Here is a 53,227-nt window from a genome sequence, read left to right as displayed (position 1 = left end):
CGAAGGCGGCCGACGCCGGCAGCTACCAGGTGCTGCGCTTCGGGCTCGGCCACGGCTGCGACGACCAGGCGACGACGGCGCTGCGCATCGAGATCCCCGCCGGGGTGGTCAGCGCGCGGCCGCAGCCGAAGCCGGGCTGGAGCCTGCAGATCGAGCGCGGTCCGGGCGGCGGCGAGGCGGTCGCCTCCGTCACCTGGCGCGGCGGCCTTCCGGCCGACCAGTTCGACGAGTTCCTGATCCAGGTCCACTTTCCCGACCAGGTCGGCCCGCTGGCCTTCCCGGCGGTCCAGACCTGCGGCGCGGCCGAGGTGCGCTGGAGCGAGCCGGTCCCGCCGTCCGGCGCGCGGCCGAAGCGGCCGGCACCGACCGTGCTGCTGACCCCGGCCGGCGGCGAAGCGCCGCCCGCGGCGCCTGGCCCGCACCACCAGCATTGAAGTCGCCCCGCCGCCACCGCACATGCGCCGTGACGCCAAAGGAGCCCGTCCGATGAAAGCCGCCCTCGCCGCCGCCGCCCTGTTCGCCGCTGCGGCCGCGCCCGCCGTCGCCGCCTCGCCGGTGCTGCTGGAGGCCGTCCAGCCCTGGAGCCGGCCGGCCGCGGCCGGCGGCAACGGCGCCGGCTACCTGACCCTGGTCAACCGCGGCAAGGCCGACGCCCTGGTCGGCGCCGAGAGCCCCGTCGCGAAGAAGGTCGAGATGCACACCTCCAGCATGAGCGGCGGGGTGATGAAGATGAGCCAGGAACAACGGGTGCCGCTGCCGGCCGGCGGCCAGGTCAGCTTCGCGCCCGGCGGGCGTCACCTGATGCTGCTCGGCCTGAAGCGGCCGCTGAAGACCGGCGAGCGCGTGCCGGCCACCCTGCGTTTCGCCAGCGGCCAGCAGTTGAAGGTCGACTTCGTGGTCAGCCCCGCCGCCCCGAGCGGCGCGCATCAGGGCCACGACATGCACCACATGCATTGAACTGCGGCGAAACCTGACGAAAATGTAACGTGTGACATGTCCGGGACGCGGCAAGGTGCGCGCGCCTTAAAGTCGAGAGACCTGTTCTGATGAAGACCTACTGGCTCGTCGCCGCCGCGGCGAGCGTCCTGGCCGCCCATCCCGCCCTCGCCGCCGACAGCGCCACGCCGGCAAAGCCCGCCGCGTCGTCCGCCGCCGCGACCCCGGCGACCGCGCTGACCGCCGCCCCGCGGATGGGGACCTGGGGCTTCGACATGGCCGGCCGCGACACCGCGATCGCGCCGGGCAAGAGCTTCTTCAAGTACGCCAACGGCGGCTACGTCGAGCACCTGGAGATCCCCGCCGACCGCTCCCGCTTCGGGGCCTTCGACGTGCTGCAGGAGCTGTCGCAGAACCGCATGCGCGCGGTGCTCGACCAGGCCTCCGCCGATCCGCAGGCGACCGGCGATCGCGCCAAGGTCGGGGCCTTCTACCGCAGCTTCATGGACGAGCCGAAGCTCGCGGCGCTGGGCGCCAAGCCGCTGCAGGCCGACCTCGCCCACGTGCGCGCCGCCCAGAACCGGAGCGACCTCGCCAAACTGATGGGCCAGGGCCAGCTCGGCTTCGGCGGCAGCTTCTTTGCGCCGGCGATCAGCGACGACGCCAAGGAGCCGATGCGCTACGCGGTCTATCTCGGCCAGGCCGGCCTCGGCCTCTACAACCGCGACTACTATCTGAAGCCGGAGTTCGCGGCGAAGAAGACCGCCTACCAGGCCTATGTCGCGCAGATGCTGACGATGGCCGGCTGGCCTGAACCGCAGGCCGCGGCCAAGGCGATCGTCGCCATGGAGACCGAGATCGCCGAAGTCTCCTGGCCGATCGAGGACCGCCGCGACGACTCCAAGACCTACAACCCGCTGGCGGTCGCCGAGCTGGCGAGCTTCGCCCCGGGCTTCGACTGGAACGCCTACCTGGCCGGCGCCAAGCTGGAGGGCGTGCAGCGGGTGATCCTGCAGGAGAACACCGCGATCCCGAAGATCGCGGCGATCTACGCCAAGACCCCGCTCGAGACGCTGAAGGCCTGGCAGGCGTTCAGCATCGTCGACCAGGCCGCGCCCTATCTCTCGGCCGCGTTCGACAAGGCGCACTTCGAGTTCCGCGAGAAGACCCTGCAGGGCCAGCCGGCGCAGAAGGCCCGCTGGAAGCGCGGCGTCGGCTTGGTCGACAGCCAGATGGGCGAGGCGCTCGGCGAGCTCTACGTCGCCGCCTACTTCCCGCCGGAGAGCAAGGCCAAGATGCTGGTGCTGGTCGACGACCTGCGCGGGGCGATGAAGGCGCGGATCGAGAAGCTCGACTGGATGAGCCCGCCGACCAAGGCCAAGGCGCTGGAGAAGCTCTCCAAGTTCAACGTGAAGATCGGCTACCCCGACAAGTGGCGCGACTACGCGGCGCTGACGATCCAGGAGGGCGACCTCTACGGCAACGTGGTGCGCGCGGTGGCCTTCGACTGGACCTACCAGGTCGACCGCCTGAACCAGCCGGTGGACCGCGCCGAGTGGGGCATGACCCCGCCGACGGTGAACGCCTACTACCACCCGACCCGCAACGAGATCGTCTTCCCGGCGGCGATCCTGCAGCCGCCGTTCTTCGATCCCGACGGCGACCCGGCGGTGAACTACGGCGGCATCGGCGGGGTGATCGGCCACGAGCTGACCCACGGCTTCGACGACCAGGGCCGCAAGTCCGACGGCGACGGCCGGCTGACCGACTGGTGGGCGCCGGAAGACGCCGCCAAGTTCGACGCCCGCGCCGCGACGCTGGGCAAGCAGTACTCGGCCTTCCAGGTGCTGCCGGGCGCGTTCGTCAACGGCAACATGACCATGGGCGAGAACATCGCCGACCTCGGCGGCCTGCTGCTGGCGCTCGACGCCTACCACGCCTCGCTGAAGGGCCAGCCGGCGCCGGTGATCGATGGCATGAGCGGCGACCAGCGGGTGTTCCTCGGCTGGGCGCAGGTCTGGCGCGGCAAGCTGCGCGAGGACCGGCAGCGGCAACTGCTGGCCACCGACGTGCACGCGCCGATCGAGGCCCGCGTCGACGTGCCGGTGCGCAACATCGACGCCTTCTACGCCTCGTTCGGGGTGAAGCCCGGCGACCCGATGTACGTCGCCCCGGAGGCCCGCGCGCGGATCTGGTGACGCGCGCTGCGCCCTCAGGAGGGAGACGAGCGCAGCACCCGTCTCCGCTCATTCCCGCGAAAGCGGGAACCCAGGCTTTTTATGCGAGGCCACAGCGCCCAGACGAAAAACGCCTGGATCCCCGCTTTCGCGGGGAAGAGCGGAGGGCGGCGCTTCATCCGTCATCACCCGGCTGGTCCGGGTGATCCAAACCACGCCGTTCCGTCACCGCGATGGCGACCGCCTGGGGCTGGGTGGTGAGGATGGGGCGAAACCCGGAGATCACAGTTTCGTCAGCCCGGAGACGGAGGCCTCGCCCGGGCCCTACCGCCAGATTTTGACGCTTGAGTCAGAAAAATGTCGGAGCAAAAAATTGGCCCGTCGCGAGGGTGAGCGACGGGCCACTTTCCGAGCTTACGCTCTGATTTAAAGGGCGTTTCCTCCCCGAAACGCCGGAGACCGAAGGCTTTGTTCGCCGTCATGTCTCTCGCAAGGAGAAGGAAACGGCAAAATCTGACCCAAGTCAACGGCTGCACTAGGGTCGAAAGGGGGCGAAAATCAAAAAGTGCCGTTTTTTCTCAACTGAGCATCGTTAAGTTTTGACTCCCCCGTCAAAACCTGCACGCGTAAGGCGTCAAATGCCGGAGACGCAACCTCAAAGACAAAGTCCGGCCGCGACGCGGTGACCGGGCCGAGGCCGGCGGCGGTCAGCGCCGCGGCCGCTTTCGCGACCTCGCCGGCGTCCAGCAGCAGACCGTTCGGCCGCCGTGAGGCGCCCGCCGCGACCAGGCCGTCGACCACCGCGGCTTCGCGGGCGTCGCCGGTCGCCGGCCAGATCAGGGTCGCGCTGCGCAGCGCATTGGCCCGCGCCTCGACCGCCCGCAGCAGCTGCTCGGCCTGGCCCAGCTGCGCCGCGTCCCAGGTCGCGGTCAGGCTGGCGGTGAATTGCGCCTGGCTCTTCAGGATCAGGCCGTCCGACAGCACCTTCAGGCCGTTGGCCGCCAGCGTCGCCCCGGTGGTGGTGATGTCCACCACCAGCTCGGCCGCGCCGGTCGCCGGCGCCCCCTCGGTCGCGCCGCCGGATTCGGTGATCCGGTAGTCGGCGACGCCGTGACGGGCGAAGTAGGTGCGGGTCTGCACCACATATTTGGTCGCCACCCGCATGCGCCGGCCGGTGCGCGCGAGGTGCTCGTGCGCCACGTCCTCGAGGTCGGCCATGGTGTCGACGTCGAGCCAGCTCTTCGGCGCAGCGACCACCAGGTCGGCGCGGCCGAAGCCGAGCGGCCGCAGCAGCAGCACCCGGCGGTCGACGTCGGGCCCGCGCTCGCGCAGCAGGTCCTCGCCGGTGACGCCGAAGTGGACTTCGCCGGCGTCCAGCGCCTCGGCGATGTCGCCGGCCGACAGCAGCCGCACCTGGACGCCGGGCAGGCCCTTGAGGCTCGCCACGTAGCCGCGCGAGCCGCCGCTGACCTGCAGCGGCATCCCGCAGTCGGCCAGCCAGCCGTCGACCTGCTCCTTCAGCCGCCCCTTGGACGGTACGGCGATGATCAGCGGACCGCTCATGCCTCGCCTCCCGCATAGGCTCGCGCCGGGCGCACCATGCAGCCCACCGCCTGCGTCCCGGCCTGGCCGCCCAGGCGGGCGAGCAGGCCGTCGTACCGGCCGCCGACGGCGACCGCGCGCTCGGCTCCGAGGGCGGCGCTGCGCACCTCGAAGGTCAGTCCGTCGTAGTAGTCGAAGGCGTGGCCGAGCGCCGGCGCGAAGCCGAGCTCGGCGCCGGGCGCCAGCGCCCGCAGCCGGGTCAGCCGCCGCTCCCACAGCGTCAGGGCCTGGGCCAGCGCCGCGCCCTGGGCGCCGGCCAGCTCGCGCACCCGCGCAAGGCCGGCCTCGGGCGCCTCGACGATGGCCATGAATTCGCGGATCGCGCTGGCCTGCAGCTCGGTCAGCGCCGGGGCCTCGGCGGCTTCCGCGCGGCGCGCCAGGCGGGCGGCGATCTCCGCCGGGCCACGGCCGCCGACCGGCTCGACGCCAGCCAGCGCCCAGACCTCTTCCAGCAGGCTCGCGGCCTCGGCCTCGCCCAGCCCCGCCAGCAGGGCCGGCAGCCGTCCGCCAGCCGCGGGCCGGGCCGGCTCGCCGGCGCGCGCCAGTTCGGCGTTCAGCAGCCGCGGCCGGCCGGCCATCCGCCGCAGCTTGGCGCCCAGCGCCTCGGGCAGCGACAGGCTGTCGATGAAGGCGGCGAACAGCGCCACGTCGCCGAGCCACAGCGACAGGTCCTTGCGCCCGCCGGCCTCGGCCGCCCGCCAGGCCAGCGCTGCGGCCTGGGCGTCGGTCTCGCAGGCCGCCTCGGCGTCCTGCCGCAGGTCGAACATCTCCAGCCCGAGCTGCAGGAACTCCTCGGCGAGGTCGGCCCCCTGCGAGGCGCGGAAGGCCGGGCCCTCGTAGTAGCAGCGCCCGGACGCGGCGCCGCCGTCGACGAACTGCCGGGCCACCGCGACGGTGAAGTCCGGCCGCAGGCAGGCCTCGGCGCCGCCTTCCGCCTGGACGACGAACAGCCGCGCCCGCATCGCCTCGCCGGCGAGGTCGAGCAGCAGCGACAGCGGCTGCAGCAGCGGCGCCTCGATGCGGGCGGCGCCGGCCTCCAGCAGGGGCTTGCGGATCGCCTCCAGCGCCGCGGCGGGGATCGGGGTCTCGGTTCTCACGGCTGGGCGTCCAGGATCTTGCGGATGGTCGCGACCAGCTCGCCGCGCGGGATCGTCGCCTGCCCCGGACGCTGCTCACGCCAGGCGGCGTTGTCGGTGACCCCGGCCGACAGGGCGCGGCCGAGATCGAGGTCCTTCACCGTCACCGTGCCGGCGGCCAGCTCGTCCTCGCCGATGATGATCGCCGCCGGCGCCAGCCGGCGGTCGGCGTACTTCATCTGCGCCTTCATGCCGGAGGTGCCGAGATAGACCTCGGCGGCGACGCCGGCGGCGCGCAGCTCGGTCGCCACGGCGTAGTAGTCGCTCATCCGGGTCTGGTCGAAGGCGATGACCACCACCGGGCCGCGCGTCTGAGCGCCCGGATCACGGCCCGCAGCGCGCAGCGCGCTCGCCAGGCGCGACACCCCGAACGAGAAGCCGGTCGCCGGCGCCTGCTGGCCGGTGAAGCGCGCGACCAGGTCGTCGTAGCGACCGCCGCCGCCGATCGAGCCGAAGCGCACCGCCTGGCCCTTCTCGTCCTTGGTCTGCAGCAGCAGCTCGGCCTCGAACACCGCGCCGGTGTAGTACTCCAGCCCGCGCACCACGGTGGTGTCGATCCGCGCGACGGTTTCGGCGACGCCCATGCCAGCGAGCGCGGCGGCGATCTGCTGCAGCTCGACGAGCGCTTCCTCGCCCTTGGCCCCGAGCTTCAGGGTGGCGAGCGCCTCGACCACCTCCAGCCGGCTGAGGTCCGGCGCCGCCTCGATGGCCAGGAACGACTGGATCGCGGCGATCGCCTCGGTCGGCAACTCGGCGCCCTTGGTGAAGTCGCCGGACTCGTCCAAGCGCCCGGGGCCCAGCAGCTCGCGCACGCCCGGCCAGCCCAGCCGGTCGAACTTGTCGATGGCCCGCAGCGCGGTCAGCCGCTGGCGCAGGTCGCCGACGCCCTGGGCGTCGAACAGGCCGTCGATGAGCTTGCGGTTGTTGATCTTCAGCACCGCCGAGCCGTCCGGCAGGCCGGCGGCCGCCAGCCCTTCGGCGGCCATGGCGATGATCTCGGCGTCGGCCTCCGGGCGGGCGGAGCCGACCGTGTCGGCGTCGCACTGCCAGAACTCGCGGAAGCGGCCGGGGCCCGGCTTCTCGTTGCGCCACACCGGCCCGTAGGCGTAGCGGCGGAACGGCTTGGGCAGGGTCTCCCAGTTCTGGGCGGCGAAGCGGGCCAGCGGCGCGGTCAGGTCGTAGCGCAGCGCCATCCACTGCTCGTCGTCGTCCTGCAGGGCGAACACGCCCTCGTTCGGGCGGTCGGCGTCGGGCAGGAACTTGCCGAGCGCGTCGGCGTATTCGAACGCCCCGGTGTCGAGCGGCTCGAAGCCGTAGCGCTCGTAGACCGCGGAGACCGCGGCCAGAATCCTGCGTTCCGCGGTCAGGTCGCGGGCGCGGCGGTCGACGAAACCGCGCGGGGCGCGGGCTTCGGGGCGTGCGGGCTCGGTGCTCATAGCCGCGCGCTTAGCCGAGGCGGCGCCCGGCCTCAAGGATTCTGGGCTGGAAGGAAGGTTGTCCATCGTCGGGTCCTGAGAAGATCGGGAGCGACGGACGGGGAGATCGAATGCCGAACCCCGTCCGCTTGGGCGGGGTTTCGGGCGGGTCGCGTCAGGCCAAGCGATCCCGGTCCGAACCCGCCAGGGTCGGATGGTGATGCGAGCCATGATGGTGCGCGACGCAGGTCATCGAGGGCGGCCTATACCGGAGGCATGTGACGAAAGCGAGTCAGCGGGCCGCGACCCGCTCGTCACCGCCCATACGAATGAGGAACCACGAAAGACAGGAAAGACACGAAAGCGCCGGCGCTGAGAGCGGGAGTCCGCCAGCCTATACAGGGCTCAGGCGACCGGCCTTTGGCCGGTCCTCGATCCCCCACGAGCGCGCCCTTGGACGCCCCTTTCGTGTCTTTCGTGTCTTTCGTGGTTCAACAAGGCCGGGGCGCCCGCTTGCGCGGGGATGACCGGATTAAGCCTTCAGCTTGGCGATCAGCGCCTCGGTCGAGGGGTCGTGGGTCCCCGCCGCGCCGCCTTCGAGTTCGCCGAGCACCCGGGCGGCCAGCGACTTGCCGAGCTCGACGCCCCACTGGTCGAAGCTGTTGATCCCCCACAGCACGCCCTCGACGAAAGTCTTGTGCTCATAGAGGGCGATCAGCGCGCCCAGCCGTTCCGGGTCGAGCCGGTCGAGCACGATGAAGCTCGACGGCCGGTCGCCAGGGAAGGTGCGCTGCGGGGCGAGTTCGTCGATCTCAGCCTTGGCCAGCCCCTTGGCCTCCAGCTCGGCGCGGACCTCTGCCTCGCTGCGGCCGACCAGCAGCGCCTCGGCCTGGGCCACGGCGTTGGCCAGCAGCTTGCGCTGCATCGCCGGATCGCCCTCCGTCCCCTCGCGGATCGCGACGAAGTCGACCGGAACGATGTCGGTCCCCTGGTGCAGCAGCTGGAAGAAGGCGTGCTGGCCGTTGGTGCCGGCGTCGCCGAACACGCTGGCGGCGGTGCCGCGCTTCACCGGCCGACCGTGCGCGTCGACCCGCTTGCCGTTCGATTCCATCTCCAGCTGCTGCAGGAAGGGCGCGAACAGGCGCAGCCGCTGGGCGTAGGGGACCACCGCGCGCATCGGCCGGTTCAGGCCGTTGCGGTTGAAGACGTGCGCCAGGGCCAGCAGCACCGGGGCGTTCCGCTCCAGCGGCGTCTCGGCGAAATGGGCGTCCATCGCCCGGGCTCCGGCCAGCAGCCGCTCGAACACCTCGAAGCCGAGCGCGGTGGCGCACGACAGCCCGACCGCCGACCACAGCGAATAGCGTCCGCCGACCCAGTCCCAGAAGGCGAACACCCGATCCGGCGCGACGCCGAAGGCCTGGGCCCGGTCCGGCGCGGCGGAGACCGCGGCGAGGTGAGCGTCGGCGCTGGCGCCCAACGCCGCGCGCAGCCAGCCGCGCGCGGCCTCGGCGTTGGCCAGGGTCTCCAGGGTGGTGAAGGTCTTGGAGACCACCACCACCAGGGTCTCGGCCGGATCGAGGCCGGCGATCGCCTGGGCGAGCTCGGCCGGATCGACGTTGGCGGCGAAGCGCAGCTCGATCTGCGGCTCAAGCGGCCGCAGCGCTTCCCAGATCAGCCGCGGGCCGAGGTCCGAGCCGCCGATGCCAATGTGCAGGATGGCGCGGAACGGCTTGCCGGCGGCGCCCTTGATCGCCCCGGAGCGAACGTCGTCGGCGAACCGGCGGATCGCCACGCGGGTGGCGTCGACCTCGCCCGAGACCTCGACGCCGGCGGCCTTGAAGCCGGCCCCCGTCGCCGCGCGCAGCGCCGCGTGCTGCGCCGGACGGCCTTCCGAGCGGTTGACGATCTCGCCGGCGAGCAGCCGGCCGCGGGCGGCTTCGACCCCGGCGGTGCGGGCGAGGTCGAGCATGTCGGCCACGTCGGCCAGCGACCAGGGCTGCTTGGAGAGGTCCAGCGTCAGGCCGGCGGCCTCGAGGGTCAGCCGGGCCAGTCGGCCCGGCTCGGCGTCGAACAGGCTGGCGATCCGGCGGACACGGGCCCGCTCGCCGGCCGCGTGCAGCGCAGCCCAGGCGGCGTCGAGTTCAGACAAATTCAATGCCCCTCATTCTGGCCCCTCATCCCCGAAGGTCGCCACAGCTTAGCGTGCTACGCGGCGCAATCGAGCAGGCAATGGCGACAGCCGCATGGCGCCGCCGCCGGCGTACGCGCCGCGACCAATATTCGCGCTCCCGGGGGCGCAGGCAAAGCAGCGCTCGACTTCACGGGCGGCGCAGCCACTATCGCGACTCCCTGACGCTCTAGAGGAGCCGCCCGCCCGTGCCCGCTGCGTTCGACGATATTGAGATCGGCCAAGTCGTGTCCCTTGGCGCCTGCGCCGTGCAGACCGAGGCCCTGCGGGCCTTCGTCGACGCCTTTACGCCTGGGTGGCCGCTCGAGCGGGGCGCGCCTGACGCCATGGTGTTTGCCATCTGGGCGCGGCTCGACGCGATGGCCCACGCCGACTCGCCGCAGACCAAGCGGCTCGGCGTCGACGCTCTGCGCTGGCTGCGCAACCCGCCGGCCGGCGAGCTGCTGCGCGGCCGCATGACGGTGATGGCCAAGGATCCGGTCGGCGAGGGCAAGGGCATCGTCATCTGCCAGCACGACCTGCTCGACGAGGCCGGCCGGCTGGTGTTCTCGTGCCTGACCCGCGGAGTGTTCGCGCGGTAAGACGCCAAGATCCTCCCCCTCAGGGGGAGGTAGCCCGAAGGGCCGGAGGGGGTTGAAGCGCGCCGAAGTAAGCGGCCTGCAACCCCCTCACCCGCCCACCGGGTCGCTTAGCGACCCGATGATTTTAGCATCGCCCGCCGCTCAGCGGCGGGTGGGGGAGCTCCCCCTGAGGGGGAGCACCTAGTTCGATTTACGAGTTCGCGGCCTGCGGCTGCGCCTGCTGCTGGCGGGTCAGCGCCAGCGAGATCAGCCGATCCCAGCCGACCAGCGACAGCAGGTGGGCGTAGATCTGGGCCAGCGCGCCGTTGTCGCGGATCTCGATGAACTTCTCGACCGGCAGCTTGGCCAGCTTCTCTTCCGAGACGCCGAAGTACTCGGCGATCTTCTGCGGCTCCGGCGTCGGCTGGCCCTCGGCCACCGGCGGGGTGAAGGTCGCGGTCTTCAGCTCGAACAGGTCGAGCTGCTTCAGCAGGTCGACGAAGCTCATGGTCCGCTGACGCTCGGCCTCGAAGTTGTTGCAGAACTCCATGCAGGCCTTGGTGTAGTCGCTCGGCTCGCCCTTCTCGTTGAAGAACGGCAGGTCGCCGCCCTCGACGACGAAGTCGGCGTCGCGGTCGACGCAGAGCACCATCTGCTGGGCGGAGTCGTCGTTGGCGAAGACGAACGGATAGCGGCGCACATAGGCCGGGATGTAGACGCCGGGCTCGAACAGGCCGTCGTCGCGGACGAACATGTTGTCGCCGGCGTTCAGGCCCATCACCGCCAGCGGCAGCTTCTCGTCGCCGACGAAGATGATCGGGCCGTTGACCGCGGCCAGCGGGAATTCGCCGACGGTCAGCGGGATGGCGTGGCCGGCCTTGGCGAACTTGAACGGCGTGTCGAGGCGCTTGACCCCCAGCTTGCCGTGCAGCTCGGGGCTCAGCGGCTCGGGCTTGGAATAGAACAGGACGGTGCCGGAGATCTCGCCGACGGGGGTCTGGGTCGTGGCCATGAAAAACCTTCGATGCGGAGGCGCAAGCGCGGAAACGCGCCGACAAATGGGTCGGCCGCTTCTAACGGATCGGCGATGGAGCGGCAATTCGGGCGGTTTCGGCAAGCCCCTCCTGCAGCAGAGGCGACAGGCTTTTCCCTCTCCACTCCGTCATCCCGGCCGCAGCGAAGCGGAGAGCCGGGAGTCAGGGGCGGCGCGCACGGCCGCTGAGTCCCGGATCGGCCTTCCAGGCCGTCCGGGATGACGGGTTAGCTCAAATGCCGCGAGCCCCCGGCACACCGAACGCCCCCTCAGTCAGCTACGCTGACAGCTCCCCCGCAGGCGGGGGAGCAGCGACCCGCTCCTCCCCTGCGAAGCGGGGGAGGTGGATCGGCGCGCAAGCGCCGAGACGGAGGGGGCGTCCCGCGCGCCGTTACGCCGGTCGGCCTTGCGCCAGCGCCCCGTAGAGGTCGGTGCGGCGGTCGCGGAAGAAGCCCCAGGCGGCGCGGTGGGCGGTCAGGAAGTCGAGGTCGAACTGGTGGGTCAACACGCCCTCGTCCTCGCGCCCGAAGGCCGCGACCAGGTCGCCGCGATGGTCGGTGATGAAGCTCGAGCCGTAGAACTGCTGGCCGCCATTCGGATAGCCGTCCCACGGCTCGAAGCCGATGCGGTTGGCCCCGATCACCGGGATCACGTTGGAGACCGCGTGGCCCTGCATCGCCCGGCGCCACGGCGCGGCGGTGTCGAGGGTGGCGTCGTGCGGCTCCGAGCCGATGGCGGTCGGATAGAACAGCACCTCGGCGCCCAGCAGCGCCATCGCCCGGGCGCACTCCGGGTACCACTGGTCCCAGCAGATGCCGACGCCGACCTTGCCGAAGCGGGTGTCCCAGACCTTGAAGCCGGTGTCGCCGGGCCGGAAGTAGTACTTCTCCATGTAGCCGGGGCCGTCAGGGATGTGGCTCTTGCGGTAGACGCCCATCAGCGAGCCGTCGGCGTCGACCATCACCAGGCTGTTGAAGTAGTGCGGCCCCTCGCGCTCGAAGATCGAGATCGGCAGCACCACGCCGAGTTCCTGGGCCAGCGGCGCCAGCGCGGTGACGCAGGGGTGTTCGCGCCACGGGTGAGCGGTGGCGAACCAGCGCTCCTCCTGGGCGACGCAGAAGTAGGGGCCCTGGAAAAGCTCCGAGGGCAGGATCACCTGCGCGCCCTTGGCTGCGGCCTCGCGGACGAACTCGGCGGTCTTCTTGATGTTGGCGCCCAGGTCCTCGCCGTAAGCGGTCTGGATGGCGGCGACGGTCAGGTTGCGCGGCATCAGGCGGGCTCCTGCTGGGTGATGCAGTGGAAGGAGCCGCCGCCGGTGAGGATGGCCAGCGACGGCAGGCCGATCACCGCGCGATCGGGGAACAGGGTCTTCAGCGCCTCGACGACGAGTTGGCCGGGCCGCTCCTCGTAGAGCGGCACGATGACCGCCCGGTTGGCGATCAGGAAGTTCATGTGCGAGGCGGGGATCGGCCCGCCTTCCGGCCCCTCGACGAACCCCGGCGAGGGGATCCGCACGACCTGCAGCTTGCGGCCGGCGGCGTCGGTCATGCCGGCGAGCCGGCGGGCCGCGTCGTCGTAGGCGTCGGCGTTGGGATCGCCGCGGCCCCAGGCGACCGGGCAGGCCACCACGCCGGGCGCGACGAAGCGCGCCAGGTTGTCGACGTGGCCGTCGGTGTGGTCGTTGAGCAGGCCGTCGCCCAGCCACAGCACCTTCTGCGCGCCCAGCGCCTCGTCGAAGGCCGCTTCGGCCGTCGCCTCGTCCCAGCCGGGGTTGCGGTTCGGGTTCAGCACGCACTGGCCGGTGGTCAGCACCGTGCCCTCGCCGTCGTGGTCGACCGCGCCGCCCTCGAGGATGAAGTCGTGGCCCACCAGCGGCACGCCCGAGGCCTGGGCGATCTGCGCGGCGACCGTGTCGTCGTGCTCCAGGTCGTACTTGCCGCCCCAGCCGTTGAAGCGGAAGCCCTGGGCCTGGGGCCCGGCCTCGCCGCAGGCGAAGATCGGCCCGGTGTCGCGCAGCCAGATGTCGCCGAAGGCGCCCGGCACGATCTCGATCTCGGCGACGTCGCCGAGCATCCGCCGGGCGTCCGCCTCGCCTTCCGCCGAGCCGGTCAGCAGCTTCACGCGCTCAGCCCCCGGCCCCGCCAGGGCCCGGGCCAACGCCGCCACTTCGGCCTGCGCTGCCGGCAGGTCCTCCTGCCACAGCTCCGCATGGCTGGGGAAACCCAGCCACATGGCGCGGTGCGGCGCCCATTCGGCAGGAACGATGACCTTCATGCGACCCTCGACGACCAAAGCCGGGCGCAGATGGCCCTGGTGGGGCCGCGCGTCAAGAATTCGCGCCCTTAGCAATCCCATACAGTGCAGCTGCAGCCCCCTCCACCGCTTCGCGGTCCCCCTCCCCCTGTGGGGGAGGAGATCGAAGCCGCTATCGCCTCTCCTCCCCCTTTGGGGGAGGGGGACCCCGAAGGGGTGGAGGGGGCCAACCGCGAGAACGGCTAACGCGGCATCGAGAAAGCTCCGTGACGCTGTCTACCGTCCGCCCCACACCGCCTTCAGCCGCGCGTCGCGGCGGCAGCCGAGGCGGTAGGCGTTGTAATTGACCGGGTTCTTGCGCGCGTAGTCCTGGTGATAGGCCTCGCCCATCCAGAAGGTCCCGGCCGGCAGGATTCGGGTGGCGACCGGCTTGCCGAGCGTGCTCGCGACCTTGGTCTTCACCGCCTCGGCCTGGGCCCGCTCCTGCGGCGAGCCGACGAACACCGCGGTGCGGTAGGCGGCCCCCTGGTCGCACAGCTGCCCGTTCGGGTCGGTCGGGTCGATGTTGTGGAAAAAGGCCGAGACCAGCTGCGGATAGCTGATCTTCGCCGGGTCGTAGGTCACCTGGATCGCCTCCAGATAGCCTTCGTGGCTGTTGTAGGTCGGCTTGGGCTTGGTTCCCCCGGCGTAGCCGACCACCACCTGGGCCACCCCCGGCGTGTGCTCGAGGTCGTGCTCCGCCGACCAGAAGCAGCCGCCGGCGAACACCGCGGTCTTCAGCGCCCCGGCCGCCGGCGCGGCCGAGGCGGCGAGCAGCGCTGCGGCGCTGACGGCGGCGAAGGTTCGGATCGACATGGCGGGCTCCTGGAGCGCTGGCCGAGGAATAGACCCATGATGTGCGCTTGGATGCGGGCCTCGCCAAGGCGCCGGAACCCGCGCCTTTAGAAAACACGTGCAACCGCGCCGCCGCCTTGCTCCATAAGCGGCATGGACGGACTCCTCTTTGAAGCGCTGATCTACCTCGCCGCCGGCGTGATCTCCGTGCCGATCGCCAAGCGGCTCGGGCTGGGCTCGGTGCTCGGCTACCTGATCGCCGGCCTGATCGTCGGCCCGCACGTGCTGGGCCTGGTCGGCGAAGCCGAGGACGTGATGCACTTCGCCGAGTTCGGCGTGGTGATCCTGCTGTTCCTGATCGGCCTGGAGGTGCGCCCGGCCCTGCTCTGGCGGCTGAAGACGGCGATCTTCGGCGTCGGCGCAGCGCAGATGATCGGCACCGCGGCGCTGCTCGGGGCCGCGGCCGCCGCGCTCGGCCTCGACTGGAAGGTCGCGCTGGCAGCCGGGCTGATCCTGGCGATGTCCTCGACCGCCATCGTTCTGCAGAGCCTGGACGAGAAGGGCTTGCGCCAGGGGCCGGTCGGCGAGGCGGCGTTCGGCGTGCTGTTGTTCCAGGATCTGGCGGTGATCCCGCTGTTCGCCCTGCTGCCGCTGCTCGGCCAGAACGGCGCGACCGCGGTGGACCACAACCTGCTGAGCGATCTGCCGGCCTGGGCTCGGGCGCTGGCGGTGATGGGCGCGGTGACCGTGGTGATCTTCGGCGGCCGCTATCTGACCCGGCCGTTGTTCCGGTTCATCGCCGCCGCGCGGCTGCGCGAGATTTTCACCGCCTCGGCGCTGCTGCTGGTGGTGGCGGTGGCGGTGCTGATGGAGGCGGTCGGCCTGTCGCCGGCGCTGGGCGCCTTCCTGGCCGGCGTGGTGCTGGCCGAGAGCGAGTTCCGCCGCGAGCTGGAGACCGACATCGAGCCGTTCCGCGGCCTGCTGCTCGGCCTGTTCTTCATCACCGTCGGCGCCGCGCTCGACCTCCAGCTGGTGGCCAGCCGGCCGCTGCTGGTGATCGGGCTGGTGCTGGGGCTGATGACCCTGAAGGCCGCCGCCATCTACGGCGCCGCCCGGCTGTTTCGCACCCCGCCCAAGGCCGCCGCGACGGTCGGCGTGGCCCTGGCCCAGGGTGGCGAGTTCGCCTTCGTCCTGCTGGCCTTCGCCGTCAGCGCCCAGGTGCTGCCGCTGGAGCTGTCAAGGCTGTTCACGGCGGTGATCGCCGTCTCGATGGCGGCGACGCCGCTGCTGCTCGCCGGCTTCGACCGGCTGGTGTTGAGCCGTGCGCCCACGCGCGACGAGCCCGAGCAGCTGCCGTTCGACGAGCACGCGCCCGACGCCATCGTCGCCGGGTTCGGCCGCTTCGGCCAGATCGCCACCCGCCTGCTGAACGCCAACGGCTTCAAGGTGACGACCCTGGAGGCCAGCATCGAGCAGATCGACATCCTGCGGCGGTTCGGCTGGCGGGTGCACTACGGCGACGCCAGCCGGCTCGACATGCTGCGCGCGGCCGGGGCCGACAAGGCCAAGCTGCTGCTGGTCGCCATCGACGACCGCGACAAGGCGGTCGAGCTGGTCGAGGCCGCGCGGCAGGCCTTCCCCAACCTGACGGTGCTCGCCCGCGCCTACGATCGCCGCCACGCCTACGAGCTGCTGCGCCGGGGGGCCGACGGGGTTGAGCGGGAGATGTTCGAGAGCGCGCTCAACTTCGGCCGCCGCGCCCTGGTGCGGCTGGGGGTCTCGGAGCGGCGCGCGCTGAAGGCCGCGGTGCTGTTCCGCGAGCACGACCAGCGCCTGTTCGAACAGCTCGCCCCGCTGGCCGGCGAGGAGGAGCGCTACATCCTGGCCACCCGCGACTCGCGCGAGACGACCGAGCGCCTGCTGGCCGCGGAGATCGCCGGCATCATGGAGGAAGACGACGACGACGCGCCCGGCGCGGCGCCGGGTCGTGTGGAGGGCGGCCGCGAACCGGTCTAGGACGGCGGCATGAGCGACGCGCCTCCCGCCACCATCGAACCCGTCTCCTTCGCCCGCTTCGACGGCGACTTCGCCGGCTTCTCCCGCGACCTCGGCGACTCGTTCGCCCGGTTCGGCTTCGCGGTGGTCCGCGACCATGGCCTGCCGCAGGCGCAGATCGACGCGGCGCTCGGCGCGGCGAAAGCCTTCTTCGAACTCGGGGAGACGGAGAAGCGGGCCTACAAGGTCGGGCTCGCCGGCCAGCGCGGCTACACCCCGTTCGGCGTCGAGACCGCCAAGGGCCACGTCCACCACGACCTGAAGGAATTCTGGCACGTCGGCCGCGATCTGCCGGCCGGCCACCGGTTCCGCTCGCAGATGGCCGACAACGTCTGGCCCGACGCCGAAGTCGCCGACTTCCGCCCCGCCGTCGGCTGGCTCTATGGCGCGCTCGACGCCATGGGCCTGAGGCTGCTGGAGGCGATCGCCGCCTGGCTCGGCCTGGAGCGCGGCTTCTTCGCCCCGACGGTCGACGCCGGCAACTCGATCCTACGGCTGCTGCACTATCCGCCGGTCGGCGAAGACGGGCCGCACATCCGCGCCGGCGCGCACGAGGACATCAACGTCATCACCCTGCTGCTGGGCGCCGAGGAGGCCGGGCTGGAGGTCAAGGACCGGGACGGCCGCTGGCTGCCGATCAACCCGCCACCCGGCGCGCTGGTGGTCAACATCGGCGACATGCTGCAGCGGCTGAGCAACCACCGTCTGCCGTCGACGACCCACCGGGTGGTCAATCCGGCGCCCGAGCGGCGCGGCCATTCGCGCTACTCGACGCCCTTCTTCCTGCACTTCAACCCGGACTACGAGATCCGCACGCTGGCGTCCTGCGTCGACGCCGCGCGGCCCGACCGCTACCCGCAGCCGATCACCGCCGACGAATACCTTCAGGAGCGGCTGCGCGAGATCAAGCTGGCGTAGTTGCGCCAAACGCCCGGCTTCTCCGGGACCCATCTCGCAGTCGTGCCGCATCAGCTGCGGCGGGGGTCTTGGGCTGGGTGGCCCGGACAAGCCGGGCCATGACGAAAAAAGGAGGGCGGGGTGTTTCCCCTGCCCCGCTGCGTTACGGCAGCTTGCCGACGCCGTCCGGTCCGCTGACGGTGACGCCAAGGTCGGTGACCAGGCCGTTGGCGAGCGAATAGACCCAGCCGTGGACGTTCAGCGTCTGGCCGCGGGCCCAGGCGTCCTGGACGAAGATGTCCGAGACCACGTTCTTCACCTGGCGGATGACGTTCAGCTCGACCAGCCGGTCGGCGCGGGCGCGGTCGTCGGTGATGCTCTCGAGCTCATGCTTGTGGCAGGTGTGCACTTCGCGGATCGGGTGCAGCCAATGGTCGACCAGTCCGCGGCGCTTGCCGTCGACGGCCGCCGCCACCCCGCCGCAGCCGTAGTGGCCGACGACCAGGATGTGCTCGACCTTCAGCACCTCGACCGAGAACTGCAGCACCGACAGGTAGTTGGCGTCCTGCGGCGGGGCGAGGTTGGCGACGTTGCGGTGGACGAACAGCTCGCCGGGATCGAGGCCGACGATCTCGTTGGCCGGCACGCGGCTGTCCGAGCAGCCGATCCACAGGTACTTCGGCGCCTGCTGGCCTTCGAGGCGCTTGAAGAAGCCGGGATCGACCGCAACTTTGCCGGCCGCCCAGTCGCGGTTGTTGGTCTTCAGTTCTTCGAGCATGGCGCCGCTTTATGCCTCACGGGCTGCGCTCGCAAGCCGCACCATTGAGGTTATTTCGGCTTGGCGTCCGGCTGCAGATCCGGATGGGCGGCCTGGAACGCGGGATGCTCGGCGCAACGCGCCGCCACCGCGGCGATCGCCGGATAGGGCAGCAGGTCGACTTTGAAGCGATCGGCCGAATAGACCTGCGGGATCAGCAGGCAGTCGGCCAGGGTCGGCTGGCTGCCGAAGGCGAAGCCGTCGCTGTGGGCGGCAATCAGCGGCTCCAGCGCCGCGAACCCGTCGTTGATCCAGCGCTGGGTCCAGGCGAGCCGCCCGGCGTCGTCGATCCCCATCGCCGTCAGCTGCTGCTGGATGCGCAGGTTGTTCAGCGGATGGATGTCGCAGGCGACGATGCCGGCCATGGCGCGGACCACCGCCCGGTCGAGCGGATCGGCCGGCAGCAGCGGCGGATTCGGGTGCGTCTCCTCCAGCCACTCCAAGATCGCCAGGCTCTGGGTCAGCACCCGGCCGTCGTCGGTCTCCAGCGCCGGCGTCAGCTCCTGCGGATTGAGCCGGCTGTAGGCCCCGCCGTGCTGCTCGCCGGCCTGCAGGTTCACCGGGGCGTAGTCGTAGGGCAGACCCTTGAGGTTCAGCCCGATCCGCACCCGGTAGGGCGCGGTGGCGCGCCAGTGGCTGTAGAGGGTCAGCGCCATCGTCACACCACCTGGAATTCGATCCGTCCGACGCCCTCGACCTCGCCCTCGACGCGGTCGCCGCGGCTGATCGGTCCGACGCCTTCGGGCGTCCCGGTGAAGATGAGGTCGCCAGGCTCCAGGCGCCAGAGCTTGGAGGCCTCAGCGACGATCTCGGCGACGTTCCAGATCATGTCGGCGACGGTCGCGTCCTGCCGCGTCTCGCCGTTGACCGCCAGCCAGATGCGGCCCTGCGGCGGCGCGCCCTGCCAGCGGCGGATGGCGGTGATCGGCGCGGAGTCGTCGAAGCCCTTGGCCGCGTCCCACGGCTGGCCCTTGTCCTTGGCGGCGGACTGCAGGTCGCGCCGGGTCAGGTCGACGCCCACGGCGTAGCCCAGCACCAGCTCCAGCGCGCGCTCGACCGGCACGTCCGCGCCGCCGGCGCCCAGCGCCACCACCAGCTCGACCTCATAGTGCAGGTTCTGGGTGCGCGGCGGATAGGCGACCTCGGCGCCCGGCGGCGCCACCGCGTCGGCCGGCTTGGCGAAGAAGAACGGCGGATCGCGGTCGTCGCCGCCCATCTCGCGGCGGTGGGCGGCGTAGTTGCGTCCGACACAGAGGATCCGCCGCACCGGAAAGGCCGCGGTCTCGCCCTCGACCGGCACGGCGGCGCGGGGGACAGGTTCGAAGAGAAACTGGCTCATGTCATCGGCTTAGCGCGCGGCCGGGCGCGCGGCTATCGCCGATGCGCCCGGGGCGGCGACGCCACGCCAGGAGTCCGCGGGAGGCCGGCTGCGCCGCGCATCACCCTTATAAGTTGCATTTGAGCCAGAAGGCTCAGAAAATAGACCTCGCGGTTGCATGCGCGATGGGGCCTGAGCCAGTGGATCGAAAGGCCGGAACACAGTCGGCGGGCGGCGGACCGCTCAAGCACGTGCTGGTGTTCGACCAGGATCCCGCGATCGCCGAGGCCGTCATCGACCTGTTCCGCACCCAGGGCCTGGCGGTCGAGCGGGTGCGGACGGAGTTCGAGGCCCTGCAACGGCTGTCGTCGCTGCCCACTGTCCGCACGGTGGTCGTCGCCGGACGGTCCGGCGCGCACGGCGCCGGCGAGGCGGTCGCCCACTTCGCCCGCCGGGTGATCCCCGGGGTCGTGGTGATCACCCTGAATTCCGAGGCGCGCGGCGCCTTCGCCGACGACTTGTGCTTCCTGGCGTGAAGGCGCCGCTCAGCTCGGCGGCTGGCTGTCGCCCGACTTGGCGATCGAGTGGCCGCCGTCGACCTTGATGCAGGCGCCGGTGGTGAACGACGACAGGTCGCTGGCGAGATAAAGCACGGCGCCGACGATCTCCTGGGGCTCGCCGCCCCGGCCCAGCGGCAGGACGCGGCGGGCGTAGTCGGTGAAGCCGTCGCTGCGCGACCAGGCCTTGGTCGCGTCGGTGTGGAACGGGCCCGGCATCACCGTGTTGACCCGCACCTGCGGCCCGAGCTCCTGGGCGAAGGTGGTGGTGTAGAGGCCGACCCCGGTCTTGGCCGCCGCATAGGGCGCGAACGACGGATCCGGCCGCAGCGTGCCGGTCGAGGAGATGTTGATGATCGAGCCGCTGCCGGCCGCCTTCATCTGCGCGCCGAACAGGGCCGACAGCCGGAACACCGCCTTCAGGTTCACGGCGAAGACCATGTCGTAGAGCTCTTCGCTGGTCTCCAGCGAGGACGGCGCGACCGGCGACTTGCCGACGTTGTTGACGAGGATCTGCGCCCCGCCCCAGCGCGCCTCCACCTCGGCGAACAAGCGATCGCAGTCGGCCCAGCGGCCGGCGTTGAAGGCGTGCGCCGACGCCTGGCCGCCGGCGGCGACGATCTCCGCGGCGACCGCTTCGCAGCTCTCGAGCTTGCGGCTGGCGACGGCGACCGCGGCGCCCGCCTCGGCCAGGCCGCGGGCGATCGCCAGGCCCAGCCCGCGGCTGCCGCCGGTCACCACTGCGACCTTTCCGCTCAAATCAAACCCGGACATCAAACCTCTCCAATTTGCGCGCATAAAAAGCTTCTGCCATCTGACGCGCGACCGCATAAGACTGAACGCGTAAAGCTCCGACCGTCCCTGAGGGGACGCAACGGGGTGTCAGGGAGGACTGCTCTTGGCTTCATCTCACGGCGTTTCCTCGCCCGGGGCCTCATCGGCGGCGTCGGCCGTGGAGTCATCGCCGCAGTCTTCGCCGCTATCGGCGGCGGCCGAGTGGCGCGCGCACTGGCTGCTGGCGCTGGCCGGCTTCATCGGCTTCTCCTTCCACTCGCTCACCACCTATTCGACCGGCTTGTTCATGCAGCCGATCGGCGCCGAATTCGGGTGGAACCGGTCCCAGATCACAGCCGGCCTCTCGATCGCCGCCCTCGCGTCGGTGCCGCTGGGTCCCGTCGTCGGCGCCATGATCGATCGATGGGGCGTGCGGATCCTCGCCGTGGTCGGCCTGAGCCTGACCGGCCTCGCCGTCAGCATGTTCAGCCTCGCCAATGGGTCGATGACCCAGTGGCTGGCTCTGTGGACCTTCTACGCCATCGTCGCGACGGGCATCAAATCGACCGTCTGGACCGCCTCGGTCACCGGCACCTTCAGCGCCGCGCGCGGCATGGCCCTGGGCGTCGTGATGTGCGGCGCGGCCGCCGCCCAGGTCGTCACCCCGCCCCTGACGCGCTGGCTGATCGATTCCTACGGCTGGCGCATGGCCTACATCGGCCTCGGCGCCGGCTGGGGCGGCGCAGCCCTGATCTTCGTCCTGCTGTTCTTCTACGACGCCCGCGCGAAGGCTGAACGGCTCGTCAAGGCCACCGGCCACAAGGCCGCGGCGAGCATCGCGGCGACCCTGCCGGGCCTCGGCTTCCGCGAGGCGATGCGCAGCCCGATCATGATCCGCATCGCCATCTCGACCGTGATCATGATGTTCCTGACGATCGCGCTCACCGTGCACCAGGTGCCGATTCTGACCGAGGCCGGGGTCTCGCGCTCGACCGCAGCCTACCTGGCGAGCCTGAGCGGGATCGCCGGCCTGATCGGCAAGCTGGCGACGGGCTGGATGACGGATCGCTGGAACGCCAGCCTGGTGGGGGCGATCACCCTCTCCGCGCCCGCGCTCGCCTTCGTCATGCTGCTTGAGCCGTTCCGCACCCCGGCCCTGATCGTCATCTCGATGATCGTGATCGGCTACGCGTCGGGGGCCAAGCTGCAGATCTGCGCCTATCTGACCAGCCGCTACGTCGGCATGCGCAACTTCGGCAAGGTCTTCGGGATCATCGGCGGCCTGATCGCTTTCGGCACGGGTCTCGGCCCGGTCGCCGCCGCGCGAATCTACGACAGCTTCGGCACCTACACGCCCTTCCTGCTCATGGGCATCCCGGGCTGCCTGCTGTGCGGCCTGCTGATCTTCCGCCTCGGCCCCTATCCAGTCTGGGGGGAGCCCCAGCCGCTGGACGCGGCCGCCGGACCTCAACCCGCGCCGCGGGCGGCCTGAAGCCGGCGGGTGCAGGCCCATGACTGACGTCGCCCCCGCCGGCGGTCCGCTGTCCGATCTCACCGTCGTCGAGATGGGCACGCTGATCGCCGGGCCGTTCTGCGGCCAGATCCTCGGCGACTTCGGGGCCGAGGTGATCAAGATCGAGGATCCGAAGAACGGCGACCCGATGCGCCAGTGGGGCCGCACTCTGCCGAAGGGGCTGTCGCCCTGGTGGCCGGTGATCGCGCGCAACAAGCAGTCGGTCACCCTCGACCTGCGCAAGCCGGAGGGCCAGGAGCTGGCCCGCGCGCTGATCGCCAAGGCCGACATCCTCGTCGAGAACTTCCGGCCTGGCGCGATGGAGAAGTGGGGCCTCGGCTGGGAGGCGCTGTCGGCGCTGAATCCCCGGCTGATCATGGCCCGCATCTCCGGCTTCGGGCAGACCGGGCCCTATTCGCAGCGCGCCGGCTTCGGCCTGATCGGCGAGGCCATGGGCGGCCTGCGCCACGTCACCGGCGAGCCCGACCGGCCGCCGTCGCGCGCCGGGATCTCGATCGGCGACAGCCTGACCGGCATGCACGCGGCGATGGGCGTGCTGATGGCGGTGCACGCCCGCCACCGCACCGGCCGCGGCCAGCTGGTCGACGCGGCGCTCTACGAGAGCGTCTTCGCGGTGATGGAGAACCTGGTCACCGAGTACGACCTGACCGGCTACACGCGCGAGCGCTCAGGCTCGATCCTGCCGAAGCTGGCCCCGTCGAACGTCTATCCCTGCGCTGGCGGGGAGATGATCCTGATCGGGGCCAACGCCGACACCGTCTTCGGGCGGCTGGCCGAGGCGATGGGCCGGCCGGAGCTCGGCGCCGATTCGCGATTCGCCGACCACCGCAGCCGCGGCGAGCACCAGGCCTTGATCGACGAGATCATCGCCGAATGGACGGCGACCCAGCCGCTGGACGGGCTGCTGCAGCTGATGGAGACGCACGGGGTGCCGGCCAGCCGGGTCTACCGCGCGCCGGAAATGCTGGCCGATCCGCAGTTCGCCGCCCGCGAGGCGATCGTCGAGGCGGACCATCCGGTGTTCGGCCGGATCAAGATGCAGAACGTGTTTCCGAAGCTGGGCGCGACGCCCGGCGCGGTGCGCTGGGTCGGGCCTGCGCTGGGCGAACACACCGAAGCAGTGCTCGGCGAACGCTGCGGCTGCTCCGCCGAGCGGCTGGCGGCGCTGCGGGCCCAGGGCGTCATCTAGGGCGGCGCCACCCGGATGGGCCCCCGGTCCGCGACCTCTGCCGCGGACCGAAGTTGGAGGAAGGATCGCTTGACGCGGGCGATGTCCCTGGCCGCCGGTCCGGCCTCTGCGAAAGCTCCGCAGATCTCCTGAAGCGAGGTCTATAGCGTAGCTTTTGATAGAGACAGGCGACGCCTTGTCTCAGGGCTGCGGCAGGACAACGCGCCCCCCGGGATCAGTCCCCGGCCAGCAGTTCGGCCACCGCCGCGGCGACCTGGGTCACGTCGTAGGGCTTGCGGATCACCGGCGCTTCGAAGCCGCCGGGGGCGCCGCCGGTCTCGCCGTAGCCGGTGGCGAAGACGAACGGCACGCCCCGCCGGGCCAGCGCCTCGGCCACCGGGGTGACCGAGCGGCCGTTCAGGTTGGCGTCGAGCACCGCCGCGTCGATCGGCCGGTCGAGCAGCGCCATCGCCTCCTCAAGCTCGTAGGCCGGACCGACCACCTCGGCGCCGGCTTCGGACAGGCCGGTCTCGAGCTCCAGCGCCAGCAGCACCGCGTCCTCGACGATCAGCACCCGCGAGCCCTTGAGGCTGCGCCGCGGCGCGCGCGAGGCGGTGACGGTCTCGACCACCCGCGCCTGCGGGACCTCGGGCACCGATTCCGGCCGCGGGGCGACCGCGGCGGGCCCGGCGACCAGCCGCGCCCAGGCCCCGGACGGACGATACTCGACCACCGCCTGGCCGTTCAGCTCGCGGCCGGTGACCTGCTCCAGCAGGGTCGAGCCGAAGCCGCGGCGGGTCGGCGGGGCGACGGTTGGACCGCCGCTTTCGCTCCAGATCAGTTCGAAGCCGCCATCCGGCAGCCGGGTCCAGCGCACCTCGACGTGGCCGGTGTCGACCGACAGGGCGCCGAACTTCACCGCATTGGCGGCCAGTTCGTGCAGCGCCAGCGACAGCGCATTGGTCGCGCGCGGCGTCAGGAACAGCTCGGGCCCTTCCCAGTGGGTCTGGCCGGGCGCCAGCGCCCCGAGTTCGGCCGCGGCGACGTGGTCCACCGCCGCGCCGCGCCAGCGCGCGGCGGTCAGCAGTTCGTTCGCCGAGCCCAGCGCCTTCAGCCGGCCGGCGAAGTTCTCCAGGAAGGCGTCCAGCGAGGTGGTGCGCTTGGCGGTCTGGTGGGCCAGCGCCTTGACCGCCGCCAGCATGTTCTTCACCCGGTGGTCGAGTTCGGCCATCGCCGCCTGGCGCTGCTCTTCCTCGAGCTTCAGCGGCGTCAGGTCGCTGACCAGCCCGATGACCCGCGCCAGCCGCCCGTCGGCGCCGAGCTCGGTCACGCCGGACACGCGCAGCCAGACCACGCGGCCGTCGTCCTGGCGGATCTGGCGGAAGTCGAGTTCGAACGGCTGGCCGTCGGCGACCACCTGCTCGCGCATGCCGGTGACGAGCGGCAGGTCGTCGGGGTGCACGAACGCCTGCCACACCGTGCCGCCCTGCGCCGGCATCTCGCCGGCCGGAACGCCAGTCAACGCGGCGGCGCGCGGACTGATGACGACCACGTCGCTCACCAGGTCCCATTCGATGGGTCCCAGGCCGGCCGCCTCCAGCGCACGTTCCAGCCGTTGTTCGTCCACGCGTGGTCCGCCTATCGCACGTTGTTCCGCGAACATAGGCGCAAGCCCGAGCCCGCGCGATAGGAACTGCACCGCGCCCGTGTCGTTTCAAAGGCCGGGGCGAAAGCTCAGCTTTTGCGATCCCGCCGGAACTTGCCTATGTTGTTTCCCGTTCAGGCAGCGCGCCCCGCTCGCCGCCGGGGTCCCAATCTTTCGGAGACATCACCATGCCCTCGAACGCCGCTGACTACGCGAAAGAGGCCGCTTCTGCGGCGAGCGCCGACAGCAAGCAACTGACCGCCGAGGCGCAACGCGTCTTCTCTGAATACCGCGGCAAGATTCAGCAGGCGGTGCAGGACGGACTGGAGCAGTTCCGCGCGCAATCGCGCACCTACGCCGACTCCGCCGGCGAACAATTCGACCACGCCCAGCAATACATGACCGAGCGCGTGCGTGAACGCCCGCTCGCCGCGACCGGCGCCGCGCTGGGCCTGGGCGTGCTGATCGGCCTGCTGCTCGCGTCCGGCCGACGTTGATCAAGAAAGCCATCTCCCTCGCCGCCGCCATCGCAATGTTGGCGGCGGCTGCGGCCGTCTGCGTATTCGCGGCGGCCTTCGCGCTTTATGCGCTGCTTCGCTATTCGATGACCGCCGCGGGCGCCGCGGCGGTAGTCGCGCTGGTGTTCGCCGCGATCGCCGCCCTGGTCGGCGTGATCATGCTGCGCAAGGGCAATCCGCCGCTCGACCGCCGGCAGGACCAGAGCATGACCACCCGGCTGTTCGACCTGGCGCGCGAGAAGCCGGTGATCGCCGCGGCGGCCGCCGCGGCCGCCGGCTTCATCATGCTGCGCAATCCCAATCTGTTGACCGCGGCCTTCACCGCCGCGATGGCCGGCCGCGCCAAGCAGGCCGAGCGCCGCGCCCGCGGCCGCTAGGCGCGCACAGACGCCCTGCAATCCGCATGACGACCGCTCCTCCGCCGCGCGGAGGAGCATCTCGTGCCGATGCATTCCCCTCACATCGACTTGAGTAGTTCACCGCCGGGAACGGCTGTGCTGGGCGGCACGTTGACTTGAGCAAGCGGACCCTTCGTCCGCCAACTCAATCGGTGCGCCCAATGGCGCGTAAGGAGAACGCTCAATGCTCGGATGGGCCCTGACTTTCCTGGTGGTCGCCCTGATCGCCGGTCTGCTTGGTTTCACCACGATCGCGGGTGCGGCCATGGGGATCGCCAAGATCCTGTTCTATGTCTTCCTGGTTCTGTTCCTCGTCTCGATCGTCATGCACTTCGTGCGCGGCCGCGGGGTGCCTTGACCGCGTCAGCGTCGGTCGAGCGACCAGGTCCGATACGGCTCGAAATGCGAGCCGGTCCAAACGAGGGCGGCGACACGGATCGCCGCCCTTTCGATTTCCACCACATTGAAACCGGGCGGCACGCCGCGTTCGCGCACCGAGAGCGTGCCCGCCCCCACCGCATAGGTCCGCCCGTCGGCGTAGGGGTAGGGCCAGGCGAACGGCGCATGGATATGGCCTGACAGCACCAGGTCGACGCCGGCGTGGGCGAAGGCCTGGGCGGCGGCCGCGCCGCGCCAGACCCGCGCCGTCATCGGCCCGCCGATCATCTCCGCCAGCGGGTGGTGGCAGACCACCACCCGGACGCTGTCGCGGGGGACCTCGGCGAACCAGGCCAGCGCCCGGGCGACCTGGCTGCGGGCGATCTGCCCCTTCGACCAGTTGAGCCGCGGCTGGATCCCGCGCGCGGTGTTCAACCCGCGCACCGCCAGGCCGGGAGTCAGGAAGCTCTGTTCGCCGGCCGGGCCCAGCCGCGCCTCGAACCGGTGGAACGGCGCGAACAGCCGCTGCGGCACGGCGAAATAGGGCGCGTCGTGGTTGCCGGGGGTGACCAGCCGCGCGCCCTCCAGGCTGGCCAGCCAGTCGGCCGCGGCGCTGAACTCGTCGTGCTCGCCGTAGCGCGTCACGTCACCGGAGATCACCGCCAGGTCGAACCGGCCGCGGTTGATGTAGTCGCGCGCGCTGGCGATCGCCGCGACGTTCTCGCCCCCGAAGTGCAGGTCGGACAGATGGGCGAGGCGGATCATGCGTCGCCCAGCCCCGCCGGCAGGCTGAGGACCCGCACGATGTTCGGCTCGAACCGGACCGTCGCCGAACTGGTCAGCCGCACCGCCTCGCCGTCGAGGATCGCCGGGATTTGCTCGGCCGCCCAGACCCGCGCCAGGCGACAGGGCCTCGCCTCCACCGCCGGCGCGTCGCGCCACTCGCCGCGCAGGGCGTGGAAGCCGAGGCTGACCGCGTCGCGGACCCCCTGAACGTCGAGGATGGCGGCCTCCAACGCCGGCGCGTGGGTGTCGAGCGCCCGCGAGATCGACGGGCAGAGGAAGCTGAGCGCCAGCGCCTTGTCGCGCGGGCCGCCGTCCAGCGCGAAGCGCAGGCGCCCGGTGAAGGCCCGCCGCAGCGCCCGCTGCGCGCGGTTCCACGCCAGGGTTAGCTGGCCGTAGCGCGCCGCCTCGCGCGCCGGGGCCCACAGCGCCGGCGAGCCGAGGATGGCGGCGACCAGGAAGTGCCGGCCTTCAACCTCGCCGCCGCCCAGCATCCGCACCTCGCCCTCGGCCATGGCGGCGCTCAACGCGTCCTGCCACGATCGGGCGCCGTAGATGGCGTGCGGCAGCAGGTTCATCGTCCCGCCGGGCAGCGGCGCGATCACCGGGCCGTCCGGGCCGCAGAGTTCGGCGGCGGCCCGCACCGTGCCGTCCCCGGCCAGCACCACCAGCAGGTCGGGGCCGGAGTCGATCGCCGCGCGCAGACAGTTGGTCAGGTCGTCGGTCGAGGGCGCGAACACGTGCGCGCTGACGCCGAAGTCGGCGAGGATCTTCTTCAGCTCCTCGGGGGCGTCGGCGTCCACGCCGCCGGAGGCGACGTTGGCCACGACTTCGACCCGCCGGAGCTTCGCCGCCGCCGCCCGCACGGCCGGCGGGTCAGCTGGGGTTCCGGGTTCGGGTCTCAAGCGACTGGCCGGCGTTGCGCAGGCTCTGGCCGGCGTTGCTCGCGGCCTCGTTCACCGCCGGCGCGGCGCGGTCGGCGGCGATGTTCAGCTGCTGGTCGACGACGTCGCCGGCGCGCATGAACGAGCCGTTCGCCGCGGCCATCCCCAGCAAGGCCGCCCCGACCGCGGCCAGCAGGAAGGTCACGGTCATCATCAGGGGATGGCGTTTGCGCCCGGCGCGCTCGTCGCGGCGGCCGCGCTCGTAGGCTTGGCGCAGGTCGGCCTTTTGCAAGGCGTCCAGCGCGGATTCGTCTTGGGTCACGCGTCCGCCGATCATCGGTAGAATCCTTGGCTGAGCTGTGGTCTCGGCGGCAGAACGGCGGGGCCTCGACAGGGGTTCCGGGAACTGTGAAGGTTATCCGGCGTTAGGCGGCTGGGGACGAAATAAGGAAGCTCTCATGCTGAAGCCATGGATTGCCCTGGCAGGCGCCAGCCTGCTGGTGACGGCCTGCGCCAACGATCCGCACACCACCAACACCACGCTGGCCGGCGGCGCCCTGGGCGCGGCGGCGGGCGCGATCATCGGCAACAACGTCGGCGGCGGCAGCGCCGCGACAGGGGCGTTGGTCGGCGGCGCCCTGGGCGCCAGCGCCGGCGCCTACAAGGGCTGCCGCGACCAGGGCGGCTGCGGCTCGCAGCCGGCGGGCCGGCGACAGTACTACGACGAGCGCGCGGGCCGGTATTACTACTACGACTCCGCTTCGGGCCGTTACTACTGGGAGGACGGCGCGCCACGGTCCTGACCGTGGACGGGGGCCGGGGGATTTCTGGGAGGGCGGCCGGCGGTTCGGCCGCCCTTTTCCGTGCGAGGGCTGGGAGCTGACATTGGATAGATACGACAGAAAACGCTGCGTCGCCGCGGCCGCCTTGGCCTGCGTGACGGCGCTCGGCGGCTGCACGACATCGCAGTCGGCGCGCGCCAAGCTGGTGCAGGCGCCGAGCAACTGCGTGGACCAGAGCGTCCAGGTCTATTTCGAGCCGTGGTCGGCGGAGCTCACCCGCGAGGGTCAGACGGTGATCGACAACGCCGCCGCCAACGTGCGCGGCTGCCGGCTCGGCGGCGTGCAGGTGACCGGCCTGGCCGACTCGGTCGGCGCGCCGGGACCCAATCTCGAGCTGTCGCAGCGCCGCGCCCAGTCGGTGACCCACGCGCTCGCCGCCGCCGGGTTGCCGCCAGCGGAATTCAGCGTCGACGCCGCCGGCCAGACCGGCGCGGTGACCGCCGACGGCGCATCCGCGCCGCTGCGCCGTCGGGTCGACGTGAACCTGCGCGTCCAGCGCTGACTCGCGCTTTGCGCGAGCTGACCGCCCACGGCTGAGCGCAGATAAAAACGGCGGGCCCCTTGGGGCCCGCCAGAGTGTGCATCATCGAGAAAAGGGGTGCGGAGACGGCAGACTGGCATGCTCGCCAGTCTCAAGTCGGGGGGGGCGTCGCCGCCTCCGCAGGCATACAACACGCGCGGCGTGTGACCGTTCCAGGGCGGGGGAGATTTTTGCAGATTTTTCTGCGGCGCATGCGCGCCGGCCGCGCCGCAGCCAGGCGCCAGCATAAGCCCGTCAATCCAACATACGCAAAAGACAAGGCTTCCGACAACAGCGACGCTACCAGTTGCTCCCGGGGAACAGCTGCGCCGCCGAGCACGTTAGGCGCGGGTGGTTCGGACGGTCGTCCAGCGCAGGAAAGGTCGGCCCGATGCGTGAGGAGTTCGCGACCCGCGACAGTCACGTCTTGGTCAAGACGCCCAACGTCCGCCAGCTGGCGTTCCGCCGGCGGGCGGTGGTTGCGGGCGGCCTTCTCGCCCTAGCCCTGGTCAGCGGCGTTGTCGGCGCCCTGAGCCATCGAGGGGGCGAGGCGCTGGGCGAACCGAAGACCGGACCGTTCAGCTACCTGTCGGAGTAGGAGTATTGCTCATGGCGCCGTCCACGCGCTCCAGTCCCCAACACCTGAACGTGACCCGCGCCCGCCAAGGCCGGCTCGGCCGCGACGTCCTCTTCGTCCTGCTCGCCGCCCTGCTGCTGGTGGTGGTGGGCTTCTTCGCCACCTGGACCTGGAAGGCCAACGACCTAGCCAGCACCGAACCGAACAACGCCCGCGAACAGGTCGACGCTCAGCCGTTCGCCGCGCCGCCGCCGGCCGCGGCGACCCGCCAGAACTACGGAGAAGGCGGACCAATGGCCCCGCAGAACCACGGCAACCCCGGACAGCCGTCGAAGACGCCGTAATCCAGAACGCAGAACGGCCGCCCGATGGCGGCCGTTTTCGCCAGGCGTCCGGTCCGCCGTCGCCGGCGGCCGCCGCTACATCACCGACTGGCCGCGAAACGCGCGGACCGCGAAGCTGACGATCAGCAGCACCAGGAACACCACGAACAGCACCTTGGCGATCGACGCGGCCAGGCCGGCCAGGCTGAAGAAGCCCAGAAAGCCTGCGAGGATCGCCAGCACCGCAAATGTGATCGCCCATCCCAGCATGAAGGGTCTCCGGAACGAAAACGGACGCCGCGTGGCGCGGCGCCCGTGCCGTGTCCCAAACGTCGCGCCGCGGCGCGCGTTCCCCGTCGGGTCAGGCGGCCTGGCGGCTCGACTTGCGCGGATGGAAGAACAGCGCCTGGCCGATCGCCGCCTTCACCGTCTCCGGCTGGAACGGCTTGGTGATCAGGAAGGTCGGCTCCGGCCGCTCGCCGGTCAGCAGCCGCTCGGGGAAGGCGGTGATGAAGATTACCGGCACGTCGTAGCGGGCCAGAATGTCCTTCACCGCGTCGATGCCCGATGAGCCGTCGGCCAGCTGGATGTCGGCCAGCACCAGACCCGGGGTCTTGCGGGCGACGGCGTCGACCGCCTCGGTGCGGGTCGCAGCGATGTCGACCACCGTGTGACCGAGTTCCTTGACCAGCGCCTCGATGTCGGCGGCGATGACCGGCTCGTCCTCGATGATCAGCACGTCGGTGGCCAGTTCGGCGTCGATTTCGGCCTGGGCCTCGGCGATCAGCCGCTCGACCTCGGCGAAGTCGGTGCCGAGGATCTGCGCGGCCTCGGTCGGGGTGAAGCCTTCCAGGGCGGTGAGCAGGAAGGCCTGCCGCGAGCGCGGGGCGATCCGCATCAATCGGCGGGTGGTGTCGTCGCCGTCCGGCCGATCGTCGTCGCCCGGCGCTTCGAGCTGGGCCCCGGAGGTGCACCAGATCGCATGGAACACGTGATAGAGCGCCACCCGCGGCGTCAGGTTGGCCTCGAGCACGCGCTCTCCGGCCGCCAGCGCCTCGAGCGCCACGCGCACGTAATGGTCGCCGGTTGTCTGATCTCCGGTCAGCGCGCGAGCGTAACGGCGCACATAGGGAAGATGCGGCGCCAGTCGGGCAAGAAGACTCAAGGGTTCACCCCTCCGTTCGATGCAACACATGTCGCCGCCGGAAGGCTGACCCCCCGACAGCTTTCATCATGTCCCCAAACGCCAGGCTCGGGAACCGGTTCCCGAAGCCAGGTGTTTTCGGCATCCTGCTCCCCACGTGGGGGAACTGGGCGCGGGGGTCGGGCGTTGAGCGCTGACAAGGAAGTTGAGAGGGGGCGGCCGCCGCATCAGCGGACTGCCGATGACATGATCGAACAACGGCCTACTGAAGAACGACGCAGGTCGTCCGCCGCCATGGACGAAGCGCGTCTGCGTCAACAGGCGATCGGCGTCCGCCTGCGTCAGATGTTTGATGAGGTGGTGAACGAGCAGGTGCCAGAGGAATTCCTCGACATCCTCCGCCGCGCTGACAGCCGTTCGTCGGAGAACGGTTAATGACCGACGAGCAAGTGAAAGCCGCGCCTCGTCCGCGGCAGCCCGCCGACGACGACGCCTTCAAGCGTGAGCTTGTGCAGTTGATTCCGCACCTGCGCGCGTTCGCCCGCACGCTGTGCGGCGATCCGGCGTCGGCGGACGACCTGGCGCAGGACGCCATGATGAAAGCCTGGGACGCGCGCGCCAGCTTCCAGATGGGCACCAACATGAAGGCCTGGACCTTCATGATCCTGCGCAACCAGTTCTATTCCGAGAAGCGCCGGTCGTGGCGGCAGAGCCAGCTCGACCAGGAAGCCGCCGAGCGCACGCTGGTGGCGGTCGACGACCCGGAGGCGCCGGTCGCGCTGGACGAGTTGCGGCAAGGCCTGGCCATGCTGCCGCCGGAACAGCGCGAGGCCCTGATCCTGGTCGGGGCCGGCGGCTTCGCCTACGAGGAGGCGGCCGAGATCTGCGGCTGCGCCGTCGGCACCGTGAAGAGCCGGGTGAGCCGCGCCCGCCGGGCGCTGCATGTCATCCTCGACGCCGGGGCCTATGACCGCGACGGCGCCGAGGCCGGGGACGCCATGCGCTCTATCCTCGCGGACGCGGAACGGCTAAGCACCGCCCGTTGAGGACGGACATCGGCGGATCCATGACCGTCAGGCCTAGGGCTTCGCTGCGCACCATTCGGGTTCGGTTGACCGCGGCGCTGGCGCTCGCGTTGCTGCCGGTCCTGCTGCTTGGCGTGCTGCAGTCGACCATCGCCTTTCGTCGCGAAGACGTGACGCTGAAGGAGAACCTGGCTGCGGCCGCGCAGCGCAGCGCCGCCTCGGCGCGCGCGCGGCTGGAAAGCGCCGACATCCTGCTGCAGACGCTGGCCCCGAGTTCGATCGGCTTCCAGTGCGCGCAGCGGCTGGCGCAGGTCACCGAGCGCATCCCGGGCTACGCCAACCTGATCCGCTTCGATCGCAGCGGGCGGGTGGCCTGCGCGCCGGGCACGGTGCCGATCGATCCGCAGCGCGCCAGCCGGCCGTGGTTCCGCAGCCTGGCCGGCGGCGACGCCCTGGTGGTGACGCGCGAGGCCGACGCCTACGCCGGCGAGCCCTCGGTGCTGGCGGCGATCCGCGCCACGGATTCGAAAGGCGCGTTCGACGGCGCCTTCGCCGCGGTGATCCCGCTCTCGACGCTGCAGCCGACGGCGGATGATCCGTCGCTGCCCAGCCAGGCGGAGGTGGCGCTCGCCGACTTCCAGGGCCGGCTGATCAACTCCACCGACGCCAACGCCTTCGGCGCGCTGCCCGACGACTGGCGCTCGCGCGCCTCGACCCGCGGCGCGACCGTCTGGTACGGCGAGGGCGCGGACGGCCTGCGGCGGGTCTATTCCGCGGCGCCGGCGGTCGGCGACGACGTCTTCGTCGTGCTCTCGGCCCGCTCGCCGGGGCTGTTGTCCTGGTCGCGGCTCAATCCGCTGACCGGCATCCTGTTTCCGCTGCTGACCTTCGTCATCTCGCTGGTCGCCGTCACCGTGGTGATCGAGCGGGTGGTGGTGCGCTGGATCGCCTACCTGCAGCGCATCGCCGCGCTCTACGCCAAGGGCCGGCTGAGCGTGCGGCCGGTGCAGGCCGAGCAGATGCCGCCGGAGATCCGCGACCTCGCCGCGACGCTGGAGCAGATGGCCGAGGGGATCGTCGGCCGCGACGCGTCCTTGCGCGACTCGCTGGCGCAGAAGGACGCGCTGATGCGCGAGATCCACCACCGGGTGAAGAACAACCTGCAGGTCATCTCTTCGCTGCTCAACATGCAGCAGCGGGCGCTGACCGACCCGGCGGCGCGCGCCGCGATGTCCGACACCCGCCAGCGGATCACCGCCCTGGCGCTGATCTATCGCGCCCTCTACCAGGGCCCCGACCTCAAGCGCGTCGACCTGCGGCCGTTCCTCGAGGAGCTAACCGCTCAGCTGGTCGCCGGCGAGATGCTGCACGGGCCGGGCGTGCGCACCGACATCTCGGTCGACGCCCTGGTGATCGACCCGGACCGGCTGGCGCCGCTGGCGCTGTTCGCCGTCGAGGCGATCACCAACGCCCAGAAGCACGCCTTCGCCCAGCGCGGCGGGGTGCTGACCGTCAATTTCCATGTCCACGGCGACGAGGCGGTGCTGGAGATCAGCGACGACGGCAAGTGCGGCGACGACGCGCTCGCCGCCTCCGGCGTCGGCCGCACCCTGATGACCGCCTTCGCCCGGCAGTTGCGCGGCCGCGCCGAAGTCGTGCGCAACGCCGCCGGCGGGGTGACCGCCCGGCTCATCTTCCCGACGCCGTCGGTGGAAACCGCGGATTCCGAAACCGCGACCGGGAACCAAGCTGCAGCATAAACGGTTCCCCCTCCCGACACTGCAAACCCTCGGGAGAATGCGATGCGTAAGGTTGTTCTGTTTGCTGTCTTCGCCGCCAGCATGATCGTGGCGGCCTGCAACACCGTGGAAGGCGCGGGCAAGGACGTGTCCTCGGCCGGCACCGCCGTGTCCAACACCGCCGAGGACGCCAAGAAGTAAGCTGGCTGGCTCGCGGGGCCCCGCACTTCCGCGGCGGGGTCTCGCAGACTCCGCGTGATCAGGCGGCGGCGCGCACGTCGGCCGCACGCCCGAGCACGCAGCCGAACGCGGGATCGGTCACAAAGCCGGGCGGCGCTGGCTCGCCCTGCCCCAGGACCAATACGCCGTCGCCGGCGACCAGCCGCGAGAGCTGATCAGCCGCGCGGGCGCGCGCCGCGTCGGTCAGCGCGCTCAGCACGTAGCGGCACAGCACCACATCGAAGACGCCGAGCGGCGCCAGATCGTCCAGCAGGTTCACCCGCCGCCAGCGCACGTCCTGGCGCAGGCGCTTGGCCAGTTGGAAATGCTCGTCGCGGTTCTCGAAATGCCGCACCAGCTGGCGGGCCGAGAGCCCGCGCTGGACCTCGAAGCTCGAGTAGACGCCGAGGCGCGCGCGATCCAGCAGGCGCTCGCTGAGATCGGAGGCGAACAGCTCCACCGGGCCGGTCGGCGCCGGCTCGTCGGCCTGCAGCATGGCGAAGGAATAGACTTCCTGACCGGCGCCGCAGCCAACGCTCCAGATCCGCACCGCCCCGTCGGGACGCCGCCGCGCCAGCTTGGGGACCACCTCGCGCCACAGATGCTCGAACACCGCCCGGTCGCGGAAGAAGGCGGTCTCGCTCGGGGCCATGGCCTCGACGCAGGCGATCGCCAGCCGCTCCTCGCCGCGGACGCGCACCGCCTCGACCAGTTCGCCGACCGATCCGAAGCCTTCGCGCCGGGCGACGGGGCCCAGGCGGCTCTCGATCAGATAGGCCTTGTGCGGGTCGATCCTGAGCCCGGCGCGCTCGGCGCAGAGCCCCACCAGGAAGGCGTTGTCGTCCGAAGTCATGCCACCCCCGCCAGCGCCAGCTTCTCGGCGACGATGTCCCCGTCGAACGGCTTGATGATGTACTCCGCCGCGCCGGCGTCGAGCGCCTCGCGGATCCGGTCGAGATTGCTCTCGGCGGAGCAGAAGATGACTTTCGGCGCACGCCCGCCGGGCTCCAGCCGCAGGCGGCGCATGAAGTCGAGCCCGCTCATCAGCGGCATGCTGGCGTCCAGCAGCACGAGCTCGGGCATCATCGCCCGGCACCAGGCGAGGCCCTCCATGCCGTCGGCGGCTTCCGCCACTGCAAAGCCGCGGTCTTCCAGCAGCCGTCGTGCGACCTTGCGCACGACGCGGCTCTCGTCGACCACGAGGCAGGTCTTCACTCGACGCCCCTCCTACTCACCGCCTTTTTCGCGCCAATATGGTTAACGAGCCGTGGATCACTCCTCCCCCGCGAAGCGGCGGGAGGGGGACCATGCGCCGAAGAGCGCATGGTGGAGGGGGCAAGCCACGCGCACGACGTCGCCGCGCCCAGGCCGGGGCGAGGTTCGATTCTAAATTCTGTTGAAGGCGTGGAGAGGCGGCGCCCTGCGGCTTGCCCCCTCCACCGCCCGCTCTGTGGCGGGCGGTCCCCCTCCCGCCGCTGCGCGGGGGAGGAAGTCCTCAGATCGGCACGGTCGCGGCGAACACGACGCGCTCTTCATTGACGTCGGCGAACACCCGGCCGCCGGCGTCGGTCAGGAACAGGTGCACGTAGTAGGCCTGCACCCAGTGGCCGTGCAGCCCCTCGCCGAGCGGCTCGCCGCGCAGGCCGCGCAGCACCTCCGGCCGCAGCCGGGCGCGCGGGCCGCCGGCGTCGCAGGCGATCGCCAGCGAGGCGCCTTCCTGCACCGCGCGGACCCGGGCCACGCCGCCGGTCGGCAGCGCCGCGCCGGCCATCTGCGCCAGGTTTAGCAGCGCGCGCGCGGCGGGCTTGTTGATCGCCGGGGTCTCGACCAGCCACTCGAGCTCGGCGCGCATATGGCCGAACACCCCGCGGGCGAGCTTCTCCAGCTCGCGCGCGTCGAAGGTCTCGGCCGAGGCCGAGGCGCCGAAGGCCACCCGCGAGAACTGCAGCAGGTCGGTCAGCTTGCGCGCCGAGGTAGCGATCAGGCCCATGGCCTCCTCGCGCATGTCCTGGGCGGACGGATCGTCCAGCAGGTCCAGGCCCGAGACGATCGCGCTCGCCGGGCTGATGAAATCGTGACACATGCGCGCCGCCAGAAAGGCGGCGAGCTCCGCAGGGCGGACGGCGTTGATGGACGCGGTGGCGTTGGCCTGGTCTTCAGTCATGGCCGGCGACCTTGGCGTGATTTGATCATTTCGAAAACGCCCGGGCCGCCCGCCCGCGGCTAGATTCGCTTGGGCAGGTTCCACTCGTCGGAGGCCGGCGCCGACACGCGCGGCGCATGCGCCGCCGCGGCCGCCTCGCTCTGCGGCGCGCGGCCCAGCGCCAGATAGCTGACGAAGCCGGTGAGGAAGGCCGCCAGCGCCAGCCAGAGATAAGGCTTCAGGGTCTCGAGCAGACTGGCGGCGACCATCGGACGTCCTCACGCGGGGCTTCTCCCCGCAGGCGAACAACGGCGCGGGCCGCCAGGTGGTTGCCGCGCAGGCCAGACCCCTGTCCGGCCCGCGCAGCAGCGCCCGCCTTTACGGCACGGCGCCCACCGGCTCGTGCGCCTGCGCCTCGTGCAGCGGCGGCAGTTCCTCGCGCAGCAGCGCCTGCGGGCCGCGGGCGGCGCGGCGCTTCTTCACCTGGTGGCTCACCGCCAGGCCCAGAGCGACGCCCAGGCCAAGGGTCGCGGCGAGCGCCAGGCCCGGGCGGCCGATGTGCAGCTTGCGGGGCTCGTGCGGCCGCAAAGCTTCGGCCAGGGCCTCCAGCTTCAGCGCCGCGGCGCTCCGCCCCTGGTCGATCCCGCCCTGCACACCGCTGCGGGCGTGGCCGGTCAGGTTGCGGGCGCGGTTCTGCGCGTGGGCGGAGAATTCCCGGGCGCGGCGGCGCACCTGGTCCAGCGGCTTGCGCCGCATCAGGGACGGGCCGGTAAACCGGGGCGTGGCGACGATCGTGATCATGGCTCTCTCCGACAGAGCGCCCGGCGCGGCCGGGCGGACGCGCGCGCAGCGCAGCGGCTGCACGCCGCGGCTTAAGCGGCGGCGCGGCCGGCAGGTTCCCTGGCGACGCTTGAGCGCGACCTGCCGCCGCCCCCGACTTCAACAGGTGCGACCACGGTGCTACAGCACCCGCAAGACCGGGGGAGGATAACGCTGATGGCCGAAATCGCCGCAGAGGCAACGCGCGAGCACGCCGATGGGCCGTCGATGCGCACCGTCGTCGGCGCGTCCGCCGCCGGCACCGCCTTCGAGTGGTACGACTTCTTCGTCTTCGGCAGCCTGACCCAGGTCATTTCCAAGACCTTCTTCTCCGCCCTGCCGGAGACCGCCGGCTACATCGCCGCGCTGGCGCTGTTCGGCGCCGGCTTCGCCTTCCGTCCGCTGGGCGCGCTGGTGTTCGGCCGGATCGGCGACCAGACGGGCCGCAAGGGCGCCTTCCTCATCACCGTGACGCTGATGGGGGCCGCGACCGTCGCCATCGGCCTGCTGCCGAGCTACGCGACCGCCGGCCTGATCGCGCCGATCCTGCTGATCCTGATGCGGATCCTGCAGGGCTTCGCCCTGGGCGGCGAATACGGCGGGGCGGCGATCTACGTCGCCGAGCACGCCAGCGGCGACGCGCGCGGCCGCTCGACCAGCTGGGTGCAGACCTCGGCCGCCTTCGGCCTGTTCGCCGCCCTGATGGTGATCCTTGCCACGCGGGTGATCGTCGGCCGGTTCTTCGGCCCCGAGGCCTTCGACGCCTGGGGCTGGCGGATCCCGTTCCTGTTTTCCGCCGGCCTGCTGGCGGTCTCGATCTTCATGCGGCTGAAGCTGTCGGAGAGCCCGGCCTTCGCCAAGATGAAGGCCGAAGGCGAGACCTCGAAGGCGCCCTTCCGCGAGGCCTTCGGCAGCTGGCCGAACCTGAAGCTGGTGCTGCTGGCCTTCTTCGCCCTGATGTGTGCGCAAGGGGCGGTCTGGTACACCGCCTTCTTCTACGTCCAGACCTTCCTCGAGAAGTTCCTCAAGGTGGCGCCAGCGACCATCAACCTCCTGATGGTCGCCGCCACCGCGGTGAGCGCCGTGGGCTATGTGGTGTTCGGCGCGCTGTCCGACCGGATCGGCCGCAAGCCGGTGATGCTCGCCGGCATGACCCTGATGCTGGTCGCCTACTTCCCCGGCTTCCACATGCTGTCGCAGACCCTCAACCCGGCGCTCGCCGAGGCGGTGGAGCGCACGCCGGTGGTGGTGTTCGCCCCGCCGTCCGACTGCACGGTGCAGTTCGACCCGATCGGCAAGAAGAGCTTCCTGTCGGCCTGCGACATCGCCAAGAGCTCGCTGGCCAACGCCGGCGTCTCCTACCGCAACCAGGCGGCGCCGGAGGGCGCCCTGGCCGAGGTGCGGGTCGGCGACGCGGTGGTCCAGTCGGTCGACGCGCGCAGCCTGTCGCCGGCCGACGCCCACGCCGCCAAGGCCGGGGTGGAGGGGCGCATCAAGGCCGCGCTCGCCGCCGCCGGCTATCCGCCCAAGGCCGATCCTGAGCGCATGAACCTGCTCGGCGCGTTCGGCGTGCTGGTGGTGTTCGTGATCGCCGCGACCGCGCTCTACGGCCCGATGGCGGCGGCCCTGGTCGAGCTGTTCCCGACGCGGATCCGCTACACCGCCATGTCGCTGCCCTACCACGTCGGCACCGGCTGGGTCGGCGGCTTCGTGCCGTTCAGCGCCTTCGCCATCGTCGCCGCGGTCGGCGACATCTATGCCGGCCTCTGGTACCCGCTGGCCTTCACCGCGATCTCGGTCGTCACCTGCGCCCTGTTCCTGCCGGAGACCAAGGGCCGGCGGCTGGACGTCTAAACATCTCCGTCATCCCGGCCGAAGCGCAGCGTAGAACCGGGACCCAGGGCGGCGCGCAGGGCCCCTGGGTCCCGGATCGGCCTTGCAGGCCGTCCGGGATGACGAACTCCTTTCGAGAGCCTCAGCTCGCGATCGGCAGCACCTCCGTGAGCACCCCGGCGGCGTCGAGCGCGGCCGCCTCCTGCCGCCAGCCGGTGCCGACGATCAGCCGCACCACGCAGCGGCCCTCCCCGGCCAGCTCGGCGAGCTGGTCGACACCGCCCGGGCTGCGACGCTCGGCGTCGCGCCGGGCCAGCCCCAGCACGTCGGCGTGGGCGCCCTCATCCGGAATCAGCACGTCGGCGGCCGCCAGCGCGCGGGCGGCGCGCAGGGTCAGAAGGTCGGCCGGGCCGCGCGCGTCGACGAACTGGACCGCGCCGGCCAGCGGCGTGTCGGCGGCCAGCGCCTGGCGCAGCAACTCCGTGGCGCGCGCCATGTCGCCGCCCATCGCCGCCTGCGACGCCGGGCCGGTCAACGCCGCGCGCAGGAAGCTGCGCCGGCGGCCGACGTCCGGCAGCGCCGCGCGGACCTCGTCCTGCAGGGTGCGGAACAGCGCCGCGACCCGCCCCGCGCCCTCGGGCACCCGGGCCTCGATGTCCTGGCGCAGCAGGGTCGCCAGCATCGGCGAAGCGCCGCCGGTGCCGATCGCCGCCACCACCTCGCCGCGGTCGATCACCGCCGGCGTGGTGAAGTCGCACAGCTGCGGCCGGTCGACGACGTTCACCGGCACGTGCGCGGCGCGCGCGGCGGCCCCGGCGGCGGCGGCGAAGTCGTCGTCGGCGCTCGCCACGAACGCCAGCGCCACGCCGGCGTAGCTGGCCGGATCGCGCGCCGCGGCGCCGTCCAGCCGCACCAGCCGGGCGGGCGAGCCGGCGAACAGCCGCACCTTGGCCTCGGCAGGTTCGCCGGAACCGGCGATCACCACCGTGCGGCCGGCCAGCGGGAAGAAGGCGGGAAAGGCGTCCACGGCGACCTCGAACTCAAATCTGAAAGCGGGCTCAGGCTTACCGGCCCCGCAATTCCGATGTCCACTTTTCCGCAACAGGCTCTAGCATCGGCAAAAGCTGGATTGCGGAGATCGGAATGGTGCTCACCTTGCAGGTTAACGGCCAGGCGCATCAGGTGCAGGCGGCGCCCGAAACGCCGCTGCTCTGGGTGCTGCGCGACGAGCTCCAGCTCACCGGCACGAAGTACGGCTGCGGCGTGGCCCAGTGCGGCGCCTGCACGGTGCATCTCGACGGCCTGCCGATCCGCGCCTGCCAGACGCCGGTCTCGGCGATCGGCGCCGGCCAGGTCGCGACCATCGAGGGCCTCGGCGGCGGCCATCCGCTGCAACTCGCCTGGGTGCGGCACGACGTGCCGCAATGCGGCTACTGCCAGTCCGGCCAGATCATGAGCGCCGCGGCCCTGCTCGCCAGCACGCCGAAGCCTTCGGACAGCGAGATCGACGCGGCGATGGACGGCAACATCTGCCGTTGCGGCACCTATCAGCGGATCAAGGCGGCGATCAAAGACGCCGCGGGCCTGACACCGGCGGCGCCGGTGCTGCGGACGTGAGGCGCGGCGCGATGAACCTTCCCGTCAAGCCTGCAGGCCTGTCCCGCCGCGAGGCGCTGCGCGTCGGCGCGACCCTGGCCGGCGGCGCCCTGCTGGTCGGCTGCTCGCCGGCCGACGTCCTCAGCCTCGGCGCGCCGAACGAGGTCGGGGCCTTCGGCCCGTTCCTGAAGATCGCGCCCGACGGCTGGGTGACCGTGGTCTCCAAGCACATCGAGTTCGGCCAGGGGTCGGGCGCCGGCCTGGCGGCGATCGTCGCCGAGGAGCTCGACGCCGACTGGACCAAGGTGCGGGTCGAGCAGGCGCCGGCCAACGCCAAGCTCTACGGCAACCCGGTGATGGGCGGCACCCAGGGCACCGGTGGCTCCAGCGCGATCGCCGGCTCCTGGACCCAGCTGCGCACCGCCGGCGCCGCGGCGCGCGCGATGCTCGTCACGGCCGCCGCCCAGGCCTGGGGCGCGCCCGCCGCCGAGGTCACCGTGCACGACGGCGTGGTGCGCCACGAGAAGTCCGGCCGCGAGGCGCCGTTCGCCGCCCTGCTGCCCGCCGCCGCCAAGGTCGCGCCGCCGCAGACGCCGACGCTGAAGGACCCGAAGGACTTCACCCTGATCGGCACCGACCGCATCCGGCGCAAGGACGCCCAGGCCAAGAGCGACGGAACCGCGCGCTTCACCCAGGACGTCCAACTGCCGAACATGCTGGTCGCCATGGTCGCGCACAGCCCGCGGTTCGGCGGCAAGGTCGCCAGCTTCGACGCCGCCGCCGCGCGCCGGATCCCCGGCGTGGTCGACGTCTTCGAGATCCCGACCGGGATCGCGGTCGTCGCCGAAAACACCTGGATCGCCCGCCAGGGGCGCGACGCGCTGTCGGTCACCTGGGACGACGGCGAGGCGGAGAAGCGCTCGAGTGCGGCGATCGCCGGGTCGTACCGCGAGCTCGCCGCCGGCAAGGCCCCGCTGGGCAAGCTGAAGTGGCAGGCGTTCGACAGCCGCGGCGACGCGGCCGCGGCGCAAGGCGGGACGGCGGTGGTCGAGCTAACCTACGACTTCCCCTATCTCGCCCACGCCGCGATGGAGCCGATGAACTGCGTGGCGCAGGTGAAGGGCCGCTCGGCCCACCTGACGTTCGGCTCGCAGGCTCCGACCATGGACCAGCTGAACACCGCGAAGATCGTCGGCGTGCTGCCCGGCGCGGTGACCATCGAGACCCTCTACGCCGGCGGCAGCTTCGGCCGGCGGGCGAACTTCAGCTCCGACTACGTCGCCGAGTGCGTGCGCATCGCCAAGCAGGTCGGCGACGGCCGGCCGGTCAAGCTGGTCTGGACGCGCGAGGACGACATGGCCGCCGGCTGCTACCGGCCGCTGGTGCACCACGCCGTCCGCGTGACCGTCGACAAGGACGGCCTGCCGGCGACCTGGCGCCACCGGGTCGTCACCCAGTCGATCATGAGCGGCTCGCCGATGGGCGGCGGCAAGCTCGACCGCACCGCCGTCGAGGGGACCTTCGGCTCGCCCTATCTGAAGGCCACCCCGGTGGTCGACGCTCAGCTGCTGACGCCGGACGGCAAGGTCCCAATCTCCTGGTGGCGCTCGGTCGGGGCGACCCACACCGCCTTCGTCATGGAGCACACCGTCGACCAGTTGGCGAAGGCGGCCGGCAAGGATCCGGTCGCCTATCGCCGGGCGCTCTACGCCAAGGCCGGGGCGAACCGACATCTCGCGGTGCTGAACCTCGCCGCCGAGAAGGCCGGCTGGGACACCCCCGCGCCGGCCGGCTGGACCCGCGGCGTCGCGGTGCACGAGAGCTTCGGCTCGGTGGTCGCGCAGGTCGCCGAGGTGCAGCTGGTGGATGGAACGCCGAAGGTCGGCCGGGTGGTGACCGCGGTCGACTGCGGGCTCGCCGTCGCTCCCGACCAGGTCGCCGCGCAGATGGAGGGCGGCACCTGCTTCGGCCTCTCCGCCGCCCTGTTCGGCCAGATCACCCTGGAGGACGGGGTGGTGCAGCAGACCAACTTCGACGCCTACCGGGTGCTGCGCCATTCCGAAGCCCCGACGGTCGAGACCTACATCCTCCCCTCCGCCAACCCGCCCAGCGGGGTCGGCGAACCGGGCACCCCGGTGATCGCCCCGGCGGTCGCCAACGCCCTGCTGGCGCTGGGAAGCCCGCCGACGACCAGCCTGCCGTTCGTGAAGGGGTGATGCCGAAGATCCTCCCCTCAGGGGGAGCATCTGCCTGGCTCAGCCGAGATCCCCGCGCTCGTCGACGTCGAACAGCACGCCGTCGTCAGGCGCTTCCACCAACGCCGGGCCGACGCGCTCCAGCACCTTGCGGGCGCCCTGGTCGCCGGTCAGCGCCAGCAGGTCGGGAAAGAGGGCGGCGGCGAACACCGTCGGATGGCCGCGGCTGCCCTGGAACATCGGCGCCGCGCAAAGGGCGCCCGCCGCGAGCTGGTCCGCGAGCGGCGCCAGCACGGCCGTGGGCGCCCGCGGCATGTCGCCGAGGAAGATGAACACCCCCGCCGCGTCCGCCGGCAGGCTGGCGATTCCGGCGCGCAACGAGCCGGCCATGCCTTCGGCGTGATCGGCGGCGTGGACGACCCGCAGCCGCGCCCCCTCGCCGATCCCCTCGGCGAAGGTCTGCGCGGCCGCGGCGACCGCTTCGGCGTCCGCGCCGGTCACCACGGTGACGCTGCGCACCGGCGCGGCGAAGGCCGCCGCCAGCGCCCCGTCGAGCAGCACGCCGCCGCGCCAGGGGGCCAGCAGCTTGCCGCCGCCGAAGCGCCGCGCGGCGCCCGCGGCCAGTACCACCGCCTCCAACACACCCGCTTCGCGCGCCTCTGTCGTCATCGCCTTCGCATCGCTATGTTATCCGCGTCATGTCGCCCTACGACTCCAGTCCCGCGCAAGCCCCGACGCCGCTCGTCGACGGTTTCGGGCGCAAGGTGAGCTACCTGCGCCTGTCGGTCACCGACCGCTGCGACCTGCGCTGCGTCTACTGCATGGCCGAGCACATGGTCTTCCTGCCGAAGGCTGAGCTGCTCACCCTGGAGGAGCTGGACCGGGTCGCGGCCACCTTCGTCGGGCTCGGCACGCGCAAGCTGCGGATCACCGGCGGCGAGCCGCTGGTGCGCAAGGGGCTGATGGACCTGATCCGCTCGCTGAGCCGCCATCTCGCCTCCGGCGCGCTGGACGAAGTGACGCTGACCACCAACGGCACCCGGCTGGCCGAGTTCGCCGGCGAGCTCGCCGCGGCCGGGGTGAAGCGGATCAACGTCTCGCTCGACAGCCGCAAGCCGGAGCTGTTCAAGACGCTGACCCGCGGCGGCGACGTCGCCAAGGTGCTGGCCGGGATCGAAGCGGCCCAGGCCGCCGGCCTGAAGGTCAAGATCAACGCCGTGGCGCTGGCCCACGACAACGCCGCCGAACTGCCCGAGCTGATCGCCTGGGCGCACGGCCAAGGGCTCGACATCACCCTGATCGAGACCATGCCGATGGGCGAGATCGACGCCGACCGCACCGACCAATACCTGTCGCTGGCCGCCGTGCGCCGCGAGCTGGAGAGCTTCTGGACGCTGAGCGACCTTTCCATGTCGACCGGCGGCCCGGCGCGCTACGTGCGGGTCGAGGAGACCGGCGGCCGGCTCGGCTTCATCACCCCGCTCAGCCACAATTTCTGCGAGGCCTGCAATCGCGTGCGGCTGACCTGCACCGGCACCCTGCACACCTGCCTCGGCCAGGAAGACGCCACCGACCTGCGCGCGGTGCTGCGCGCCGGGGCCTCGGACGCCGAGCTGGAGGAGGTGATCCGCAACGGCATCCTCGCCAAGCCGAAGGGCCACGACTTCAAGATCGCCCGCGCCGCCGGCCCCTCGGTCTCGCGCCACATGTCGACGACGGGCGGCTGAGATGGCGCGCGTGCTGCTGTTCGGCCCCTTGCGCGACCTCGCCGGCTGGCGCGAGCGCGACCTCGTCGCCACCACCTTGTCTGAGCTGCGCGCCCTCCTGGGCGCACAGGACGCGGCGCTCGGCGAGGCGCTGGCCCGGCCCGGCGTCCAGGTGGCGCTCGACCAGGCGATCGTCCGCGGCGACGCGGCGCTGTCGCCGACCGCCGAGGTCGCCTTCCTGCCGCCGATGAGCGGCGGCTGAGATGATCCGGCTGCTCGACCAGGCGTTCGATCCCGGCGCCGAGCTCTCCGGCTTCTGCCAGGGCCGGGCCGAGGTCGGCGCGGTGGCGAGCTTCACCGGCCTGGCGCGCGCCGAGGCCGGGGCCACGACCACCCTCGAGCTGGAGGCCTATCCCGGCTTCACCGAGGCCGCGATCGGCGAGATCGCCGAGCAGGCGCGCGCGCGCTTCGGCCTCGCCGACCTCTTGATCCTGCACCGCGTCGGCAAAATCGCGCCGGGCGAGCCGATCGTCTTCGTCGCCACCGCCGCGTCGCACCGGCGCGAGGCGTTCGAGGCCTGCGACTATCTGATGGACTACCTGAAGAGCCGCGCCCCCTTCTGGAAGAAGGAGCACGGCCCGGCCGGCGAGCGCTGGATCGAGCCGCGCGCGGAGGACCACGCCGACATCGCCCGCTGGGAGTAGGCTTCCTTGACGGCAAGGGTCTAGAAAGCTCGGCGAGACTCGAGGAGCCCGCACATGAACGCCCCCGTCCTGCAGCCCGGCGGCAGAATCGACGAAACCCGGCCGCGCAAGGCGGTGCGCGTCGCGGTGCTGACCGTCTCCGACACCCGCGACGCCTCGAACGACACCTCCGGCGACCTACTGGCCAGCCGGGTGACCGACGCCGGCCACGAGCTGGTCGCCCGGGCGATCGTCCGCGACGAGATCGAGACGATCCGCAAGCAGGTGCTGGACTGGGTCGCCGCCGGCGTCGAGGCGATCGTCTCGACCGGCGGCACCGGGATCACCGGCCGCGACGTGACGCCGGAGGCCATCCGCCCACTGTTCGACAAGGAGATCGACGCCTTCTCGGTGGTCTTCCACCTGGTCAGCTACCAGTCGGTCGGCCTGTCGACCCTGCAGTCGCGGGCGCTGGCCGGCATCGTCAAGGGCGTCTTCGTCTTCTGCCTGCCGGGCTCCAACGGGGCGGTGAAGGACGGCTGGGACAAGGTCATCTCGCAGCAGCTCGACAGCCGGCACGGCCCCTGCAACATGGTCGAGATGATGCCCAGGCTGCACGAAAAATGACCCGCCTGACCCATATCGACGAGACCGGCCGCGCGCGGATGGTCGACGTCTCCGACAAGGCCGCCACGACCCGCGAGGCGGTGGCCGCGGGCTTCGTCCGCATGAGCCCTGAGACGCTGAAGCTGGCGCTGGCCGGCGAGGGCAAGAAGGGCGACGTCCGCGCGGTGGCCGAGATCGCCGGCGTGATGGCGGCGAAGCGGACGTCGGACCTGATCCCGATGTGCCATCCGCTGGCGCTGTCGAAGGTCGAGGTCCGCGTCGAGCCGGCCGAAGGCGGGCTCTCGGTTTCCGCCCGGGTGAAAACCACCGGCCCGACCGGCGTCGAGATGGAGGCGCTGACCGCCGTCTCGGTCGCCTGCCTGACGCTCTACGACATGCTGAAGGCCGCCGAGAAAGGCATGGTCATCGAGGCCGTGCGGCTCTTGGAGAAGACCGGCGGCAAGTCCGGCGACTGGACGGCGGAATAAGCCTTCAACCGCTCACCCCCGCGAAAGCGGGGGCCCAGGTTTTTTGCGTAATGCAGCCTGGTTGCGTGAGCGCCGCGGGTGCTCAGAAACAAAAAAGCCTGGATCCCCGCTTTCGCGGGGACGAGCGGATGACAAACCCATGAAGCTTCTCCCCGTCGAAGACGCCCGCGCGCGGATGTTGGCCGAGGTCACGGCCTTGCCCGCCGAGCGCGTCGCGCTGGCCGACGCCATCGGCCGGGTGCTGGCCGAGGAGGTGGCGGCGGTGCGCGACCAGCCGCCGTTCCGCGCCTCGGCGATGGACGGCTGGGCGCTGCGGGCCAGCGATGCGCCCGGCGCGCTGGCCATCGTCGGCGAGAGCGCGGCGGGGCATGGCTTCGAAGGCGCGGTGGCGCCCGGCCAGGCGGTGCGGATCTTCACCGGCGCGGCGGTGCCGGAAGGCTGCGATACGGTGGTCATCCAGGAGGACGCCGAGCGCGACGGCGAGGGGGTGCGCGTGCCGGCGAGCCAGGCCGGGGCCAATATCCGCCCGGCCGGCGGCGACTTCGCGGCCGGGGCCCTGCTGCTGCAGCGTGGCGAGCGGATCGACCCGTGGCGGCTGTCGCTCGCCGCCGCCGCCGGGCGGGCCGAGCTGGCCGTGTCGCGCCGACCGCGGGTGGCGGTGCTGTCGACCGGCGAGGAGATCGTCAACGCGCCGGCCACGCCCGGCCCGTTCCAGATCTACAACTCCGGCACCCTGGCGCTGGCGGCGATGATCGCCGCCTGGGGCGGCGAGCCGGTCACCGCGCGGCCGGTGCGCGACGACCTGCAGGCGACGATCACGGCGCTGCGCGACGCCCCGGCCGACCTGCTGGTCACCATCGGCGGGGCCTCTGTTGGCGACCACGACCTGGTCCGCGCCGCGGCCGGCGAGCTCGGCCTCGAGCTGAAGGTCGCCAGCATCGCCATCCGGCCGGGCAAGCCGACCTTCTTCGGGACGCTTGGCGACGGCCGCCTGCTGCTGGGGCTGCCGGGCAATCCGGCCTCGGCCTTCGTCTGCGCCGAGTTGTTCCTGAGGCCGATCCTGGCGGCCTGCCTCGGCGCGCCGAGCCAGCCGCGGCTGATCACCGCGAAGCTGGAGACGCCGCTGCCGGCCAACGGCCCGCGCGAACACTGGATGCGGGCCAGGCTTGGCTACGCCGACGGCGCGGTGACCGTGCAGCCGTACCGCGATCAGGACTCGTCGCTGGTCACCGTCTTCGCCGTCGCCGACGCGCTGCTCAGGCGGCCGCCCGGCGCCGCAGCGGCTGCGGCCGGCGACGTGGTCGAGGTGGCGCCGCTGGCCCGCGCATAGCGCTGGGCGATGATCTCGCCGATCACCGAGACGGCGACCTCCCAGGGCGCCTTGCCGCCAATGTCGAGGCCGATCGGGGCGTGCAGCCGCGCCAGCGCCGCCTCCGGCATCCCGGCCGCCCGCAGCCGCGCCAACCGCTCCGACAGCCGCCGCCGCGCGCCCAGCAGGCCGACGTAGACCGCCGGCGACGGCAGCGCCGCGACCAGGACGGCGTGGTCGGTGTCGCTGTCGTGGGTGGCGATCGCCACCGCCGTCCAGGCGTCGAGCCCGACCGCGGCCAGCGCCTCGGCCGGGTCCTGGCGCAGGTAGCCGACGTTCCACAACGGCGGCGGGGTCGCCGGGCCCTTCGGGCGGATCAGGGTGGTCTCGAACTCCGCTTGGGCGCCGAGTTGGGCGATCGCCAGCGCGGTCGGATCGGAGCCCACCACCGCCAGCCGGGGCTTCGGCGCGTAAGGGCGCACGACGACCGCGCCGTGCCAGGGTTGAGCCTCGGCCGCACAGACCCGGCGCGTCCCGTCGCTGACCCAGACCACCGGCCGCCGCGCGGCGTCGGCGGCGAGCAATTCAGCCAATGCGGCGTCGTCCGGCGCGACCCGCTCGACGACGATCTCGATGCGCGCGCCGCACAGCAGGCGGATGTCCGGCCAGGGGCTGCCCTCGCCATAGACCAGGGTGCGCGGCGCCCCATCGTCGAGGCAGGCGAAGGCGTGGTCGGCGACGTCGGACTCGACGCAGCCGCCGGAGAAATAGCCGGCGACGATCCCTTCGGCGAAGACCATCTGGGTGCCCGGCGGGCGCGGGCCGCCGCCGCCCACCGCCACCAGGGTGGCCAGCGCCAGCGGCCGGCCGGCGTCGCGCGCCTGGCGCAGCGCCGGGCGCACGTCCTCGGGCAGTCCAAACAGCGGCCACTCGGGCAAAGGCTCTCGCATCGGCCTATTTTAACCCGTCGGCTAAGCAGGCGCCCAGCCCCGTCCTATCGGCCTTTTCCGGCGACCAGGCTGTCCGGCCCCACCCACAGCGTCCGCGGCCGCCGATAGGCGATCAGCCAGTCGTCGCCCACGGCGACGAACTGATCGTCGTAATAGCCGCTGTGGTCGAGGCCGGCGGCGCTGATCACCAGCCAGTAGGTCCGCACGGTCGCCGCCGCGCTGGAGGTCAGCTCGATCCGGCAGGTCGTCAGGTGATGGCTGACGTAGCCGCGCTGGCCGCCGTCGCCGGGCTGCGGAATGACCGACGGCGCGGTCATCCACTTGCGGATCGCCTCGCGGCCGACCATCCGCTCGCCGAGGTCGAGCACGCCGTCCTCGGTGAAGCAGCCCGCATAGGCCTCGGCCTTGCGCGCGTCGCCGGCCTGGGTGCAGGCCGCCAGCGTCTTTTCGATGGCCGCTCTCGCCAGCCGCTCCGCTTCCGTCATCTCCGCCTCCACCTCTTGTCCGTCCCGCGTGTGGGCCCGCCAGCCGGCGCGGGCGTCATCCACAGCTTCCGGCGCGGATTAACCCCTCGGCAAGGTCTCAGATACCGGTTCTTAGGCATCATCGGGGAAGATGGCGGCTTGGAAGAGACGCAGAGCCTCAGCCCGCAGTTGATGACATCGCCCCTCTCAAAGCTCGGCCTCGGATCGGGCCAGTTCGGCCTCGACCAGCCGACCACCGCCCGCGGCCGCCCGCGTGAGGCCGAAGCGCGCGACATCTTGGCGATCGCCGCGCGCTCGGGCCTGCAGGTGTTCGAGGCGAGCCGTCATTCGGAATCCGCCGAGCTCGCGCTCGGCCGGGTCATGCCCCGGCCCCACCCGTTCCGCGTCACCATCACCACGGTCCGCCCGGACCGCGGCCCGGACTACGCCGAAGCCGAAGTGCGCGCGCAGCTGCGCCGGCTGGGCGTGGAGTCCTGCGACACCATCCTGGCGCCGTCCGCCACCGACCTGCTCAGCCCCGCCGGCCCCAAGCTGTGGGACCGCCTGCGCGCGCTGAAGGACGCCGGCCTCTGCCGCAAGATCGGCGTCTCGGTCTACGCCTCGGACGATCCGGTCGGCCTGGCCCGGCGCTTCAAGCCCGACGTGGTGCAGGCGCCGGCCTCGCTGCTCGACCAGCGCATGCTGCTCGACGGCACGCTCTCGACGCTGGCCGGCATGGACATCGAGGTGCAGCTGCGCTCGATCTTCCTGAACGGCCTGCTGTTCCTGCCGCCGGACCGCGCGCCGAACCATCTGAAGGCCGCCGCCAGCCGCATCTCCCGCGCCCGCCGGCTGATCGCCGAAGGCCGATCGGACCCGCTGCAGGCGGCGCTCGGCTTCGCCCTGTCGCGCCCGGAAGCCTCCACCGTGCTGGTCGGCGTCGCCTCGGTCGCCGAGATGAGCGCCGTCGTCGCCGCCGCCTCCAGCCCGCCGCCGGACCTCGACTGGGACGAGATGGCGCTGGACGATCCGGTGGCGCTCGACCCGACCGCCTGGGCGGCGGCTTAAGAAAGGACCTACCTCCCCCGCGAAGCGGCGGGAGGGGGACCGCCCGCCGCAGAGCGGGTGGTGGAGGGGGCAAGCCGCCCCCGCTGCATTTCCACCTGCGTTTTCGCAGCGGCGCGGCCCTGTTCGGCCGTTCGCCCCCGCCCCCCACGCGCTCTTCGCTCCGCTCGGCGCGCGGGTCCGCTCCCCCGCCGAGCGGGGGAGCTAGATCATTTCCACGCCCCGTAGGGATCGGCGAACGGCTTGCCGAGCGCCTCGGCGACGGCCGGGTGGGTGACCTGGCCTTTCAGCACGTTCAGCCCCTTGGCCAGGTGGCGGTTCTGCGCCAGCGCCTCGAGGCCGCGGTTGGCCAGCTGCAGGCCGAACGGCAGGGTCGCGTGGACCAGCGCCTCGGACGAGGTGCGCGGCGCCGCGCCCGGCATGTTGGCGACGCAGTAGTGGACCACGCCGTCGACCACATAGGTCGGCTCGTGGTGGGTGGTCGGCCGGCTGGTCTCGAAGCAGCCGCCCTGGTCGATCGAGACGTCGACCAGCACCGAGCCGCGCTTCATCTTCGCCAGGTGCTCGCGCCGCACCAGTTTCGGCGCGGTGCCCCCCGGGGTCAGCACCGCCCCAATCACCACGTCGGCCTTCAGCACCTCCTCCTCGACCGCGTCGAGGGTCGAGTAGCGGGTCAGGATCCGCCCCAGGAACATGTTGTCGAGCTCGCGCATGCGCGGGATCGAGCGCTCGACGACCACCACCTCGGCGCCGAGGCCGGCGGCCATCCGCGCGGCGTTCATCCCGACCACCCCGCCGCCCAGCACGCAGACCCGCGCCGGCGGCACCCCCGGCACGCCGGAGATCAAGAGGCCCATGCCGCCGTTGTGCTTGAGCAGGGTCTCGCCGGCGGAGAAGACGGCGATGCGGCCGGCCACCTCCGACATCGGCGCCAGCAGCGGCAGGCCGCCGGCCGCATCGGTCACCGTCTCGTAGGCAATCGCCGCGCAGCCCGACGCCAGCAGGCCGTCGGCCTGCAGCGGGTCGGGGGCGAGGTGCAGATAGGTGAACAGGATGTGCTGCGGCCCGAGCCTCGCCCACTCCTCAGGCTGCGGCTCCTTGACCTTGATGATCAGCTCGGCGTCCGCGAACACCGCCTCGGCGGCGGCGGCCAGGCGGGCGCCGGCGCGCTGGTAGGCCTCGTCAGGATAGCCGGCTGCGGCGCCCGCGCCCTGCTCGACCAGCACCTCATGGCTGCGGGCGACGTACTCCCGCACGGCGGTGGGGGTCAGGCCCACCCGGTACTCGTCGGACTTGATCTCGCGGGGCACGCCGATGCGCATGAAGGCCTCCCGATGGGTACATCATGTTACATTGGAACGATCGGGCGACCGATTAGACCCCTGGTCAATGGAAAACGCAGTCGGCCAGACCCTGGCGACGGACCACCCCGGCGCGCGCGGCGATGGTGCCGGAGCGCTTGCGGACGTAGCGGCCGGGCTTGTCGGCCTTCCACGACAGCGGCTTGGGCACGATCACCGCCAGCCGCGCGGCCTGGGCCGGGCTGAGCTTGGCGGCGCTGACCCCGAAGTTGCGCTGGGCGGCGGCCTCGGCGCCGTAGATCCCCGGCCCCCACTCGATGGAGTTCAGATAGACCTCCATGATCCGCGGCTTGCCCCAGATCAGCTCGATCAGGACGGTGAAATAAGCCTCCAGGCCTTTGCGCACATAGTCGCGGCGCGGCCACAGGAAGACGTTCTTGGCGGTCTGCTGGCTGATCGTCGAGCCGCCGCGGATCCGCGTCGAGTTGGCGTTGTGCTTGAACGCCTTCTTGATCGCCGCGACGTCGAAGCCGTTGTGCCGGCAGAAGCCGGCGTCCTCGGAGGCGACCACCGCGCCGACCAGCCGCGGCGAGATCTTCGACAGCGGGACCCAGCGCCGGTCGAAGCCGCGGCCCTCGAACATCCGCTGGACCATCAGGAAGGTCATCGGCGGCGGCACGAAGCGATAGAGGGTGACCACCGCGACCGGCCCGATCAGGCCGAACACCAGGACCAGGATCAGGAAGATGCGCAGGAGCCGGCCGAACGGGCCGCGCGACCGCTTGGGCTTGGCCCGGCTCTGGGATTTGGCCTGCGACTGCGGCTTCGATTTCGGCTTTGCTCGGCTGGCCAACACGCGCCCCCTGGAATCGGGGCTATCTCCCGCCGATCCGATTGCGAACTGGTTAGCGCTCTAGCGTGAACAGGTGCTCCCCGGCCAGCCGCACCTCGACCGAGGCCACCGCCGTGTCGGTTTCAAGGATGCCGCGCGCCCGTTCCATGACCTCGAGCGCCGTGCGGCAGGTCAACGGCTCGAACCGCGGCGCCGCCTGGGGCGCGTTGCGCAGATAGAGCTCGAAGGTCTGGTACATGGCGAGGGACGTTGCGCCCGGCGGCGGCCGACGTCGTTGAGGCCGGTCAACTTGGCCGCGGGGATGCCTACCTACCCTTCCGTCATCCCGGACGGCCTGGAAGGCCGATCCGGGACCCAGGAGCCGTGCGCACCGCCCCTGGGTCCGGCTCTCCGCTGCGCTGCGGCCGGGATGACGAATGAGAGTCAGCCGATCTCCGCGACCCCGGCCTGGCCGTCTTCGTCGCCCCAGGCCACCCGCTGGCCGTCGGCGCTCATCGCCAGGGCGCTGATCGGCGCGCCGCGCTCGGCTTTGATCTCGAGGATCTTCTGACCGACTAGGTCGCAGGCCCGCACCCGGCCGTCGTCGAGCCCCCAGGCCGCCCAGCTGCCGGCCGCGTGGCCGGCGACCTTGGTGACCAGGGCGGTCTCTTCGAAGCCGACCTCGGCCGCCTGCTTGCCCATCGGCCCGTTGGAGCCGCCGAACGGCCAGACCACCACGCCATTGGCGCCGGAGGTGGCCATGACGTTGCCCTTGGCCAGGAACGCCAGGCTCTTCACCTTCGCCGGATAGCCGCCCATCCGCATGTTCTTCTCATCGGCGACCCGCCAGCCGTGCAGCGAATTCTCCTGCATGCCGGAGATCAGGAACTTGCCGTCCGGGCTCCAGACGATGGCGACGTGGCTGCCGGCCCACTTCAGCACCGTAGGCTTCTGCTCGGCGATGCGCGCGAACCACAGCCAGGCGCCG

60 protein-coding genes and 3 pseudogenes (2 of these 63 only partly in view) are annotated in these 53,227 nt (G+C 71.6%); 31 read left to right on the top strand and 32 right to left on the bottom strand.

Features of this window, described 5'->3' with window-relative positions; genetic code table 11:
* The 3 genes from ACSQ14_RS02225 to ACSQ14_RS02215 all read left to right on the top strand — a co-directional run.
* Positions 1 to 434: the 3' portion of a YcnI family copper-binding membrane protein gene (locus ACSQ14_RS02225; protein WP_436009279.1), read on the top strand. It extends 85 nt beyond the left edge of the window; the window shows 434 of its 519 coding nt (coding positions 86–519); the start codon falls outside the window, past its left edge; the stop codon is at positions 432 to 434.
* 52 nt (positions 435 to 486) lie between these two features.
* Entirely contained in the window at positions 487 to 957 is a 471-nt protein-coding gene (locus ACSQ14_RS02220; protein ID WP_436009277.1) for a copper chaperone PCu(A)C, read from the top strand.
* A gap of 89 nt (positions 958 to 1,046) precedes the next feature.
* Positions 1,047 to 3,134 carry a M13 family metallopeptidase gene (locus ACSQ14_RS02215; RefSeq protein WP_436009275.1) on the top strand — a complete coding sequence of 696 codons (2,088 nt, stop codon included), beginning with the start codon at positions 1,047 to 1,049 and terminating at the stop codon, positions 3,132 to 3,134.
* A gap of 537 nt (positions 3,135 to 3,671) precedes the next feature.
* On the opposite strand, the gene hisG is transcribed toward ACSQ14_RS02215, so the two are convergent.
* The 4 genes from hisG to pgi form a co-directional block, all read right to left on the bottom strand.
* Positions 3,672 to 4,676: an ATP phosphoribosyltransferase gene (gene hisG / locus ACSQ14_RS02210; RefSeq protein ID WP_436009273.1), complete on the bottom strand. Its 1,005-nt coding sequence runs from the start codon at positions 4,674 to 4,676 to the stop codon at positions 3,672 to 3,674.
* Complete coding sequence (locus ACSQ14_RS02205) at positions 4,673 to 5,812, bottom strand: ATP phosphoribosyltransferase regulatory subunit (RefSeq protein WP_436009271.1); 1,140 nt, start codon at positions 5,810 to 5,812, stop codon at positions 4,673 to 4,675. Before ACSQ14_RS02205 ends, hisG begins: the two co-directional genes overlap by 4 nt.
* Entirely contained in the window at positions 5,809 to 7,287 is a 1,479-nt protein-coding gene (gene hisS / locus ACSQ14_RS02200) for a histidine--tRNA ligase (RefSeq protein ID WP_436009269.1), read from the bottom strand. Before hisS ends, ACSQ14_RS02205 begins: the two co-directional genes overlap by 4 nt.
* A 511-nt stretch (positions 7,288 to 7,798) precedes the next feature.
* On the bottom strand, positions 7,799 to 9,415 hold the full coding sequence (pgi, locus tag ACSQ14_RS02195) for a glucose-6-phosphate isomerase (protein ID WP_436009267.1): 1,617 nt from the start codon (positions 9,413 to 9,415) through the stop codon (positions 7,799 to 7,801).
* 227 nt (positions 9,416 to 9,642) lie between these two features.
* Here pgi and ACSQ14_RS02190 point away from each other — a divergent pair, with 227 nt between their 5' ends.
* Positions 9,643 to 10,035, top strand: coding sequence for an acyl dehydratase (locus tag ACSQ14_RS02190; protein WP_436009266.1), 393 nt, complete (start codon positions 9,643 to 9,645; stop codon positions 10,033 to 10,035).
* 190 nt (positions 10,036 to 10,225) lie between these two features.
* On the opposite strand, the gene ACSQ14_RS02185 is transcribed toward ACSQ14_RS02190, so the two are convergent.
* The 4 genes from ACSQ14_RS02185 to msrA form a co-directional block, all read right to left on the bottom strand.
* Positions 10,226 to 11,026 carry a SapC family protein gene (locus ACSQ14_RS02185; protein ID WP_436009264.1) on the bottom strand — a complete coding sequence of 267 codons (801 nt, stop codon included), beginning with the start codon at positions 11,024 to 11,026 and terminating at the stop codon, positions 10,226 to 10,228.
* A 412-nt stretch (positions 11,027 to 11,438) separates the two neighbouring features.
* A complete protein-coding gene (aguB, locus tag ACSQ14_RS02180) occupies positions 11,439 to 12,317 on the bottom strand; it encodes an N-carbamoylputrescine amidase (RefSeq protein WP_436009262.1) in 879 nt (292 codons plus the stop codon).
* Entirely contained in the window at positions 12,317 to 13,321 is a 1,005-nt protein-coding gene (locus tag ACSQ14_RS02175) for an agmatine deiminase family protein (RefSeq protein WP_436009260.1), read from the bottom strand. The genes aguB and ACSQ14_RS02175 overlap by 1 nt, the downstream gene beginning before the upstream one ends.
* A 255-nt stretch (positions 13,322 to 13,576) precedes the next feature.
* Entirely contained in the window at positions 13,577 to 14,155 is a 579-nt protein-coding gene (gene msrA / locus ACSQ14_RS02170) for a peptide-methionine (S)-S-oxide reductase MsrA (protein WP_436009258.1), read from the bottom strand.
* 132 nt (positions 14,156 to 14,287) lie between these two features.
* Here msrA and ACSQ14_RS02165 point away from each other — a divergent pair, with 132 nt between their 5' ends.
* Entirely contained in the window at positions 14,288 to 16,150 is a 1,863-nt protein-coding gene (locus tag ACSQ14_RS02165; protein ID WP_436009256.1) for a monovalent cation:proton antiporter-2 (CPA2) family protein, read from the top strand.
* Between the two features lie 9 nt (positions 16,151 to 16,159).
* Positions 16,160 to 17,107 (top strand): isopenicillin N synthase family dioxygenase, encoded by a 948-nt coding sequence (locus ACSQ14_RS02160; protein WP_436009254.1) that lies wholly within the window; start codon positions 16,160 to 16,162, stop codon positions 17,105 to 17,107.
* 142 nt (positions 17,108 to 17,249) lie between these two features.
* On the opposite strand, the gene ACSQ14_RS02155 is transcribed toward ACSQ14_RS02160, so the two are convergent.
* The 3 genes from ACSQ14_RS02155 to ACSQ14_RS02145 are packed head-to-tail and all read right to left on the bottom strand — an operon-like array spanning position 17,250 to position 19,242.
* Entirely contained in the window at positions 17,250 to 17,864 is a 615-nt protein-coding gene (locus ACSQ14_RS02155; RefSeq protein WP_436009252.1) for a carbonic anhydrase, read from the bottom strand.
* A 50-nt stretch (positions 17,865 to 17,914) separates the two neighbouring features.
* The gene (maiA, locus tag ACSQ14_RS02150; protein WP_436009250.1) at positions 17,915 to 18,559 is read right to left on the bottom strand and encodes a maleylacetoacetate isomerase; all 645 of its coding nucleotides are present in this window, start codon (positions 18,557 to 18,559) and stop codon (positions 17,915 to 17,917) included.
* A gap of 2 nt (positions 18,560 to 18,561) precedes the next feature.
* A complete protein-coding gene (locus ACSQ14_RS02145; RefSeq protein ID WP_436009248.1) occupies positions 18,562 to 19,242 on the bottom strand; it encodes a fumarylacetoacetate hydrolase family protein in 681 nt (226 codons plus the stop codon).
* A gap of 179 nt (positions 19,243 to 19,421) precedes the next feature.
* Between ACSQ14_RS02145 and ACSQ14_RS02140 the strand changes: the two genes are divergently transcribed.
* Positions 19,422 to 19,757, top strand: coding sequence for a hypothetical protein (locus ACSQ14_RS02140; RefSeq protein ID WP_436009246.1), 336 nt, complete (start codon positions 19,422 to 19,424; stop codon positions 19,755 to 19,757).
* A 9-nt stretch (positions 19,758 to 19,766) separates the two neighbouring features.
* Here the strand turns inward: ACSQ14_RS02140 and ACSQ14_RS02135 are convergent, their stop codons facing one another.
* The gene (locus ACSQ14_RS02135; RefSeq protein ID WP_436009244.1) at positions 19,767 to 20,552 is read right to left on the bottom strand and encodes an SDR family NAD(P)-dependent oxidoreductase; all 786 of its coding nucleotides are present in this window, start codon (positions 20,550 to 20,552) and stop codon (positions 19,767 to 19,769) included.
* 178 nt (positions 20,553 to 20,730) lie between these two features.
* Between ACSQ14_RS02135 and ACSQ14_RS02130 the strand changes: the two genes are divergently transcribed.
* Positions 20,731 to 22,044: an MFS transporter gene (locus ACSQ14_RS02130; protein WP_436009242.1), complete on the top strand. Its 1,314-nt coding sequence runs from the start codon at positions 20,731 to 20,733 to the stop codon at positions 22,042 to 22,044.
* A gap of 19 nt (positions 22,045 to 22,063) precedes the next feature.
* On the top strand, positions 22,064 to 23,275 hold the full coding sequence (locus ACSQ14_RS02125) for a CaiB/BaiF CoA transferase family protein (protein WP_436009240.1): 1,212 nt from the start codon (positions 22,064 to 22,066) through the stop codon (positions 23,273 to 23,275).
* 214 nt (positions 23,276 to 23,489) lie between these two features.
* On the opposite strand, the gene ACSQ14_RS02120 is transcribed toward ACSQ14_RS02125, so the two are convergent.
* A complete protein-coding gene (locus tag ACSQ14_RS02120; RefSeq protein WP_436009238.1) occupies positions 23,490 to 24,881 on the bottom strand; it encodes an HWE histidine kinase domain-containing protein in 1,392 nt (463 codons plus the stop codon).
* A 206-nt stretch (positions 24,882 to 25,087) separates the two neighbouring features.
* Between ACSQ14_RS02120 and ACSQ14_RS02115 the strand changes: the two genes are divergently transcribed.
* From ACSQ14_RS02115 to ACSQ14_RS02105, 3 genes are all read left to right on the top strand, one after another.
* Positions 25,088 to 25,396 (top strand): glycine zipper domain-containing protein, encoded by a 309-nt coding sequence (locus ACSQ14_RS02115; protein ID WP_436009236.1) that lies wholly within the window; start codon positions 25,088 to 25,090, stop codon positions 25,394 to 25,396.
* On the top strand, positions 25,393 to 25,794 hold the full coding sequence (locus ACSQ14_RS02110; RefSeq protein ID WP_436009234.1) for a hypothetical protein: 402 nt from the start codon (positions 25,393 to 25,395) through the stop codon (positions 25,792 to 25,794). The genes ACSQ14_RS02115 and ACSQ14_RS02110 overlap by 4 nt, the downstream gene beginning before the upstream one ends.
* Positions 25,795 to 25,999: 205 nt before the next feature.
* Complete coding sequence (locus ACSQ14_RS02105; RefSeq protein ID WP_436009232.1) at positions 26,000 to 26,173, top strand: DUF1328 domain-containing protein; 174 nt, start codon at positions 26,000 to 26,002, stop codon at positions 26,171 to 26,173.
* Positions 26,174 to 26,178: 5 nt separating this feature from the next.
* Here the strand turns inward: ACSQ14_RS02105 and ACSQ14_RS02100 are convergent, their stop codons facing one another.
* Genes ACSQ14_RS02100 through ACSQ14_RS02090 form a run of 3 tightly spaced genes read right to left on the bottom strand, consistent with a single transcriptional unit; the run spans position 26,179 to position 28,182 of the window.
* Complete coding sequence (locus tag ACSQ14_RS02100) at positions 26,179 to 26,958, bottom strand: metallophosphoesterase family protein (protein WP_436009230.1); 780 nt, start codon at positions 26,956 to 26,958, stop codon at positions 26,179 to 26,181.
* Positions 26,955 to 27,803 carry a diacylglycerol/lipid kinase family protein gene (locus tag ACSQ14_RS02095; protein WP_436009228.1) on the bottom strand — a complete coding sequence of 283 codons (849 nt, stop codon included), beginning with the start codon at positions 27,801 to 27,803 and terminating at the stop codon, positions 26,955 to 26,957. Before ACSQ14_RS02095 ends, ACSQ14_RS02100 begins: the two co-directional genes overlap by 4 nt.
* 49 nt (positions 27,804 to 27,852) lie before the next feature.
* Positions 27,853 to 28,182, bottom strand: coding sequence for a hypothetical protein (locus ACSQ14_RS02090; protein ID WP_436009226.1), 330 nt, complete (start codon positions 28,180 to 28,182; stop codon positions 27,853 to 27,855).
* A gap of 136 nt (positions 28,183 to 28,318) precedes the next feature.
* On the opposite strand from ACSQ14_RS02090, the gene ACSQ14_RS02085 reads away from it, so the two are divergent.
* The 4 genes from ACSQ14_RS02085 (at position 28,319) to ACSQ14_RS02070 (ending at position 30,143) form a co-directional block, all read left to right on the top strand.
* Positions 28,319 to 28,663, top strand: a complete 345-nt coding sequence (locus ACSQ14_RS02085) for a hypothetical protein (protein ID WP_436009224.1) — start codon at positions 28,319 to 28,321, stop codon at positions 28,661 to 28,663.
* Between the two features lie 82 nt (positions 28,664 to 28,745).
* A complete protein-coding gene (locus tag ACSQ14_RS02080; RefSeq protein ID WP_436009222.1) occupies positions 28,746 to 29,204 on the top strand; it encodes an OmpA family protein in 459 nt (152 codons plus the stop codon).
* Between the two features lie 409 nt (positions 29,205 to 29,613).
* Positions 29,614 to 29,820 (top strand): hypothetical protein, encoded by a 207-nt coding sequence (locus ACSQ14_RS02075; RefSeq protein ID WP_436009220.1) that lies wholly within the window; start codon positions 29,614 to 29,616, stop codon positions 29,818 to 29,820.
* An 11-nt stretch (positions 29,821 to 29,831) separates the two neighbouring features.
* Positions 29,832 to 30,143 (top strand): hypothetical protein, encoded by a 312-nt coding sequence (locus ACSQ14_RS02070; RefSeq protein ID WP_436009218.1) that lies wholly within the window; start codon positions 29,832 to 29,834, stop codon positions 30,141 to 30,143.
* Between the two features lie 75 nt (positions 30,144 to 30,218).
* Here ACSQ14_RS02070 and ACSQ14_RS02065 read toward each other — a convergent pair whose 3' ends face one another.
* Both ACSQ14_RS02065 and phyR read right to left on the bottom strand, forming a co-directional pair.
* Positions 30,219 to 30,392, bottom strand: a complete 174-nt coding sequence (locus ACSQ14_RS02065; protein WP_436009216.1) for a DUF1328 domain-containing protein — start codon at positions 30,390 to 30,392, stop codon at positions 30,219 to 30,221.
* A gap of 91 nt (positions 30,393 to 30,483) precedes the next feature.
* Positions 30,484 to 31,287, bottom strand: a complete 804-nt coding sequence (gene phyR / locus ACSQ14_RS02060; protein WP_436009214.1) for an anti-anti sigma factor/receiver protein PhyR — start codon at positions 31,285 to 31,287, stop codon at positions 30,484 to 30,486.
* Between the two features lie 165 nt (positions 31,288 to 31,452).
* On the opposite strand from phyR, the gene nepR reads away from it, so the two are divergent.
* Genes nepR through ACSQ14_RS02040 form a run of 4 tightly spaced genes read left to right on the top strand, consistent with a single transcriptional unit; the run spans position 31,453 to position 34,231 of the window.
* The gene (nepR, locus tag ACSQ14_RS02055) at positions 31,453 to 31,701 is read left to right on the top strand and encodes an anti-sigma T factor NepR (protein ID WP_436009212.1); all 249 of its coding nucleotides are present in this window, start codon (positions 31,453 to 31,455) and stop codon (positions 31,699 to 31,701) included.
* Positions 31,701 to 32,312: a sigma-70 family RNA polymerase sigma factor gene (locus ACSQ14_RS02050; RefSeq protein ID WP_436009210.1), complete on the top strand. Its 612-nt coding sequence runs from the start codon at positions 31,701 to 31,703 to the stop codon at positions 32,310 to 32,312. The genes nepR and ACSQ14_RS02050 overlap by 1 nt, the downstream gene beginning before the upstream one ends.
* 20 nt (positions 32,313 to 32,332) lie before the next feature.
* Entirely contained in the window at positions 32,333 to 34,051 is a 1,719-nt protein-coding gene (gene phyK / locus ACSQ14_RS02045; RefSeq protein WP_436009208.1) for a sensor histidine kinase PhyK, read from the top strand.
* A gap of 42 nt (positions 34,052 to 34,093) precedes the next feature.
* Positions 34,094 to 34,231 carry an entericidin A/B family lipoprotein gene (locus tag ACSQ14_RS02040; protein WP_436009206.1) on the top strand — a complete coding sequence of 46 codons (138 nt, stop codon included), beginning with the start codon at positions 34,094 to 34,096 and terminating at the stop codon, positions 34,229 to 34,231.
* Between the two features lie 58 nt (positions 34,232 to 34,289).
* Here ACSQ14_RS02040 and ACSQ14_RS02035 read toward each other — a convergent pair whose 3' ends face one another.
* The 5 genes from ACSQ14_RS02035 to ACSQ14_RS02015 form a co-directional block, all read right to left on the bottom strand.
* Positions 34,290 to 35,102, bottom strand: a complete 813-nt coding sequence (locus ACSQ14_RS02035; RefSeq protein WP_436009204.1) for a CheR family methyltransferase — start codon at positions 35,100 to 35,102, stop codon at positions 34,290 to 34,292.
* Entirely contained in the window at positions 35,099 to 35,464 is a 366-nt protein-coding gene (locus ACSQ14_RS02030) for a response regulator (RefSeq protein WP_436009202.1), read from the bottom strand. The genes ACSQ14_RS02035 and ACSQ14_RS02030 overlap by 4 nt, the downstream gene beginning before the upstream one ends.
* 280 nt (positions 35,465 to 35,744) lie before the next feature.
* Positions 35,745 to 36,413: a histidine phosphotransferase ChpT gene (gene chpT / locus ACSQ14_RS02025; RefSeq protein ID WP_436009200.1), complete on the bottom strand. Its 669-nt coding sequence runs from the start codon at positions 36,411 to 36,413 to the stop codon at positions 35,745 to 35,747.
* A gap of 59 nt (positions 36,414 to 36,472) precedes the next feature.
* The gene (locus ACSQ14_RS02020) at positions 36,473 to 36,661 is read right to left on the bottom strand and encodes a hypothetical protein (protein ID WP_436009198.1); all 189 of its coding nucleotides are present in this window, start codon (positions 36,659 to 36,661) and stop codon (positions 36,473 to 36,475) included.
* Between the two features lie 109 nt (positions 36,662 to 36,770).
* Positions 36,771 to 37,193 carry a hypothetical protein gene (locus ACSQ14_RS02015; protein WP_436009197.1) on the bottom strand — a complete coding sequence of 141 codons (423 nt, stop codon included), beginning with the start codon at positions 37,191 to 37,193 and terminating at the stop codon, positions 36,771 to 36,773.
* Between the two features lie 195 nt (positions 37,194 to 37,388).
* Here ACSQ14_RS02015 and ACSQ14_RS02010 point away from each other — a divergent pair, with 195 nt between their 5' ends.
* Complete coding sequence (locus ACSQ14_RS02010; protein WP_436009195.1) at positions 37,389 to 39,065, top strand: MFS transporter; 1,677 nt, start codon at positions 37,389 to 37,391, stop codon at positions 39,063 to 39,065.
* A 10-nt stretch (positions 39,066 to 39,075) separates the two neighbouring features.
* Positions 39,076 to 39,168: pseudogene (locus ACSQ14_RS02005) on the top strand (hypothetical protein); the annotation flags it as partial.
* Positions 39,169 to 39,186: 18 nt separating this feature from the next.
* Here ACSQ14_RS02005 and ACSQ14_RS02000 read toward each other — a convergent pair.
* A complete protein-coding gene (locus ACSQ14_RS02000; RefSeq protein WP_436009193.1) occupies positions 39,187 to 40,071 on the bottom strand; it encodes a precorrin-2 dehydrogenase/sirohydrochlorin ferrochelatase family protein in 885 nt (294 codons plus the stop codon).
* Between the two features lie 116 nt (positions 40,072 to 40,187).
* On the opposite strand from ACSQ14_RS02000, the gene ACSQ14_RS01995 reads away from it, so the two are divergent.
* Together ACSQ14_RS01995 and ACSQ14_RS01990 are read left to right on the top strand one after the other, a co-directional pair.
* A complete protein-coding gene (locus ACSQ14_RS01995) occupies positions 40,188 to 40,661 on the top strand; it encodes a (2Fe-2S)-binding protein (RefSeq protein ID WP_436009191.1) in 474 nt (157 codons plus the stop codon).
* Positions 40,662 to 40,672: 11 nt separating this feature from the next.
* Positions 40,673 to 42,856 (top strand): molybdopterin cofactor-binding domain-containing protein, encoded by a 2,184-nt coding sequence (locus ACSQ14_RS01990; protein ID WP_436009189.1) that lies wholly within the window; start codon positions 40,673 to 40,675, stop codon positions 42,854 to 42,856.
* 39 nt (positions 42,857 to 42,895) lie between these two features.
* On the opposite strand, the gene ACSQ14_RS01985 is transcribed toward ACSQ14_RS01990, so the two are convergent.
* Positions 42,896 to 43,504, bottom strand: coding sequence for a nucleotidyltransferase family protein (locus tag ACSQ14_RS01985; protein WP_436009187.1), 609 nt, complete (start codon positions 43,502 to 43,504; stop codon positions 42,896 to 42,898).
* A 29-nt stretch (positions 43,505 to 43,533) separates the two neighbouring features.
* Between ACSQ14_RS01985 and moaA the strand changes: the two genes are divergently transcribed.
* The 6 genes from moaA to ACSQ14_RS01955 all read left to right on the top strand — a co-directional run bounded on the left by moaA (position 43,534) and on the right by ACSQ14_RS01955 (position 47,648).
* A complete protein-coding gene (gene moaA, locus ACSQ14_RS01980; RefSeq protein WP_436009185.1) occupies positions 43,534 to 44,562 on the top strand; it encodes a GTP 3',8-cyclase MoaA in 1,029 nt (342 codons plus the stop codon).
* Position 44,563: 1 nt separating this feature from the next.
* On the top strand, positions 44,564 to 44,803 hold the full coding sequence (locus ACSQ14_RS01975; protein ID WP_436009183.1) for a MoaD/ThiS family protein: 240 nt from the start codon (positions 44,564 to 44,566) through the stop codon (positions 44,801 to 44,803).
* A gap of 1 nt (position 44,804) precedes the next feature.
* A complete protein-coding gene (locus tag ACSQ14_RS01970; protein WP_436009181.1) occupies positions 44,805 to 45,245 on the top strand; it encodes a molybdenum cofactor biosynthesis protein MoaE in 441 nt (146 codons plus the stop codon).
* A 54-nt stretch (positions 45,246 to 45,299) separates the two neighbouring features.
* The gene (moaB, locus tag ACSQ14_RS01965) at positions 45,300 to 45,851 is read left to right on the top strand and encodes a molybdenum cofactor biosynthesis protein B (RefSeq protein WP_436009179.1); all 552 of its coding nucleotides are present in this window, start codon (positions 45,300 to 45,302) and stop codon (positions 45,849 to 45,851) included.
* On the top strand, positions 45,848 to 46,318 hold the full coding sequence (gene moaC / locus ACSQ14_RS01960; protein WP_436009177.1) for a cyclic pyranopterin monophosphate synthase MoaC: 471 nt from the start codon (positions 45,848 to 45,850) through the stop codon (positions 46,316 to 46,318). Before moaB ends, moaC begins: the two co-directional genes overlap by 4 nt.
* Positions 46,319 to 46,457: 139 nt before the next feature.
* On the top strand, positions 46,458 to 47,648 hold the full coding sequence (locus ACSQ14_RS01955; RefSeq protein ID WP_436009175.1) for a molybdopterin molybdotransferase MoeA: 1,191 nt from the start codon (positions 46,458 to 46,460) through the stop codon (positions 47,646 to 47,648).
* A 23-nt stretch (positions 47,649 to 47,671) separates the two neighbouring features.
* Here ACSQ14_RS01955 and ACSQ14_RS01950 read toward each other — a convergent pair.
* Positions 47,672 to 48,577 (bottom strand): annotated as a pseudogene (locus ACSQ14_RS01950) (XdhC family protein); the annotation flags it as partial.
* Positions 48,578 to 48,621: 44 nt separating this feature from the next.
* Positions 48,622 to 49,062 carry a nuclear transport factor 2 family protein gene (locus ACSQ14_RS01945; RefSeq protein WP_436009173.1) on the bottom strand — a complete coding sequence of 147 codons (441 nt, stop codon included), beginning with the start codon at positions 49,060 to 49,062 and terminating at the stop codon, positions 48,622 to 48,624.
* 171 nt (positions 49,063 to 49,233) lie between these two features.
* Here ACSQ14_RS01945 and ACSQ14_RS01940 point away from each other — a divergent pair, with 171 nt between their 5' ends.
* Entirely contained in the window at positions 49,234 to 50,109 is an 876-nt protein-coding gene (locus ACSQ14_RS01940) for a bifunctional regulator KidO (protein ID WP_436015335.1), read from the top strand.
* A gap of 206 nt (positions 50,110 to 50,315) precedes the next feature.
* Here ACSQ14_RS01940 and ald read toward each other — a convergent pair whose 3' ends face one another.
* From ald to ACSQ14_RS01915, 5 genes and pseudogenes are all read right to left on the bottom strand, one after another.
* Positions 50,316 to 51,428 carry an alanine dehydrogenase gene (ald, locus tag ACSQ14_RS01935; protein ID WP_436009171.1) on the bottom strand — a complete coding sequence of 371 codons (1,113 nt, stop codon included), beginning with the start codon at positions 51,426 to 51,428 and terminating at the stop codon, positions 50,316 to 50,318.
* A gap of 64 nt (positions 51,429 to 51,492) precedes the next feature.
* Complete coding sequence (mtgA, locus tag ACSQ14_RS01930; RefSeq protein WP_436015333.1) at positions 51,493 to 52,161, bottom strand: monofunctional biosynthetic peptidoglycan transglycosylase; 669 nt, start codon at positions 52,159 to 52,161, stop codon at positions 51,493 to 51,495.
* 151 nt (positions 52,162 to 52,312) lie between these two features.
* Positions 52,313 to 52,498, bottom strand: coding sequence for a hypothetical protein (locus ACSQ14_RS01925; RefSeq protein ID WP_436009169.1), 186 nt, complete (start codon positions 52,496 to 52,498; stop codon positions 52,313 to 52,315).
* A gap of 81 nt (positions 52,499 to 52,579) precedes the next feature.
* Positions 52,580 to 52,672: pseudogene (locus tag ACSQ14_RS01920) on the bottom strand (hypothetical protein); the annotation flags it as partial.
* 11 nt (positions 52,673 to 52,683) lie between these two features.
* Positions 52,684 to 53,227, bottom strand: the 3' portion of a protein-coding gene (locus ACSQ14_RS01915; RefSeq protein WP_436009167.1) for a WD40 repeat domain-containing protein. It continues 425 nt past the right edge of the window; only the last 544 of its 969 coding nucleotides appear in the window; the start codon falls outside the window, past its right edge — the gene reads right to left on this strand; its stop codon occupies positions 52,684 to 52,686.

This window comes from Phenylobacterium sp. LjRoot219, assembly GCF_964252995.1.
Taxonomy (GTDB): Bacteria; Pseudomonadota; Alphaproteobacteria; order Caulobacterales; family Caulobacteraceae; genus Phenylobacterium.
The sequence above is the reverse complement of the archived record's forward strand: the minus strand, read 5'-3'. Positions and strand labels throughout refer to the sequence as shown.

Bases quoted from the DNA above. Each gene is read 5' to 3' on its own strand.
- ACSQ14_RS02105 (WP_436009232.1), top strand. From the start codon at position 26,000: ATGCTCGGATGGGCCCTGACTTTCCTGGTGGTCGCCCTGATCGCCGGT.
- maiA (WP_436009250.1), bottom strand. From the start codon at position 18,559: ATGGCGCTGACCCTCTACAGCCACTGGCGCGCCACCGCGCCCTACCGG.
- ACSQ14_RS02175 (WP_436009260.1), bottom strand. From the start codon at position 13,321: ATGAAGGTCATCGTTCCTGCCGAATGGGCGCCGCACCGCGCCATGTGG.
- ACSQ14_RS02115 (WP_436009236.1), top strand. From the start codon at position 25,088: ATGCCCTCGAACGCCGCTGACTACGCGAAAGAGGCCGCTTCTGCGGCG.
- ACSQ14_RS02185 (WP_436009264.1), bottom strand. From the start codon at position 11,026: ATGGCCACGACCCAGACCCCCGTCGGCGAGATCTCCGGCACCGTCCTG.
- hisG (WP_436009273.1), bottom strand. From the start codon at position 4,676: ATGAGCGGTCCGCTGATCATCGCCGTACCGTCCAAGGGGCGGCTGAAG.
- hisS (WP_436009269.1), bottom strand. From the start codon at position 7,287: ATGAGCACCGAGCCCGCACGCCCCGAAGCCCGCGCCCCGCGCGGTTTC.
- ACSQ14_RS02065 (WP_436009216.1), bottom strand. From the start codon at position 30,392: ATGCTGGGATGGGCGATCACATTTGCGGTGCTGGCGATCCTCGCAGGC.
- ACSQ14_RS02010 (WP_436009195.1), top strand. From the start codon at position 37,389: ATGGCCGAAATCGCCGCAGAGGCAACGCGCGAGCACGCCGATGGGCCG.
- ACSQ14_RS02155 (WP_436009252.1), bottom strand. From the start codon at position 17,864: ATGCTCGAAGAACTGAAGACCAACAACCGCGACTGGGCGGCCGGCAAA.
- ACSQ14_RS01990 (WP_436009189.1), top strand. From the start codon at position 40,673: ATGAACCTTCCCGTCAAGCCTGCAGGCCTGTCCCGCCGCGAGGCGCTG.
- ACSQ14_RS02220 (WP_436009277.1), top strand. From the start codon at position 487: ATGAAAGCCGCCCTCGCCGCCGCCGCCCTGTTCGCCGCTGCGGCCGCG.
- ACSQ14_RS02165 (WP_436009256.1), top strand. From the start codon at position 14,288: ATGGACGGACTCCTCTTTGAAGCGCTGATCTACCTCGCCGCCGGCGTG.
- ACSQ14_RS01970 (WP_436009181.1), top strand. From the start codon at position 44,805: ATGATCCGGCTGCTCGACCAGGCGTTCGATCCCGGCGCCGAGCTCTCC.
- ACSQ14_RS02075 (WP_436009220.1), top strand. From the start codon at position 29,614: ATGCGTGAGGAGTTCGCGACCCGCGACAGTCACGTCTTGGTCAAGACG.
- ACSQ14_RS02050 (WP_436009210.1), top strand. From the start codon at position 31,701: ATGACCGACGAGCAAGTGAAAGCCGCGCCTCGTCCGCGGCAGCCCGCC.
- ACSQ14_RS01945 (WP_436009173.1), bottom strand. From the start codon at position 49,062: ATGACGGAAGCGGAGCGGCTGGCGAGAGCGGCCATCGAAAAGACGCTG.
- chpT (WP_436009200.1), bottom strand. From the start codon at position 36,413: ATGACTGAAGACCAGGCCAACGCCACCGCGTCCATCAACGCCGTCCGC.
- ACSQ14_RS01975 (WP_436009183.1), top strand. From the start codon at position 44,564: ATGGCGCGCGTGCTGCTGTTCGGCCCCTTGCGCGACCTCGCCGGCTGG.
- ACSQ14_RS02100 (WP_436009230.1), bottom strand. From the start codon at position 26,958: ATGATCCGCCTCGCCCATCTGTCCGACCTGCACTTCGGGGGCGAGAAC.
- ACSQ14_RS02125 (WP_436009240.1), top strand. From the start codon at position 22,064: ATGACTGACGTCGCCCCCGCCGGCGGTCCGCTGTCCGATCTCACCGTC.
- ACSQ14_RS02015 (WP_436009197.1), bottom strand. From the start codon at position 37,193: ATGATCACGATCGTCGCCACGCCCCGGTTTACCGGCCCGTCCCTGATG.
- ACSQ14_RS01985 (WP_436009187.1), bottom strand. From the start codon at position 43,504: ATGACGACAGAGGCGCGCGAAGCGGGTGTGTTGGAGGCGGTGGTACTG.
- ACSQ14_RS02160 (WP_436009254.1), top strand. From the start codon at position 16,160: ATGAGCGACGCGCCTCCCGCCACCATCGAACCCGTCTCCTTCGCCCGC.
- ACSQ14_RS02070 (WP_436009218.1), top strand. From the start codon at position 29,832: ATGGCGCCGTCCACGCGCTCCAGTCCCCAACACCTGAACGTGACCCGC.
- ACSQ14_RS02215 (WP_436009275.1), top strand. From the start codon at position 1,047: ATGAAGACCTACTGGCTCGTCGCCGCCGCGGCGAGCGTCCTGGCCGCC.
- phyK (WP_436009208.1), top strand. From the start codon at position 32,333: ATGACCGTCAGGCCTAGGGCTTCGCTGCGCACCATTCGGGTTCGGTTG.
- moaC (WP_436009177.1), top strand. From the start codon at position 45,848: ATGACCCGCCTGACCCATATCGACGAGACCGGCCGCGCGCGGATGGTC.
- moaB (WP_436009179.1), top strand. From the start codon at position 45,300: ATGAACGCCCCCGTCCTGCAGCCCGGCGGCAGAATCGACGAAACCCGG.
- msrA (WP_436009258.1), bottom strand. From the start codon at position 14,155: ATGTCGATCCGAACCTTCGCCGCCGTCAGCGCCGCAGCGCTGCTCGCC.
- ACSQ14_RS02035 (WP_436009204.1), bottom strand. From the start codon at position 35,102: ATGACTTCGGACGACAACGCCTTCCTGGTGGGGCTCTGCGCCGAGCGC.
- aguB (WP_436009262.1), bottom strand. From the start codon at position 12,317: ATGCCGCGCAACCTGACCGTCGCCGCCATCCAGACCGCTTACGGCGAG.
- ACSQ14_RS01995 (WP_436009191.1), top strand. From the start codon at position 40,188: ATGGTGCTCACCTTGCAGGTTAACGGCCAGGCGCATCAGGTGCAGGCG.
- ACSQ14_RS01925 (WP_436009169.1), bottom strand. From the start codon at position 52,498: ATGTACCAGACCTTCGAGCTCTATCTGCGCAACGCGCCCCAGGCGGCG.
- ald (WP_436009171.1), bottom strand. From the start codon at position 51,428: ATGCGCATCGGCGTGCCCCGCGAGATCAAGTCCGACGAGTACCGGGTG.
- ACSQ14_RS02135 (WP_436009244.1), bottom strand. From the start codon at position 20,552: ATGTCCGGGTTTGATTTGAGCGGAAAGGTCGCAGTGGTGACCGGCGGC.
- ACSQ14_RS02085 (WP_436009224.1), top strand. From the start codon at position 28,319: ATGCTGAAGCCATGGATTGCCCTGGCAGGCGCCAGCCTGCTGGTGACG.
- ACSQ14_RS01940 (WP_436015335.1), top strand. From the start codon at position 49,234: ATGACATCGCCCCTCTCAAAGCTCGGCCTCGGATCGGGCCAGTTCGGC.
- ACSQ14_RS02145 (WP_436009248.1), bottom strand. From the start codon at position 19,242: ATGAGCCAGTTTCTCTTCGAACCTGTCCCCCGCGCCGCCGTGCCGGTC.
- ACSQ14_RS02020 (WP_436009198.1), bottom strand. From the start codon at position 36,661: ATGGTCGCCGCCAGTCTGCTCGAGACCCTGAAGCCTTATCTCTGGCTG.
- moaA (WP_436009185.1), top strand. From the start codon at position 43,534: ATGTCGCCCTACGACTCCAGTCCCGCGCAAGCCCCGACGCCGCTCGTC.
- ACSQ14_RS01955 (WP_436009175.1), top strand. From the start codon at position 46,458: ATGAAGCTTCTCCCCGTCGAAGACGCCCGCGCGCGGATGTTGGCCGAG.
- ACSQ14_RS02040 (WP_436009206.1), top strand. From the start codon at position 34,094: ATGCGTAAGGTTGTTCTGTTTGCTGTCTTCGCCGCCAGCATGATCGTG.